Source organism: Furfurilactobacillus curtus, from assembly GCF_054657915.1.
Genome location: NZ_BAAHXU010000001.1, coordinates 1092501 through 1150171, shown reverse-complemented (window position 1 = coordinate 1150171; position 57671 = coordinate 1092501). Strand labels below are relative to the sequence as shown.

At 44.5% G+C, this 57671-nt stretch carries 52 protein-coding genes, 2 pseudogenes and 1 riboswitch (2 of these 55 cut by a window edge); of the genes and pseudogenes, 26 read left to right on the top strand and 28 right to left on the bottom strand.

Translation table 11 applies throughout. The features are described from left to right. Positions 1 to 7031: the final stretch of a mucin-binding protein gene (locus ACYQ0Y_RS05650; RefSeq protein WP_459935462.1), read on the top strand. The gene continues 8899 nt to the left of window position 1, outside the view; 7031 of the gene's 15930 nt are visible here — the last part of the coding sequence; its start codon lies off the left edge, out of view; its stop codon occupies positions 7029 to 7031. A gap of 78 nt (positions 7032 to 7109) precedes the next feature. Here the strand turns inward: ACYQ0Y_RS05650 and ACYQ0Y_RS05645 are convergent, their stop codons facing one another. Next, a complete protein-coding gene (locus tag ACYQ0Y_RS05645) occupies positions 7110 to 7997 on the bottom strand; it encodes an alpha/beta fold hydrolase (RefSeq protein WP_407884745.1) in 888 nt (295 codons plus the stop codon). A gap of 77 nt (positions 7998 to 8074) precedes the next feature. Here ACYQ0Y_RS05645 and ACYQ0Y_RS05640 point away from each other — a divergent pair, with 77 nt between their 5' ends. Continuing rightward, positions 8075 to 8389 carry an ArsR/SmtB family transcription factor gene (locus tag ACYQ0Y_RS05640; protein WP_407884747.1) on the top strand — a complete coding sequence of 105 codons (315 nt, stop codon included), beginning with the start codon at positions 8075 to 8077 and terminating at the stop codon, positions 8387 to 8389. A 128-nt stretch (positions 8390 to 8517) separates the two neighbouring features. On the opposite strand, the gene ACYQ0Y_RS05635 is transcribed toward ACYQ0Y_RS05640, so the two are convergent. Next, on the bottom strand, positions 8518 to 9243 hold the full coding sequence (locus ACYQ0Y_RS05635; protein ID WP_407884749.1) for an SDR family oxidoreductase: 726 nt from the start codon (positions 9241 to 9243) through the stop codon (positions 8518 to 8520). A gap of 85 nt (positions 9244 to 9328) precedes the next feature. Here ACYQ0Y_RS05635 and ACYQ0Y_RS05630 point away from each other — a divergent pair, with 85 nt between their 5' ends. The 5 genes and pseudogenes from ACYQ0Y_RS05630 (at position 9329) to ACYQ0Y_RS05610 (ending at position 12731) form a co-directional block, all read left to right on the top strand. Further along, positions 9329 to 9694: a MerR family transcriptional regulator gene (locus ACYQ0Y_RS05630; RefSeq protein WP_407884751.1), complete on the top strand. Its 366-nt coding sequence runs from the start codon at positions 9329 to 9331 to the stop codon at positions 9692 to 9694. Between the two features lie 91 nt (positions 9695 to 9785). After that, positions 9786 to 10528: pseudogene (locus ACYQ0Y_RS05625) on the top strand (ABC transporter ATP-binding protein). Next, positions 10506 to 11675, top strand: coding sequence for an ABC transporter permease (locus ACYQ0Y_RS05620; RefSeq protein WP_407884753.1), 1170 nt, complete (start codon positions 10506 to 10508; stop codon positions 11673 to 11675). The pseudogene ACYQ0Y_RS05625 and the gene ACYQ0Y_RS05620 overlap by 23 nt, the downstream one beginning before the upstream one ends. Positions 11676 to 11686: 11 nt before the next feature. Beyond that, positions 11687 to 12352 (top strand): TetR/AcrR family transcriptional regulator, encoded by a 666-nt coding sequence (locus ACYQ0Y_RS05615; RefSeq protein WP_407884756.1) that lies wholly within the window; start codon positions 11687 to 11689, stop codon positions 12350 to 12352. 52 nt (positions 12353 to 12404) lie between these two features. Continuing rightward, positions 12405 to 12731 (top strand): nuclear transport factor 2 family protein, encoded by a 327-nt coding sequence (locus ACYQ0Y_RS05610; protein ID WP_407884758.1) that lies wholly within the window; start codon positions 12405 to 12407, stop codon positions 12729 to 12731. Between the two features lie 196 nt (positions 12732 to 12927). On the opposite strand, the gene ACYQ0Y_RS05605 is transcribed toward ACYQ0Y_RS05610, so the two are convergent. Continuing rightward, positions 12928 to 13452, bottom strand: a complete 525-nt coding sequence (locus ACYQ0Y_RS05605) for a TetR/AcrR family transcriptional regulator (RefSeq protein WP_407884760.1) — start codon at positions 13450 to 13452, stop codon at positions 12928 to 12930. Between the two features lie 153 nt (positions 13453 to 13605). Between ACYQ0Y_RS05605 and ACYQ0Y_RS05600 the strand changes: the two genes are divergently transcribed. Next, positions 13606 to 14547 carry an alpha/beta hydrolase gene (locus tag ACYQ0Y_RS05600; protein WP_407884762.1) on the top strand — a complete coding sequence of 314 codons (942 nt, stop codon included), beginning with the start codon at positions 13606 to 13608 and terminating at the stop codon, positions 14545 to 14547. Positions 14548 to 14601: 54 nt separating this feature from the next. Here the strand turns inward: ACYQ0Y_RS05600 and ACYQ0Y_RS05595 are convergent, their stop codons facing one another. Beyond that, positions 14602 to 15639 (bottom strand): YdcF family protein, encoded by a 1038-nt coding sequence (locus tag ACYQ0Y_RS05595; RefSeq protein WP_407884764.1) that lies wholly within the window; start codon positions 15637 to 15639, stop codon positions 14602 to 14604. A gap of 159 nt (positions 15640 to 15798) precedes the next feature. Between ACYQ0Y_RS05595 and ACYQ0Y_RS05590 the strand changes: the two genes are divergently transcribed. From ACYQ0Y_RS05590 to ACYQ0Y_RS05575, 4 genes are all read left to right on the top strand, one after another. After that, the gene (locus ACYQ0Y_RS05590; RefSeq protein ID WP_407884765.1) at positions 15799 to 16614 is read left to right on the top strand and encodes a TraX family protein; all 816 of its coding nucleotides are present in this window, start codon (positions 15799 to 15801) and stop codon (positions 16612 to 16614) included. 273 nt (positions 16615 to 16887) lie between these two features. After that, positions 16888 to 17544: a CPBP family intramembrane glutamic endopeptidase gene (locus tag ACYQ0Y_RS05585; RefSeq protein ID WP_407884767.1), complete on the top strand. Its 657-nt coding sequence runs from the start codon at positions 16888 to 16890 to the stop codon at positions 17542 to 17544. Between the two features lie 326 nt (positions 17545 to 17870). Next, the gene (locus ACYQ0Y_RS05580; RefSeq protein WP_407884769.1) at positions 17871 to 18368 is read left to right on the top strand and encodes an 8-oxo-dGTP diphosphatase; all 498 of its coding nucleotides are present in this window, start codon (positions 17871 to 17873) and stop codon (positions 18366 to 18368) included. A 129-nt stretch (positions 18369 to 18497) separates the two neighbouring features. After that, positions 18498 to 19376 (top strand): DegV family protein, encoded by an 879-nt coding sequence (locus tag ACYQ0Y_RS05575; protein ID WP_407884771.1) that lies wholly within the window; start codon positions 18498 to 18500, stop codon positions 19374 to 19376. Positions 19377 to 19477: 101 nt separating this feature from the next. Here the strand turns inward: ACYQ0Y_RS05575 and ACYQ0Y_RS05570 are convergent, their stop codons facing one another. The 3 genes from ACYQ0Y_RS05570 to ACYQ0Y_RS05560 form a co-directional block, all read right to left on the bottom strand. Continuing rightward, on the bottom strand, positions 19478 to 20485 hold the full coding sequence (locus tag ACYQ0Y_RS05570; protein ID WP_407884773.1) for a glycosyltransferase family 2 protein: 1008 nt from the start codon (positions 20483 to 20485) through the stop codon (positions 19478 to 19480). Between the two features lie 16 nt (positions 20486 to 20501). After that, positions 20502 to 22622, bottom strand: coding sequence for an ArnT family glycosyltransferase (locus ACYQ0Y_RS05565; RefSeq protein WP_407884775.1), 2121 nt, complete (start codon positions 22620 to 22622; stop codon positions 20502 to 20504). A gap of 166 nt (positions 22623 to 22788) precedes the next feature. Further along, positions 22789 to 23241 (bottom strand): universal stress protein, encoded by a 453-nt coding sequence (locus ACYQ0Y_RS05560; protein ID WP_407884777.1) that lies wholly within the window; start codon positions 23239 to 23241, stop codon positions 22789 to 22791. A gap of 318 nt (positions 23242 to 23559) precedes the next feature. Here ACYQ0Y_RS05560 and lplA point away from each other — a divergent pair, with 318 nt between their 5' ends. From lplA to ACYQ0Y_RS05545, 3 genes are read left to right on the top strand one after another with little or no spacing between them, the layout of a single operon-like run. After that, positions 23560 to 24570, top strand: coding sequence for a lipoate--protein ligase (gene lplA / locus ACYQ0Y_RS05555; protein ID WP_407884779.1), 1011 nt, complete (start codon positions 23560 to 23562; stop codon positions 24568 to 24570). A 16-nt stretch (positions 24571 to 24586) separates the two neighbouring features. Further along, positions 24587 to 25030: a hypothetical protein gene (locus ACYQ0Y_RS05550; protein ID WP_407884781.1), complete on the top strand. Its 444-nt coding sequence runs from the start codon at positions 24587 to 24589 to the stop codon at positions 25028 to 25030. Further along, the gene (locus tag ACYQ0Y_RS05545; RefSeq protein ID WP_407884783.1) at positions 25030 to 25512 is read left to right on the top strand and encodes a hypothetical protein; all 483 of its coding nucleotides are present in this window, start codon (positions 25030 to 25032) and stop codon (positions 25510 to 25512) included. The genes ACYQ0Y_RS05550 and ACYQ0Y_RS05545 overlap by 1 nt, the downstream gene beginning before the upstream one ends. Positions 25513 to 25631: 119 nt before the next feature. On the opposite strand, the gene ACYQ0Y_RS05540 is transcribed toward ACYQ0Y_RS05545, so the two are convergent. Beyond that, entirely contained in the window at positions 25632 to 26330 is a 699-nt protein-coding gene (locus ACYQ0Y_RS05540) for a VTT domain-containing protein (RefSeq protein WP_407884784.1), read from the bottom strand. Positions 26331 to 27137: 807 nt separating this feature from the next. Here ACYQ0Y_RS05540 and gloA2 point away from each other — a divergent pair. Next, entirely contained in the window at positions 27138 to 27518 is a 381-nt protein-coding gene (gloA2, locus tag ACYQ0Y_RS05535; RefSeq protein ID WP_407884786.1) for an SMU1112c/YaeR family gloxylase I-like metalloprotein, read from the top strand. 230 nt (positions 27519 to 27748) lie between these two features. On the opposite strand, the gene ACYQ0Y_RS05530 is transcribed toward gloA2, so the two are convergent. From ACYQ0Y_RS05530 to ACYQ0Y_RS05505, 6 genes and pseudogenes are all read right to left on the bottom strand, one after another. Then, positions 27749 to 29026, bottom strand: coding sequence for a dicarboxylate/amino acid:cation symporter (locus ACYQ0Y_RS05530; protein WP_407884788.1), 1278 nt, complete (start codon positions 29024 to 29026; stop codon positions 27749 to 27751). A gap of 172 nt (positions 29027 to 29198) precedes the next feature. Then, a complete protein-coding gene (locus ACYQ0Y_RS05525) occupies positions 29199 to 29354 on the bottom strand; it encodes a hypothetical protein (RefSeq protein WP_407884790.1) in 156 nt (51 codons plus the stop codon). An 11-nt stretch (positions 29355 to 29365) separates the two neighbouring features. Continuing rightward, the gene (locus ACYQ0Y_RS05520; RefSeq protein ID WP_407884792.1) at positions 29366 to 30226 is read right to left on the bottom strand and encodes an SAM-dependent methyltransferase; all 861 of its coding nucleotides are present in this window, start codon (positions 30224 to 30226) and stop codon (positions 29366 to 29368) included. 12 nt (positions 30227 to 30238) lie between these two features. Beyond that, positions 30239 to 30655, bottom strand: coding sequence for a helix-turn-helix domain-containing protein (locus ACYQ0Y_RS05515; RefSeq protein WP_407884896.1), 417 nt, complete (start codon positions 30653 to 30655; stop codon positions 30239 to 30241). A 4-nt stretch (positions 30656 to 30659) separates the two neighbouring features. Next, the gene (locus ACYQ0Y_RS05510; RefSeq protein ID WP_407884794.1) at positions 30660 to 31595 is read right to left on the bottom strand and encodes an alpha/beta fold hydrolase; all 936 of its coding nucleotides are present in this window, start codon (positions 31593 to 31595) and stop codon (positions 30660 to 30662) included. 13 nt (positions 31596 to 31608) lie between these two features. Continuing rightward, a pseudogene (locus tag ACYQ0Y_RS05505) lies at positions 31609 to 33421 on the bottom strand (M3 family oligoendopeptidase). A gap of 181 nt (positions 33422 to 33602) precedes the next feature. On the opposite strand from ACYQ0Y_RS05505, the gene ACYQ0Y_RS05500 reads away from it, so the two are divergent. Next, positions 33603 to 34565, top strand: a complete 963-nt coding sequence (locus ACYQ0Y_RS05500; RefSeq protein WP_407884898.1) for an alpha/beta hydrolase — start codon at positions 33603 to 33605, stop codon at positions 34563 to 34565. Between the two features lie 140 nt (positions 34566 to 34705). Here the strand turns inward: ACYQ0Y_RS05500 and ACYQ0Y_RS05495 are convergent, their stop codons facing one another. Then, complete coding sequence (locus ACYQ0Y_RS05495; protein ID WP_407884796.1) at positions 34706 to 35362, bottom strand: nitroreductase; 657 nt, start codon at positions 35360 to 35362, stop codon at positions 34706 to 34708. Between the two features lie 21 nt (positions 35363 to 35383). Next, entirely contained in the window at positions 35384 to 36529 is a 1146-nt protein-coding gene (locus ACYQ0Y_RS05490; protein WP_407884798.1) for an oxidoreductase, read from the bottom strand. A 124-nt stretch (positions 36530 to 36653) separates the two neighbouring features. Between ACYQ0Y_RS05490 and ACYQ0Y_RS05485 the strand changes: the two genes are divergently transcribed. Together ACYQ0Y_RS05485 and ACYQ0Y_RS05480 are read left to right on the top strand one after the other, a co-directional pair. Further along, a complete protein-coding gene (locus ACYQ0Y_RS05485; RefSeq protein WP_407884800.1) occupies positions 36654 to 37214 on the top strand; it encodes a TetR/AcrR family transcriptional regulator C-terminal domain-containing protein in 561 nt (186 codons plus the stop codon). Further along, the gene (locus ACYQ0Y_RS05480; RefSeq protein WP_407884802.1) at positions 37198 to 37419 is read left to right on the top strand and encodes a hypothetical protein; all 222 of its coding nucleotides are present in this window, start codon (positions 37198 to 37200) and stop codon (positions 37417 to 37419) included. Before ACYQ0Y_RS05485 ends, ACYQ0Y_RS05480 begins: the two co-directional genes overlap by 17 nt. Positions 37420 to 37786: 367 nt before the next feature. Here the strand turns inward: ACYQ0Y_RS05480 and ACYQ0Y_RS05475 are convergent, their stop codons facing one another. From ACYQ0Y_RS05475 to ACYQ0Y_RS05435, 9 genes are all read right to left on the bottom strand, one after another. Beyond that, the gene (locus tag ACYQ0Y_RS05475) at positions 37787 to 38122 is read right to left on the bottom strand and encodes a hypothetical protein (protein WP_407884803.1); all 336 of its coding nucleotides are present in this window, start codon (positions 38120 to 38122) and stop codon (positions 37787 to 37789) included. Positions 38123 to 38296: 174 nt separating this feature from the next. Continuing rightward, positions 38297 to 38953, bottom strand: a complete 657-nt coding sequence (locus tag ACYQ0Y_RS05470; RefSeq protein ID WP_407884805.1) for an energy-coupling factor transporter transmembrane component T family protein — start codon at positions 38951 to 38953, stop codon at positions 38297 to 38299. After that, positions 38950 to 40377, bottom strand: coding sequence for an ATP-binding cassette domain-containing protein (locus tag ACYQ0Y_RS05465; protein WP_407884807.1), 1428 nt, complete (start codon positions 40375 to 40377; stop codon positions 38950 to 38952). Before ACYQ0Y_RS05465 ends, ACYQ0Y_RS05470 begins: the two co-directional genes overlap by 4 nt. 28 nt (positions 40378 to 40405) lie before the next feature. Next, a complete protein-coding gene (locus tag ACYQ0Y_RS05460; protein ID WP_407884809.1) occupies positions 40406 to 40987 on the bottom strand; it encodes an ECF transporter S component in 582 nt (193 codons plus the stop codon). 124 nt (positions 40988 to 41111) lie between these two features. Continuing rightward, positions 41112 to 41201: riboswitch (TPP riboswitch) on the bottom strand. Between the two features lie 206 nt (positions 41202 to 41407). Next, positions 41408 to 42019, bottom strand: coding sequence for an ECF transporter S component (locus ACYQ0Y_RS05455; RefSeq protein WP_407884811.1), 612 nt, complete (start codon positions 42017 to 42019; stop codon positions 41408 to 41410). A gap of 51 nt (positions 42020 to 42070) precedes the next feature. Beyond that, on the bottom strand, positions 42071 to 42388 hold the full coding sequence (locus ACYQ0Y_RS05450) for a magnetosome magnetite crystal formation protein family (protein ID WP_407884813.1): 318 nt from the start codon (positions 42386 to 42388) through the stop codon (positions 42071 to 42073). Between the two features lie 201 nt (positions 42389 to 42589). Beyond that, on the bottom strand, positions 42590 to 43561 hold the full coding sequence (locus ACYQ0Y_RS05445; protein ID WP_407884815.1) for a nucleoside hydrolase: 972 nt from the start codon (positions 43559 to 43561) through the stop codon (positions 42590 to 42592). A gap of 351 nt (positions 43562 to 43912) precedes the next feature. After that, positions 43913 to 44572 carry a metal-dependent transcriptional regulator gene (locus tag ACYQ0Y_RS05440; protein WP_407884817.1) on the bottom strand — a complete coding sequence of 220 codons (660 nt, stop codon included), beginning with the start codon at positions 44570 to 44572 and terminating at the stop codon, positions 43913 to 43915. A 160-nt stretch (positions 44573 to 44732) separates the two neighbouring features. Further along, a complete protein-coding gene (locus ACYQ0Y_RS05435) occupies positions 44733 to 45983 on the bottom strand; it encodes an aminotransferase-like domain-containing protein (protein WP_407884819.1) in 1251 nt (416 codons plus the stop codon). 212 nt (positions 45984 to 46195) lie between these two features. On the opposite strand from ACYQ0Y_RS05435, the gene ACYQ0Y_RS05430 reads away from it, so the two are divergent. Both ACYQ0Y_RS05430 and ACYQ0Y_RS05425 read left to right on the top strand, forming a co-directional pair. Then, on the top strand, positions 46196 to 46627 hold the full coding sequence (locus ACYQ0Y_RS05430) for a CopY/TcrY family copper transport repressor (RefSeq protein WP_407884821.1): 432 nt from the start codon (positions 46196 to 46198) through the stop codon (positions 46625 to 46627). A 221-nt stretch (positions 46628 to 46848) separates the two neighbouring features. After that, the gene (locus ACYQ0Y_RS05425; RefSeq protein WP_407884900.1) at positions 46849 to 48897 is read left to right on the top strand and encodes a heavy metal translocating P-type ATPase; all 2049 of its coding nucleotides are present in this window, start codon (positions 46849 to 46851) and stop codon (positions 48895 to 48897) included. Between the two features lie 256 nt (positions 48898 to 49153). Here ACYQ0Y_RS05425 and ACYQ0Y_RS05420 read toward each other — a convergent pair whose 3' ends face one another. Further along, positions 49154 to 49732: a DUF805 domain-containing protein gene (locus tag ACYQ0Y_RS05420; RefSeq protein WP_407884823.1), complete on the bottom strand. Its 579-nt coding sequence runs from the start codon at positions 49730 to 49732 to the stop codon at positions 49154 to 49156. Between the two features lie 135 nt (positions 49733 to 49867). On the opposite strand from ACYQ0Y_RS05420, the gene ACYQ0Y_RS05415 reads away from it, so the two are divergent. The 4 genes from ACYQ0Y_RS05415 to ACYQ0Y_RS05400 all read left to right on the top strand — a co-directional run bounded on the left by ACYQ0Y_RS05415 (position 49868) and on the right by ACYQ0Y_RS05400 (position 53416). Next, positions 49868 to 50383 (top strand): GNAT family N-acetyltransferase, encoded by a 516-nt coding sequence (locus tag ACYQ0Y_RS05415; protein ID WP_407884825.1) that lies wholly within the window; start codon positions 49868 to 49870, stop codon positions 50381 to 50383. A gap of 225 nt (positions 50384 to 50608) precedes the next feature. After that, the gene (locus tag ACYQ0Y_RS05410; RefSeq protein WP_407884827.1) at positions 50609 to 50752 is read left to right on the top strand and encodes a hypothetical protein; all 144 of its coding nucleotides are present in this window, start codon (positions 50609 to 50611) and stop codon (positions 50750 to 50752) included. A 185-nt stretch (positions 50753 to 50937) separates the two neighbouring features. Beyond that, on the top strand, positions 50938 to 52401 hold the full coding sequence (locus ACYQ0Y_RS05405; protein WP_407884829.1) for an amidase: 1464 nt from the start codon (positions 50938 to 50940) through the stop codon (positions 52399 to 52401). A 16-nt stretch (positions 52402 to 52417) separates the two neighbouring features. After that, positions 52418 to 53416 (top strand): NAD(P)/FAD-dependent oxidoreductase, encoded by a 999-nt coding sequence (locus tag ACYQ0Y_RS05400; protein ID WP_407884831.1) that lies wholly within the window; start codon positions 52418 to 52420, stop codon positions 53414 to 53416. A gap of 48 nt (positions 53417 to 53464) precedes the next feature. Here ACYQ0Y_RS05400 and ACYQ0Y_RS05395 read toward each other — a convergent pair whose 3' ends face one another. Next, positions 53465 to 54610 (bottom strand): low temperature requirement protein A, encoded by a 1146-nt coding sequence (locus ACYQ0Y_RS05395; RefSeq protein ID WP_407884833.1) that lies wholly within the window; start codon positions 54608 to 54610, stop codon positions 53465 to 53467. A gap of 182 nt (positions 54611 to 54792) precedes the next feature. On the opposite strand from ACYQ0Y_RS05395, the gene lepB reads away from it, so the two are divergent. Continuing rightward, positions 54793 to 55407 (top strand): signal peptidase I, encoded by a 615-nt coding sequence (gene lepB, locus ACYQ0Y_RS05390; RefSeq protein ID WP_459935461.1) that lies wholly within the window; start codon positions 54793 to 54795, stop codon positions 55405 to 55407. 317 nt (positions 55408 to 55724) lie between these two features. Here lepB and ACYQ0Y_RS05385 read toward each other — a convergent pair whose 3' ends face one another. Then, on the bottom strand, positions 55725 to 57671 hold the 3' portion of the coding sequence (locus ACYQ0Y_RS05385; RefSeq protein WP_407884837.1) for an LTA synthase family protein. The gene runs 141 nt beyond the window's last position; the window shows 1947 of its 2088 coding nt (coding positions 142-2088); the start codon falls outside the window, past its right edge; it ends in the stop codon at positions 55725 to 55727.

The window sequence follows — 57671 nt, the reverse complement described above, 5'->3', positions numbered from 1 at the left end:
GTTCAAACAATACTGGTGATAGCAACACCGGTAACTCGAACTCAGGTTCAAATAACACTGGTGACAGCAACACGGGTAACTCGAACAGTGGCTCGAATAACACTGGTGATTCCAACACAGGTAATTCGAACTCGGGTTCAAACAACACCGGTGACAGCAATACTGGGAACAGTAACTCTGGCTCGAACAACACTGGTGACAACAACACCGGGAACAGTAACAGCGGCTCGAATAACACTGGTGATAGCAACACAGGTAATTCGAACTCAGGTTCAAACAATACTGGTGATAGCAACACCGGTAACTCGAACTCAGGTTCAAATAACACTGGTGACAGCAACACTGGGAACAGTAACTCTGGCTCGAATAACACTGGTGATTCCAACACAGGTAATTCGAACTCGGGTTCAAACAACACCGGTGACAGCAATACTGGGAACAGTAACTCTGGCTCGAATAACACTGGTGATTCCAACACAGGTAATTCGAACTCAGGTTCAAACAACACCGGCGACAGCAACACCGGTAACTCGAACTCCGGCTCGAATAACACTGGTGATTCCAACACCGGTAACTCGAACTCGGGTTCAAACAACACCGGTGATAGCAACACAGGTAATTCGAACTCAGGTTCAAACAACACTGGTAACAACAACACTGGGAACTCCAACAGTGGTAACTCGAACAGTGGCTCGAATAACACTGGTAACAACAACACCGGGAACTCCAACAGTGGTAATTCGAACAGTGGTTCGAACAATACTGGTGACAGCAACACAGGTAACTCGAACTCCGGCTCGAATAATACCGGTGATAGCAACACTGGGAACAGTAACTCTGGCTCGAATAACACTGGTGACAGTAATACTGGGAACAGTAACTCTGGCTCGAATAACACTGGTGACAGTAATACTGGGAACAGTAACAGCGGCTCGAATAACACTGGTGATAGCAACACAGGTAATTCGAACAGTGGTTCGAACAATACTGGTGATAGCAACACAGGTAACTCGAACTCAGGTTCAAATAACACTGGTAACAACAACACTGGGAACTCCAACAGTGGTAACTCGAACAGTGGCTCGAATAACACTGGTGATAGCAACACTGGGAACAGTAACTCAGGTTCAAATAACACTGGTGACAGCAACACTGGGAACAGTAACTCTGGCTCGAATAACACTGGTGATTCCAACACAGGTAATTCGAACTCAGGTTCAAACAACACCGGCGACAGCAACACCGGTAACTCGAACTCCGGCTCGAATAACACTGGTGACAGCAACACAGGTAATTCGAACTCGGGTTCAAACAACACCGGTGACAGCAATACTGGGAACAGTAACTCTGGCTCGAATAACACTGGTGATTCCAACACAGGTAATTCGAACTCAGGTTCAAACAACACCGGCGACAGCAACACCGGTAACTCGAACTCCGGCTCGAATAACACTGGTAACAACAACACTGGGAACTCCAACAGTGGCTCGAATAACACTGGTAACAACAACACCGGGAACTCAAACAGTGGTAATTCGAACAGTGGTTCGAACAATACTGGTGACAGCAACACCGGTAACTCGAACTCCGGCTCGAATAACACCGGTGATAGCAACACCGGTAACTCGAACTCAGGTTCAAATAACACTGGTGACAGCAACACCGGGAACAGTAACAGCGGCTCGAATAACACTGGTGATAGCAACACGGGTAACTCGAACTCGGGTTCAAACAACACCGGTGATAGCAACACAGGTAATTCGAACTCAGGTTCAAACAACACCGGTGACAACAATACCGGTGACAGCAACACCGGTAACTCGAACTCCGGCTCGAATAACACCGGTGACAGTAATACTGGGAACAGTAACAGCGGCTCGAATAACACTGGTAACAACAACACCGGGAACTCAAACAGTGGTAATTCGAACAGTGGTTCGAACAACACTGGTGACAGTAATACTGGGAACAGTAACAGCGGCTCGAATAACACTGGTGATAGCAACACAGGTAATTCGAACTCAGGTTCAAACAATACTGGTGATAGCAACACCGGTAACTCGAACTCAGGTTCAAATAACACTGGTGACAGCAACACGGGTAACTCGAACAGTGGCTCGAATAACACTGGTGATTCCAACACTGGGAATTCGAACTCGGGTTCAAACAACACCGGTGACAGCAATACTGGGAACAGTAACTCTGGCTCGAACAACACTGGTGACAACAACACCGGGAACAGTAACAGCGGCTCGAATAACACTGGTGATAGCAACACAGGTAATTCGAACTCAGGTTCAAACAATACTGGTGATAGCAACACCGGTAACTCGAACTCAGGTTCAAATAACACTGGTGACAGCAACACTGGGAACAGTAACTCTGGCTCGAATAACACTGGTGATTCCAACACAGGTAATTCGAACTCAGGTTCAAACAACACTGGTAACAACAACACTGGGAACTCCAACAGTGGTAACTCGAACAGTGGCTCGAATAACACTGGTAACAACAACACCGGGAACTCCAACAGTGGTAATTCGAACAGTGGTTCGAACAATACTGGTGACAGCAACACAGGTAACTCGAACTCCGGCTCGAATAATACCGGTGATAGCAACACTGGGAACAGTAACTCTGGCTCGAATAACACTGGTGACAGTAATACTGGGAACAGTAACTCTGGCTCGAATAACACTGGTGACAGTAATACTGGGAACAGTAACAGCGGCTCGAATAACACTGGTGATAGCAACACAGGTAATTCGAACAGTGGTTCGAACAATACTGGTGATAGCAACACAGGTAACTCGAACTCAGGTTCAAATAACACTGGTAACAACAACACTGGGAACTCCAACAGTGGTAACTCGAACAGTGGCTCGAATAACACTGGTGATAGCAACACTGGGAACAGTAACTCAGGTTCAAATAACACTGGTGACAGCAACACTGGGAACAGTAACTCTGGCTCGAATAACACTGGTGATTCCAACACAGGTAATTCGAACTCAGGTTCAAACAACACCGGCGACAGCAACACCGGTAACTCGAACTCCGGCTCGAATAACACTGGTGACAGCAACACAGGTAATTCGAACTCGGGTTCAAACAACACCGGTGACAGCAATACTGGGAACAGTAACTCTGGCTCGAATAACACTGGTGATTCCAACACAGGTAATTCGAACTCAGGTTCAAACAACACCGGCGACAGCAACACCGGTAACTCGAACTCCGGCTCGAATAACACTGGTAACAACAACACTGGGAACTCCAACAGTGGCTCGAATAACACTGGTAACAACAACACCGGGAACTCAAACAGTGGTAATTCGAACAGTGGTTCGAACAATACTGGTGACAGCAACACCGGTAACTCGAACTCCGGCTCGAATAACACCGGTGATAGCAACACTGGGAACAGTAACTCTGGCTCGAATAACACTGGTGACAGCAACACAGGTAACTCGAACAGTGGTTCGAACAACACTGGTGACAGTAATACTGGGAACAGTAACTCTGGCTCGAATAACACTGGTGATTCCAACACAGGTAATTCGAACTCAGGTTCAAACAACACTGGTAACAACAACACTGGTGACAGTAATACTGGGAACAGTAACAGCGGCTCGAATAACACTGGTGATAGCAACACAGGTAATTCGAACAGTGGTTCGAACAATACTGGTGATAGCAACACCGGTAACTCGAACTCAGGTTCAAATAACACTGGTGACAGCAACACGGGTAACTCGAACAGTGGCTCGAATAACACTGGTGATTCCAACACTGGGAATTCGAACTCGGGTTCAAACAACACCGGTGACAGCAATACTGGGAACAGTAACTCTGGCTCGAACAACACTGGTGACAACAACACCGGGAACTCAAACAGTGGTAATTCGAACAGTGGTTCGAACAATACTGGTGACAGCAATACGGGTAACTCGAACTCCGGCTCGAATAACACCGGTGACAGTAATACTGGGAACAGTAACAGCGGCTCGAATAACACTGGTAACAACAACACCGGGAACTCAAACAGTGGTAATTCGAACAGTGGTTCGAATAACACTGGTGACAGTAATACTGGGAACAGTAACAGCGGCTCGAATAACACTGGTGATAGCAACACAGGTAATTCGAACTCAGGTTCAAACAATACTGGTGATAGCAACACCGGTAACTCGAACTCAGGTTCAAATAACACTGGTGACAGCAACACAGGTAACTCGAACTCCGGCTCGAATAACACCGGTGATAGCAACACTGGGAACAGTAACTCAGGTTCAAATAACACTGGTAACAACAACACTGGAAACTCCAACAGTGGTAACTCGAACAGTGGCTCGAATAACACTGGTGATAGCAACACTGGGAACAGTAACTCAGGTTCAAATAACACTGGTGACAGCAACACTGGGAACAGTAACTCTGGCTCGAATAACACTGGTGATAGCAACACAGGTAATTCGAACTCAGGTTCAAACAACACCGGCGACAGCAATACTGGTAACTCGAACTCGGGTTCAAACAACACCGGTGACAGTAATACTGGGAACAGTAACTCTGGCTCGAATAACACTGGTGATAGCAACACAGGTAATTCGAACTCAGGTTCAAACAACACCGGTGACAGCAACACGGGTAACTCGAACAGTGGCTCGAATAACACTGGTGATTCCAACACTGGGAATTCGAACTCGGGTTCAAACAACACCGGTGACAGCAATACTGGGAACAGTAACTCTGGCTCGAATAACACTGGTGATTCCAACAGTGGTAACTCGAACAGTGGCTCGAATAACACTGGTGATAGCAACACTGGGAACAGTAACTCAGGTTCAAATAACACTGGTGATAGCAACACTGGGAACAGTAACTCAGGTTCAAATAACACTGGTGACAGCAACACTGGGAACAGTAACTCTGGCTCGAATAACACTGGTGATTCCAACACAGGTAATTCGAACTCAGGTTCAAACAACACCGGTGACAGCAACACGGGTAACTCGAACAGTGGCTCGAATAACACTGGTGATTCCAACACTGGGAATTCGAACTCGGGTTCAAACAACACTGGTGATAGCAACACAGGTAATTCGAACTCAGGTTCAAATAACACTGGTGACAGCAACACTGGGAACAGTAACTCTGGCTCGAATAACACTGGTGATTCCAACACAGGTAATTCGAACTCGGGTTCAAACAACACTGGTGATTCCAACACTGGGAATTCGAACTCGGGTTCAAACAACACCGGTGACAGTAATACTGGGAACAGTAACAGCGGCTCGAATAACACTGGTAACAACAACACCGGGAACTCAAACAGTGGTAATTCGAACAGTGGTTCGAACAATACTGGTGACAGCAACACGGGTAACTCGAACTCCGGCTCGAATAACACCGGTGATAGCAACACTGGGAACAGTAACTCAGGTTCAAATAACACTGGTGACAGCAACACGGGTAACTTGAACTCCGGCTCGAATAACACCGGTGATAGTAACACTGGGAACAGTAACTCTGGCTCGAATAACACTGGTGACAGCAACACAGGTAACTCGAACTCCGGCTCGAATAACACCGGTGATAGCAACACTGGGAACAGTAACTCTGGCTCGAATAACACTGGTGACAGCAACACGGGTAACTCGAACAGTGGTTCGAACAACACCGGCGACAGCAACACGGGTAACTCGAACTCTGGCTCGAATAACACTGGTGATTCCAACACAGGTAATTCGAACTCAGGTTCAAACAACACTGGTGACAGTAATACTGGGAACAGTAACAGCGGCTCGAATAACACTGGTGATTCCAACACAGGTAATTCGAACTCAGGTTCAAACAACACTGGTAACAACAACACTGGATCAAACAATACTGGTAACAATAACCATGGTGATGGGAATGTCGGTAATAACAACACTGGTAACGATAATCATGGTGATAATCTAATCGGGAATGGTTTGACGACTCCGATTCTAACGGTCGCACCTTCAGCTGTTTACACGAATAATGGTGTTTGGAATCCTAAGCTGAACGTGCTCGAATTGATTGATGATCATGGAAATAAAGTTGATTTAAATGGCATTCAACTCAAAGAAGTACAAGATGAATTTGATGCCAAAATTGATGCCAATGTGGTCGAATATCGTGTTCTCTCTGGATCCGAGAATAAAGTGGGATCTATGGTGGTTGAATTTGCTTGGGGAAACAAAGCTGATCATGGGATTGGTGATTATGTTACCCAGACGACGACCGTTACTTGGCTGGAGAATCAAGCGCAAGTTCTTGTCAAAAACAGCGAAATTCCATTAGATTCTGGTTGGCAAGTTTCTGATAATGTGACGGTAGTAAAACGGATGAATGGTTCAATTGTTGATCCTGGACAAATTACCTATAAGTACGTTGAATCTGCCGACCAATTTGATGATGTAATTCCTGATAATGTCATCGAGTGGACAGGTTCGGTTAATGTTAATGTACCGGGGGTTTACACAATTACGGTTGCTTGGAGTGATCCGGTAACAGCCAGCTTCACTGTGACAATTAAGGGAAGTGATGGTAACAACACGGGCAACTCGAACTCGGGTAACAGTAACAGCGGTTCAAACAACACGGGCAACTCGAACTCGGGCAACAGCGGTTCGAACAACACGGGCAACTCGAACTCGGGCAACAGTAACAGTGGTTCGAACAACACGGGCAACTCGAACTCGGATAACAGTAACAGTGGTTCGAACAACACGGGCAACTCAAACTCGGATAACAGCAACAGTAATTTGGTAACAAATGGTCAGGGCAAAGCGCCGAACTTTGGAGCTAGTCAAATGATCGCTGATACGGTTACCGGCAACTTCAATGCTCAGACGAAGGGCACGAAGCCAGCGCCAAATCGGCACTCAGGTTTACCGGCAACGGAGGCGCCTTCAAACGATGCGGTTGTTTTGATTGGGCTGACTGGTATGTTGGCTGCACTAGGTTTGCTTGGTACGAAGAAACATCGTCATGAATCATGATTTTTGAATGAATGACGCAAAGAAGGGCTCGCGATTTCTCGCGGGTCCTTCTTTTTTTCATATTTAATTAACGGTGAATTAAGCGTTCATTTCTTTGGCCGCATATTTATTGATGAAGGCTAATGCGGCTGAGTGCAGGTCATCAAGGGCGGTTGGTTCAACTGGGTAATGGCCACCGTGACGCAACATTTTGACTTCGACTGGGACTTTTTTCACTTGTTCCAAATGGTGTTGACTCAAGCGATATGGGGTCCAACGATCTTCGGCAGGTTGGGTGAGGAGGATTGGGCAAACATCGAAGTCGGTTGCTTCGACAATTAGGTTGTGATGCATGTAGGAATTGAGAAAGGCCAATGAGGAACTGTTAGCAGCGCTTGTCTTGTCGCGCATAAATGCTGCTTGGGCTTCAGGGTTATTGCAGAGGGCGCTCATTTTGGAGGCAGTGCTCATCCGAACTTTCATCCGGCCCAGACCTAAGCTAACAAAACCTGGCAACATTGGTGTCGTGATGTGGCCCATGAACCAATTGCGCGTGGTGGTGTATTGGACGTCTTGATTGCGTTGATCAAGAAACGTCATGCCGATAATGCCGCGAACCTTACCATTTTTGGCAGCGACGTCGTAAGTTTCCATTCCGCCAGCACTCAGGCCATAAATAAAGATCGGCCGATTGTCACGGGCTAGTTCATGGTCAATGTAGTCGCTACCGACCTGAATCCAGTCGTTGTAAGTGATTGGTGTCTTTTGATTAACTTGAGTTAAACCATAAGTTGGCATGTCGATGCAGATGGTTTCGATTTCGTGGTTGGACAGTTTGTACAGTGGCCCACCCATGATCATGGAAATTTGCCGACCGTTGGTGCCGACACCGTGTAGCATCACAACTTTGACTTTAGCATTAGCATTACGGAAAGTGTCTAAATGAATGTTGTTGCCGTGCCAGTCCCACCATTCGTCTCTTGGCATATAGCTGTCACTAAATTGTTCCTCTGCTGTTGTAGGATAAAGAAGTTAATGAGTTGTAGTGAAAGGTAGTGATGATTGTGAGTGAACGAACCATGCATTTATTGGAAGATGCCATCCCGGTATTTAGTGTTTTGGCCGACAAAACGCGGCAGGAAATTTTGTTGAATCTGTTCGACAACGGTGAACAGACCGTCTCAGAGATTACAGGCCGATTGAAATTAACGCAACCAGCTGTTTCTTATCATTTAAAATTGCTGATGGGCGCTAAATTAGTTAATGCGGACAAACGTGGTCGCGAACGCTACTACACCGTTCGGTTTGACGATTCCGTCGCATTGTTAGACGCCTTGCTGACTAGTTTGAAATCTGATGCTAAGCAAATTGATGATTAATTAGCGTGTCGCCAATAAAAAACGTTTAACCTGAAAATATGACCAGCCTGGCGCAAAAGTCAAGGTCGGTCATATGTTGGGCTAAACGTTTTTTTACATACATCTTTTAACATGTAGCAGGTCAATGATCACCACGGGACTAGCCCATCTGTATCAGAGAAAGTCCCATTGATCGTATTATCTGGACTGCTGGCCAAAGCCACGGTGCGGGCGACGCCTTCTTGAACGGTCTTGTTGCCGCCACCACCGGCAAATGTTGTATCGACCCAGCCGGGATTAACGGCGTTGACAGTAATGTTGGTGGTTTTTAATTCGTTAGCTAAATCCACCGTGAACATGTTGACCGCTGTTTTAGAAGCCTGATAGCCCATGGCGCTGTGTTGATAAATACTGGTTGTTGGATCTGAAGCTAGCGTTAGTGAACCAACGGCGCTAGAGATATTCAAGATTTTAGCGAAGGGGGCTTGGCGCAATAATGGAATGAATGCTTGGGTCACCATGACCACGCCGAAGAAATTGACGTCGAAGTCTTTTCTGATGGTGTCGATTGGTAAAGTTGAGGGTTTTTCGTAGTTATCAAGCGCGATCCCAGCATTGTTGATTAAGATGTCTAAGTGACCGTACTGCTGTGTTACTGTTGTCGCGGCTTGGTGAATACTTTTTGCATCGGTGACGTCTAATTCAAGCGAGTCGGCTTCAATTCCCTTGTCACGCAGCTGAGCGACTGCCGCATTGCCTTTGTCAGCATTGCGGGCGGCAACTAGAATATGCTGGCCTAAGTGTCCTAGTTCTAATGCAAGTTCAAAGCCCATTCCCCGGTCAGCACCGGTAATTAATGTTAATTGGCGTGTCATTAAATTGATCTCCTTATGGCTTATATTGTAAGCTCACTGTATACCTCTAACGTAACTAGAGGTCAAATGATTTGAGGCGATTAAGATGATGTTAATTGGACAACTGGCAGCGGAGACTGGATTGTCAATCCGGACCATTCGTTTTTATGAAACTAAAAAAATTGTGTTGCCGACTGCTAGAGACCCGCACGGCAATCGTTTATACGATGACGAAGCGGTTCATTGGACAAAATTTGTTGCTTATTTACGTCAGACAGGCATGTCGCTGGCTGATTTAGCTCATTATCGGCAGTTGGTTGATCAAGGAATCAGTACGCTGCCGGCACGAATCGAGTTACTTAAACAGCAACGGGCCAAAGTCGTTCAACAAATCGAGGCCAAGCGAGTACAGTTGCAACAAATTGATCATAAGTTATCCCACTATCAGTCAGATGCAGAGAGATTTTTATAGGAAAATAGAGGCAGCAGGGTTGCAAATCGAGACAGGTCGTCGTATATTATGAGTGAGCAAACACTCACTTTTAAAAAATGGAGGCAACGACATGGCAGCAGTCATTCAGGTTCATGACCTGCAACAAGGTTATGGCAAAACAGTCATTTTGAAAGATATTAATCTAGACGTTAACGCTGGTCAGATTCTCGCTTTAATCGGTCCCAGCGGCGCCGGAAAGACAACCTTAGTTAGCACAATTATGGGGATGCTAAAGCCGCAGAAAGGCACCGTGACGGTTTTAGACAAGTCTCAATGCCCAACCGCTTGTTATTAGCTAAGATTGGTTACATGGCCCAAACTGATGCATTGTATGGCGCTTTGACGGCTCGCGAGAATTTGAACTTTTTTGGGGCGATGCAGGGCGTTAATCCAGATGAATTAAAGCGCCAAATCCCGCATGCCGCCGAAGTAGTTAATCTGCAGCGTGATTTGGATAAACGCGTCGACGATTACTCTGGTGGGATGAAACGTCGGTTATCGCTTGCAATCGCGCTGATTTCAAGTCCAGAGCTATTGATTTTAGACGAACCCACTGTGGGTATTGATCCAGAATTGCGCCAACAAATTTGGCAAGAATTGCATCGGTTGGCCAAAACCGGTATTACAATCCTATTGACCACTCATGTGATGGAAGATGCGGAAGAGGCTGATGCCTTGATGATGATTCGTAATGGTGAAGCCATTGCTCAAGGCACGCCACAGGAATTGATTAAATCATATGGTGTAGATACGGTTGAAGAAGCCTTTTTGAAAGCTGGGAGGGAACAAGATGCGCACACTAGCAATGATTAAACGTGTTTTATTAGAAATGATTCGTGATAAACGGACCCTAGCATTGATGTTTGTGGCACCCTTATTGATTTTGACCTTAATGTATTTTTTGTTTCAGTCCAATTCGAACACGGTTGCTGACTTAGGCGTCCGCAACGTAGATAGCAGTTTAATTACTGCGATGAAAAGTAAACATGTGCAGTTACATGATTTAAAAAATGACGAATCAGCTAAGACAGTTATCCGCAAACACGATTATGCGGGGGTCCTTTCTCAATCAGGTGACAAACTCACGTTGACTTTACAGAATAGCGACCAGAGCAAGAGCGCGATTTTGAAGAATAGCTTACAAGGTGCTGAAGTTAAATTAAAGATGGAAGCGGCGGCAACGACCATTAAGACGCAAGGCAAAGCGATGCAACAGATGAGTCAGCAGCTTGCTCAATTACAGAAACAAATTGATCCGAATGCGCAACCGCAAGCGAATGGCTTGACCACTATGCAACCAGGGCAGGCCGCTAAAACCACGAAGCTACACACCCACTATCTATATGGTAGTAGTAATTCAACGTTCTTCAATACACTATTGCCAATCATGATTGGTTTTGTGGTTTTCTTCTTTGTCTTTTTGATTTCTGGGATTGCGCTATTGCGTGAACGGACGACAGGCACGCTGTATCGGTTGCTAGCAACGCCTGTTAAACGGGGTGAGATCCTGACGGGTTATCTATCTGGTTATGGGTTATTTGCACTTGTTCAAACGATTCTAATCGTAAGTTTCAGTGTGCTGGCATTCAAGATTCAAATTTTGGGCAGTGTTTGGACGATGCTGGTGATTAATATTTTACTAGCGGGGATTGCACTGACCCTGGGGCTATTGATTTCAACTTTTGCCTCCTCAGAATTTCAGATGGTCCAATTTATCCCGGTTGTTGTCATTCCACAGGTCTTCTTCTCCGGGATTATCCCGATTGATCAAATGGAAAGTTGGTTGCGACCGATCGCCTACATCATGCCATTGTACTATGGGGCTAATTCCATGAGTAATGTAATTGAAAAAGGCGCGACAATCGGTCAGGTGGCCCCAAATCTGTTGGTTTTGTTAGGGTTCATGGTATTGTTCTTGATCTTGAACCTACTAGCAATGCGTAAGTATCGTCAAGTTTAGGAGCGAGAATGATGGCAGTTAAACACAGTGTTGAAACATTATTGGCTGAGAGCTTCAATGAATCTGATTTAACTTCAAAGCAAAAGGCGGTCTTGCGGGCTAGCTTATCCTTATTTTCTGAAAAAGGTTTCGAGCAAACAACAACAACTGATATTGCACGAGTTGCTGGAGTAGCCGAAGGAACGGTTTACAAACGGTTTAAGACCAAGGATGATATTTTAAAGGCGATTATGAGCCCGTTTTTGGCTGAGGTAATTCCTCAATTGATTACGGAATTTACGGATGCCGTGGTGAATGCTTCGTATCCACATTTCGCCGATTTTTTGCAACAAGCAATCGGTAATCGGATGCAATTTGCGCTGGAGAATCGTAAGCAAATTCGCGTCTTCCTCCAAGAACTAACCAAACGGACAAACTCGCAAGAATTAACCATATTGATTCCGGAGCTAGATCAGGTGGTATCTGCGCTGACGACAGTCTTGGATCACTATAAACAACAAGGTGAAGTTGTGGACTGGCCTACAATGCGCATTGCCCGATATATTGCGAGTACCGCAGTGGGTTACATGTTGCCAGCGGTCTTGATGAACCAGTCGTTGAGTGAAGCACAATTGGCGAAATTTAGTCAGGAAGCCACTGAATTTCTTGTTCGGGGATTAACACCAGTCGCTGGTTAAGTGCGATCGTGTTAGAATTAGTGTAATTCAAATTGTGAAAGAAGCTGATGGTATGGCAAAGATTCCCGCACCGTTACAAGCGTTTATTGATACAACCAATCAAGGTGACTCAGATGCTTTCGTGGCGCTATTTACACCCGATGGGGTCATCAATGATTGGGGTAACGAGTACCATGGTACGGAAGAAATTTCCCATTGGAACCAAACCGATAATATTGGCAAGCAATCTCAATTTACGTTACAGGATGCCCAATCGTTGGCACCCGATCAATGGCGATTAATGATTAAAGTGGCTGGTAACGGCTTCAACGGGGTGAGTCCATTTAATTTCACATTGGCCGACGACCAGATTAAATCGATGGTAATTTTACCAAACTAATTGTGGAGATTGAAACAAGAACAAGAACTAAATGTCATTTCTTAAGCTCAATCATCAAAATGCGGGACATAAGTCAAGCGACTCCGCCTAAAAGCGAACTGCCAACGATGAATAAATCATCATCATTCGTAGTTCACCCTTAGTGCTCGTCACTTACGGACTTATGTCCCGTTCTCTTTACGTGGACTATCGTTCATTATGTTAGTGTAATTTGGTCACGAGATAATGCATCCAGTTTTACGGCAATGCTTTGAGGAGTGCCTGTAAATTGCCCAGTGATGTAGCCTTCAATGACGCCGAGAAAGCCGGCTGCCAGAAACGTCAAGGTAACGCGATCAATTGAGTTCTTTTCGTGATGCGCTAATCCCGTTAGTAAATAAGCGCCAAATTTTCGACGAAATGAATAAGAAGCATCACTCGTCAATAGCTTGGCAAATAGCATTCGTTGTTGATCAAGATAGGTGACCCAAATCGTCAACCGTTCCACCGCGGAGAGTTGATCATTGCTATGACTGGCTTGATCCAGTTGCTCAAGTTGTTGATTTGAGAAGGCGTCGATGAGTTCATATTTGTCGTCATAATAAGTATAAAACGCTTTTCGCGAGACATTGGCAGTTTGGCAAATGCCGGTAACCGTCAGTTGGTCAAAATTTTGAGTGGTCAACAGTTGAGCTAGGGCCGCTAATAGTAAGGATTGCGTTCGTTGTGCGCGCGGATCCATATGATTTTCCTCCTGTGCGAGACATTTTGGTAACTATTGTAACTTAAGTAACAGTTGTTTCAAGTTTGTGGTGTTGATTTTTGGCAGCCCCGGCTAAACTATGTCTCGTTGTTAAGTTATTTAGCTCAAGCTTTTGTAAAGGAGTTACCAAACATGGCAAAATTTCAAACAGTTCAATTTAAGGCCCGTCATTTCAATTTAGCTGGAAAATTAGTCTTTCCCGATGATTTTGACCAAGATACGGCTCAAAAAATGCCGGTACCGGCCTTAGTGATCACTCACCCAACTAGTGCTGACATGAACCAAACTTCAACAATTTATGCCACAAAATTAGCAGAGCAGGGTTTCTTGTCCTTGATTTTTGACGCTGCTTATCAAGGCCAAAGCGAGGGTGAACCTCGTTTCATTGAAGATCCGGCTAACCGCACGGAAGACATCATGTACGCGATTGATTACCTAGATACGCTATCGTATGTTGATGGCGATCGAATTGGCGCATTAGGGATTTGCGCTGGTGGTGGTTACACGATTAATGCGGCGAAGGTTGATAAGCGAATTAAGGCGGTGGCAGGGGTCGCAGCTGCTAGCGCTGGTGGTGCTTACCGTGAAGCCTTCGGGCCCGATCAACAGTTGATTGAAACATTGAATAATATTGCTCAACAGCGGACCATTGAGGCTCGTGGTGGTGAAGCGATGATGGGTCAATGGATCCCGAACAGTCAAGCAGAACGTGAAGCTGCTGGAATTGATGATATTGATATCGTCGAAGCGGTCGATTACTATAAAACGCCTCGAGGTGCGGATGAATTTTCACCTAATAAGGTACGCTACACGAGTTTAGCCTTGCTACTGGGTTACGATCCGTTAAACTTAGTAGATAAACTCTTAACGCAACCACTAGAGCTGATTATCGGCGACAAGCCAGGTAGCTTCGGCTCCTATCGCTTTGGTTTTGACGTTTATAATCAAGCGGCTTCAACGCAAAAAGATCTTCTTGTGCTCCACGGAATTTCGCACTATGACTTGTATGACCAACCCAAAGCCGTTGACCCAGCTGTTGAACAGTTAACAAAATTCTTCAATAAATATCTATAAAATTTGATACAAAAAAGTCGCACAATTCTCCTTGTTGTGCGACTTTTCCATTATTTATGAAGCAACATGCCAAAAGGACCAAGTCATGATGATGGCAATGAGGAAGGCGACTACAATAGTTGTTTTACGATAGTAGTTTAATAATGCGATAAATTCTCGAATTAAAGCGCTTGGGAGAAAGAAGAATGAAGTAGGTGAACCGACTCCGGTTGCCGGTAATCCGGCTTTTCGCGCATATAATAAAGCTCGTAAAACATGGTAGTTGTTAGTTGAAAAGACGATCTTTGGCGGCTGAGCGCCTTGCCAATCAGCTTCGATCAAGCGTTTAGAAAATTGCATGTTTTGGAGGGTGTTGCGTGACTGATCTTCCACAATAATCTGCTCATTGGAAATGCCTAAACTTAGTAGGTAATCACGCATTGCTGCCGCTTCGGAAATTGTTTCATCAGGCCCTTGACCACCGCTTACCACGAATTTAGGCTGGCCGCCATTGCGTCGATAATAAATCACGGCTTCATCAACACGCCCCTTTAATAAAGGAGGAATCTGTCCTTTTTTGCCAGACCAAGCGCCTAGCACAATTAAGTAGTCGATCTGTGTTGGTCGATTAAAGAATTGATTTAGCGCGGAATAAATCAGGTAACATAAAAAGAGCGACGAGAAGAAGAGATCTTCCCAGACAAAAATGGCAAGGGGGATTTTGGTTAAACGGGTCGTAGCGCGAATCATTAACCACATGGCAGGCATTAAAATAATTAAATTGGCGCCTAGCATGGCTGATAAGCGACTGGTTAGGCTACGACCCTCGCGGCTGGACATGATCGAAGTATTGCGGATTAAATAAATAATGAAGCCAAAGAATAAACCAGCTAAAGCAAGAACAATAATAAACAGTAAGCTTAGGCCGAGGATCATGGAGCGGGCGGCGATCAAATTAAGGACATAGTCTAAGCCCTGCCAAAATAAGCCAGCACTGAGTAGAACCACTGCAAAAGCCATTAAAGCGCCGACCCAGAAATTAGGGTGACGCAACAGGATAATGCCCGTAATGATAATGATGGCGGCGAGAATTGAAGCGCCGATGATTAACATAACATTCCTCCGTTAAGGCCGGTCGTGAGGACCGACGAAAATTAATTTATATTCTATTATACCAAGGGATTAAGGGCTTAAGAAAAACTTTAGTCATTTACTATAATAAAACAAGTAAAATTAATGCCATTGAGTCATATGAAGTAAAGGAGAGTATTAATGAAGGCACGAAAGTTATCAATGGATGGGTTTTCCATCAAGGTATTAGGAATTCTCTTGATGGTACTTGATCATATTCATGAAGAATTACTGCCTCTGGGTATTCCAACTTGGTTTAATATGTTGGGACGGATTGTGGCGCCGTTATTCCTTTTCCTATCTGTGGAAGGTTTCGTTCACACACACGATCGTAAACGCTATTTATGGCGATTACTGATTGGCTTTTGGATCATGAGCCTTGGCAGCTTCGTATTACAAATGTGGTTGCCCGTAGATGGTGGGCGTTTAGGATTGCTGAATAATATTTTTGGCACGCTGTTTCTAGGCGTGTTTGCAATGCTAGGAATCAGTAAAATTACCGATGGTCGGCGCGATCATAATCGGCATTTGATTTGGCAAGGCATTGGCATTTTAAGTTTAGAAGTTTTACTGTCAGTAATTGGTACAGCAATTTTATTTGTTCCTGAATCAATGCGAGTTGCTGCAGCCCGGGTTTCACAGTTCATTCCCAACTTATTTACCACAGAAGGTGGTCCATTATTTGTTCTATTAGCGATTTTCTTCTATTTATTCAGAAATAATCGTATGGGCCAAATTTTGAGCCTAGTCGTTATTGCGATTATTTTCACCGGTTTTAATTTCCAAGGACTGTTTAGTACAAATTATTCATGGATGATGGTTGGTGCGATCATTCCAATCGCGCTCTACAATGGGCAACGGGGACGTAGTGACAAATGGTTCTTCTACATTTTCTATCCGACCCACATTTGGGCGTTATATTTGATTGCTTATGGGCTTCATCTCACTGGTTATTAGAATTTGACCTAAATAGGTTCGGACAAAAGCAAAAGCTAAATTTTATTTTCAATCTAAATCGCTAACACGCGGGACATCAGTCAAGTGACCCCACTTAAAAGCGAACTTCAAACGATGAGCAAATCATCATTTTAAGTTCGCCCTTAGTGCTCGTCACTTACCGACATGATGTCCCGCGCGTTTTTTACTGGGACTTTTTGAGAGCATTACTATTATCTGACGATCATCAGCCGGTCTGCTATAGTTAGCATAATCTATTTAGAGGTGAGAGCGATGAGGAAAATCTGGCGCCGCCAAGATGTATATTTGATGGGGCTAATGACCGGTGAAGTATTGCTGGGATTGGTTTTGGAGCATGCTTTAGTGAATGAAAAAGTCGCATTAACCATTATTGGCGCGCTGATTGCGATTTTTGTATTTGCAAATGTTATCTGGTTTAAACGAAGCTTGTTAGCCACCGACTGGCATCGATTGAAGCAACAACGTGGGCAGGCAATGATTGGAGTGGTAGTCGTCCTAATTGGCTTCGCCGTCAGTCAGTGGTTGGCTAGCACGCTAGTTCCAGGCGCCGCGGCTGCTCAATCGCCCATAGTTATTCGGATGGCTTCGATCATTGGATTTGTGACGGCCGTCTTAGCACCATTTACAGAAGAAGTCATCTTTCGCTACGAATTATTTTTTCAATTTAGGCGGCAGTCGAGGATCGTTCAGGTCTTGATGGCGTTGATTAGTGCTGGACTATTTGGCACAGTTCACGCAATTTCCGGGGATGGATTATCTTCGATTATTTCGCTAGCCATTGTCGGATTAGTCCTAGTTGGTGTATACGCTTGGACAAAAAATATCTGGATTTCGTTACTGGGTCACTTGGTGTGGAATGTTGCACTAGCGTTGCCATTATTAATTAGTTTATTTCTGCCAGTTGCGTAGTCGGGAACTTAAGGAAGCATCGAATAATAAACCGGATCCTAGCATTTTACTGAACAAAATTTCATAAGGTTAAAATTTACTGGCCGTTTATATTTATTGTGAATCAAATTCAAGCTAAGCAGCCGCGCGATCAGCTGAGCAAACTTTTAATGACGGAGATTGCTGGTTAGTAGTGGATAAATGTCTGAATAACTCTGTTGGTGATTGGCCTGCCACATTAACTAGTGCGATGGCCTAAGCTTATGCTAAATGATTTGTTATTTTTAAGTCGTACATTAATTAAAGTGCATTAGGCTAGTCAAAAGTTCTGAGAAGCCTTGTGTACGATGTCTTCAAAACAGATAATGGGTCTATTGGCAAGACAGAGAGGAGAAACAATGGCTAAAACCGAAGTAGTGGAGTTAACAAACTTAGTCTTAGTGTCTGATAATGAAACAAATCAGATTCTCGTTGAGGATCGTCGAAATCCAGATTGGCCGGGGCTGACCTTTCCCGGTGGGCACATTAAGCCGGGAGAAAGCTTTGTTGATTCGGCCGTCCGGGAAGTCTGGGAAGAAACTGGGTTAACGGTGCATAATCCGATTTTTTGCGGCCTTAAAGAATTTATGGGCGAACATGGCCGTTATATTGTGGCTTTATTTAGAACTGATTCTTTTTCTGGTGAACTGGAATCTTCTTCAGAAGGTGCCGTCAGTTGGATGCGTCGTGATGAGCTATTCGAGCACCAATTTGCGGATGGTGTAGACAAACTTTTAAAAGTTTTTGATCAACATAATCTGTCCGAGCTAAGCTATTTGAACGATCCGAATGGTGAATTTAAATAAGCAGCGGTGTTTAATAATTAAAATTTAACGACCAAGGTTGCTCGAAAATGAGTTTTAAATCGGGTAAGATGAAAACAACAATAGATCGGGATGAATACGGTCTGAACTTGATGATGAAGAGGTAGCAGGATGAAGACAGCCGTGATTACCGATAGCGCCAGTTATTTAGATCCGGAAGTAGCTAAGGCTGCTGGCATATATGTTGTGCCAATTACTGTGATTTTTGGGACCCAGACTTATCTTGAAAATGTGGATATCACCAGTGAGCAATTTTATCAACGCATGCGCGAAGAAAAAATGATGCCATCCACGGCCCAAGTTACGATGATGCAAATGCAGGAAGTATTCGATCAATTGATCGCTGAAGGCTATGATGAAGTGATTAGTATTCATCTATCGAGTGGGATCACTACTTTCTTACAAAACCTGACGGCCTATGTACCTACTGTCAAAGAAATCAAAGTGTATCCGTTTGACTCGCAAATGGCGAGTGCCGGCGAAGCATGGTTGGCGTTAGTTGCTGCTAAGATGGCCAAAGCTGGCAAGCACGCTGCTGAAATTTTGCCAGTGTTAGAACGGCTGCGAGCGACTACTCACGTTTACTTTGTTGTCGATGATTTGAGTCACTTATTGCGCACCGGGCGAATTACGAATAGTTCAGCCTTCGTGGGTAACCTGTTACGAATTAAACCAATTTTGACATTTGAAGACGGCAAAATTGTGGCCTTAACTAAGGAGCGCACTGCTCGGCGTGCATTTCAACGGGTAAAGCAGGATTTTGTTGCTACACTGAGCCAGGAAAATTATCCGGTGCGGGCAGCTATTATTGATGGTAATAATCCAGCAGGCAGCGCTGAGTGGATGAGCGATTTAGCTAGCGATAATTTAACGACTACTGCCGGGGATGTGCAGTTTGAAATTGCACATATCGGACCATCAATTGGTGTTCATACGGGAGAAAAAGTGATGGGTCTCGTGTGGGCAGAAGATTGGCAACGTTTGGTTTGACCGTGTTTGAAAATCAATTCTGCCTATTTAAATAGCCACAATAAAAAGGGTTTCCGCGTAATCGAAACCCTTTTTATTGTGGCTGTATTGATGCGCTGAAGCTAACTGTGTGAGCTGTATTGATGACGCTCAGGCAGTTGACTAACATGAGCCGAATGTGTGACGAAGCGTTGTTTTGGTATGGCGGGGAAGCCAACGGTATCTTCGACAACATATCGTGGACGTGCACGAGACTGTTCGAAGATGCGACTTAAATATTGACCTAAAATGCCAATGCTAAATAATAATAGACTGCCAATTAAGAGATCGACGACTAACAGCCATTGTGTGTTAGAAACAGTGCCCCAAGTGCCAGAAAGTGTTAAACCGGCCGCAATAAAGAGCAAGCCACCGCCTGCCCAGTTTGCAAATTTTAGAGGTAATGCAGAAAATGACGTGATGCCATCAAGCGCAAGCCGAATCATTTTTGAAAGGGGATATTTGGATTCACCCGCTTGTCGTGGGCGTCTGGTATAGGTAACGGAGACTTGTTTAAAGCCAACCCAGCTGACCATTCCCCGAACAAAGGGTGACTGTTCGTTCATGCGATTCAACACGCTGACGACTTTACGGTCCATCAGGCGAAAATCACCAGTATCAATGGGAATCTCTATGCTTGTCAGCTGGTGTAGGATACGATAAAAGGCCTTGGCTGTGAGACGTTTGAACCAAGATTCACCTTCTCGTTGTGCACGTTGACCATATACGACATCGGCACCATGATGCCAGACGTCAATCATTTGTCCAATCACTTCCGGCGGATCTTGCAAATCAGCGTCCATAACGACCACTGCATCGCCGTTGGCATAACGAACCCCTGCAGTAATAGCCAATTGATGCCCGAAATTGCGAGAAAAACGTATTAGACGCATTTCTTGGTGAAAGGTCATTGCCTTACGAATTTTTTCAGCCGTATGGTCGGTGGAACCGTCGTCAACGAAGATGATTTCGTAAGCCTCGGCGCGTTTTTTAATGAATGCGTTCACCATGCGGATGGTGTTCATGATTAGGGCTTCTTCATTAAAGACCGGGAGAACGATTGAAATAAGTTCTTTTTTGGGAGTTGTCATCTTCATCTCATCCTTTCTAATTCAATTTATACAGCGTTCCAGCATTTCCACCCATGCCGCCAATTCGACTGGTATGGGAACAATTGGGTTTCTGATTGGCATTCCGAGGCTTTTGGTTCAGGTCTTTTTTACCTCGACCGCTCTTAAAGCGCCCAGTCAACTTGACTTGTGGCGGAGTTGCACCAGTACTTGCTTTGCCTCTCAGTGCTGCAACGCGAGTACCGGCAGATTTAGCCATGGTGGTATTACGCCCACCATACTTTTTGGCGCTGATTTTGGTTCCATTTTTCTGAACCCATTTAACGATGGCGCTGTTACTATTTCTACCTGAAACATAGAAATATTTGATTTCGCCTTTTTTAACGAGTTGCTTAAAATGTTTAAGTGAAATTGCCTTATCGGTGCCATTAAATCCACCAATAGCCATGACAGCCTTGCCGGTCTTAATGATATATGGCGCCGCTGTACCGGAATCGCTTGTGGCAAAGAGGTATTTGGCATTACCATCATGCTGATCTAGATACTTGATGAGCTTTTGATTGGCAGATTCGTTGCCAATCCCACCACTTTTCCGGGCATTAGTTAATAAATCAGGGCCGGCCGTTGGAATTGCGGCTGATTCAGCGGCCAGAGTGGGAGTCAAGGACCAAAAACTAGGTGCCAAGGCGAGGAGAATTAGTGCCATCAGGCTGACGATGTTAGTGCGTTTTACAGCTTTAAATGAAGTAATGATCACGATAGTAGCTACAATTGACCCTAAGCCAATCAGCCAAGACAACCACGGATAGTCACTGTAAACATACCAGCTTTGTAATGCACCGGTAGAGAGAATTCCACTGGCAAAAAGGTAGCGTTGCCAAAGTTGATGTTGGTTTTTTAATGCCTTAATGAAGACTGTCACCCCGATTCCAGCTAGCACAGCAAGCGGCGGGGCCAACATGATCATATAATATGGGTGAAAGAAACTAGCGATACTGAAGAAACCTGCTACGGGGACTAGCCAAGCAGTCCAGTACCACAACTGCTGTTGGTTAATCGTAGTTTGCCACCATTTTTTCTTGTGGTCAGCTTCATATAAGTAGGCACTAATTAAGCCAGTTAGTGCTAGTGGAAAGAACCAGCTGACTTGCTCACCTAAGGCCTGTTGGAATAACCGGAAAGGTCCAGCGGTTCCAATATTAAAGGCACCTTGACCACCGCCGACACCTTGGCGCCCGGGTCTTCTAGTTGAGTGCTGACCATTCGGGGCATGGTTAGTTTTAGTTGGCAGTATTTTTGATTTACCGGTGACTTTATTAGCAGATTTAGTTGATGCACTCATGCCAGGAAAGCGACTGCCGGTTCCCGTGGACTGCCCGAGTAATCGTTGAGAGCCATTATAGCCAAAAGCTAAGTTTAAGACGGAATTCGTTGATGAACTCCCAATGTAAGGTCGATCTTTGGTACTAGTGTTGTCGACAGCTAGTGGCCAAAATAAAGTGAAGACAGCTAGTGCGATGGTTGCAACAATCAGATGGGCAACCTTTTTTCGCCAAGTGACAGTACTGGCAATCCAATAAAAGAAATACATTGCAGGCAACAACATGAAGGCTTGCAGCATCTTGATGTTGAAGGCAATTCCGATCAGCGCAAAAGCGACCGTTACTTGCCAAGCACGGCGCTTCAGTATGGCTCGTTGTAATGTAAAACCAGCTAAGAGCAGGAAAAAGATCAATGTTGCATCCATGTTGTTTGTTCGCGAATCGGCCACGACGATCGGTGTGATCGTCATAAAGAATGCGCTTAAATTGCCGGCTAACCGGCCAAAGTATGGTCGAACCATCTGGCGAATTAATACCACTGATCCAACACCGAATGCGACGGAAGGCAACACAATGCTCCATCCGTGAAGGCCAAATAATTTGGCTGAGGCGGCCATAAACCAGAGGGCCACCGGCGGCTTATCAACGGTAATAAAACCGGCTGGGTCAAAGCTGGCATACCAAAAGTTATGCCAATTTTTTGTCATACTGACGATTGCAGCGGTGTAAAAATCATTAGCTGATCCTGCCTGCCAGATGTTCCAACCGTATAAAAAGACGGCTAGAACCAGAATTAGAACAAAATACCAATCCCAGTGTTTTAGGTGCTGACGCATGCCACCACTTCCTTTCTTTCGATGGTGGCTTACTATAGCCGCTGGTTCATAAAGCGAGCTTAACGGAAACTGAAATTAAGCTTAAGTAGGTTGTATCTTCTAATCGAAAACAAAAAAACTGAACCCAAGCTACAATGAGTAGCGGGTTCAGCTAATTAAGTTGAATTTATTTATTATTAACTTTAACGATTAAGACATCGACATCAGCATTACGACTAACATAGTTGGTTACAGAACCAACCATTAACCGTTCGACAGCGTTTAATCCAGTCGTTCCCATGACGATTAGCTCGTTGCCATGGTCGTGAGGGAATTCTTTAGAGATAACAGGTTTAGGATTTCCGAAACGAACGTGGATATCCACGTCTTTAACACCAGCATCCTCAGCCTGTTTCTTTAATGTTTCTAGGCGATTTTGCACATCTTCAACGAGACGATAGATGACATCACCACTCACGGCGCCACCATAGCTATCCGAAAATTGGTTGACCTCCAAAACATTTAGAATATCAAGATGGGTTTCGTTACGTTTGGCGACTTCAATCGCCTTTTCCAAAACCGGTTCAGTGGCCTTTGAACCATCGATCGGGGCGAGAACGTTTTTATATTGTTGTAGCATCACTACATGCCGCCTTTCCTCAATTAACTAATACTTTTGCTTGGTATTTATTATACCTTTTCTATGGCTCGTTGTAAGCGATTTAGTCGCCCACTCGTGAAAATAACTGCAAAGTTAGGGAGGCAATGCCAGTATCATCCTGGAAATCAAGGCGACAAAGTTTGTGAAATAAAATTAATAAACAGCGTCAAATTAGTGTTTGTTTCCGCTTTCAGAAAGTGCTAACATCACAGTAGAACTTGTGTTGGATAAAATAAAATCTGAGCGCAAGTAAATTGACGTTTACCAAGATGCCACTAATCAGGAGGATCAATCGCAATGTATTATGTTTCGATGAAGTCACACAATATTGGTGAAAATTTGGCTACTGAGCAGTATTTAATGAATAACAAGAATTTTGACGAACCTTTATTGCTATTTTACTATGAAGAACCTTGTATCATTGTCGGTCGCAACCAAAACACATTGGAAGAAATCAATCAAAAATACGTCCAAGAACATAATATTCGCGTGACCCGAAGACTCTCTGGCGGTGGCGCAGTTTACCAAGATTTGGGCAACCTATGTTTCAGCTTCGTGGTCGATTCCAATAGTGAAGACTTTGGTGATTTTAAGTCCTTTACGCAACCAATCGTGACCGCTTTGCAAAAAATGGGGGCCAAATCTGTAGAGGTGTCTGGACGCAATGATATTCTAGTAGATGGTCGGAAATTCTCAGGTAATGCAATGTATACACGCAATGGGAAGACTTTTTCTCATGGAACCTTAATGTTAGATGTCGATTTGGACGTAGTGACGCATGCTTTAAATGTGCCAGAAGATAAGATCGCTTCCAAGGGGATTAAGTCTGTTCGTTCACGGGTTACCAACTTACGACCATTCTTAGCGCCAGAGTACCAAGACATCGATGTCCCAACATTCCGCGACATCCTATTGAAAGAATTGTTTGGTGTTGATGATTTGACTGAAATCAAGGATCGTGAATATAACGTCACCGATGAAGATCAGAAAGAAATCGACAAGTTGTACGAACAATACTACAATAATTGGGACTGGGTTTACGGTAACTCGCCTGAATTTACGGTGAAAAAGCGACAGCACTTTGACTACGGGACCATTGACGCGCGTCTAAACGTTGAAGACGGGAAGATCAAGCACATCAAATTTTACGGCGATTTCTTCGGACCAGAAGATGTCACTGCCCTAGCTGACCGCCTCACTGAAATTAAGTATGACCGTGATGATCTGCGTAATGCATTAGCGGACGTAGACCTCAGTAAATACTTCGTCGGCATTTCAAAGGATCAACTCATCGATCTGCTGGCATAGAAAGGTTTTTAGCTAGATGAGAGATGTTCGAGTTGTTAGTTTGACGATTGCCGGGTGGATCTTTTATACGATTGTAAACGCGGGGGTATCCTTTGGCTTTGGCGGTAGCGCTAGTAGTCATTGGCCCGCGTTTTTGGCTAACGAGGTATTGATGCTTGTGCTAGTGGCCATTCCGGTGTTGATGTTTACCTTTAATTGGCGTTTTTCAGTTTATCCACAGGCCTTTGTTTTGTTGATTTTTTCAGCGGTACTCTTGCTAGCAGTCGTGAAGACATTCAGTGGACATGGAGTCGTGTTTATTAATGTGGTGATTGATTTATTCGCGGTAATTGGCTTGGTGACGAACTTTGAAGCCTTTGTGGCCGGAGCACGTTTTCGCCGGAACTACGAAGAAAATAACCGTATCTGGGTGGCTAAAGAAGCTGCCAAGAAACAACAATCGCAAAAGGGGCATAAATAATGGATATACAAGTTGCCGATTTTTTAACCGCAATTAAAGATGAGACATATGCGGCATACGCTGATACGGCTACGTTCGCACAGTTAAATGATACGCCGACAGAAGTGATGCAAGCGAGCTTTGATTTTGCTTTAAAGCAGCTACAGGCTGGTAAGCTATTCCAAGCTCGCGTTGATGTTACAGGATTTCACGATGTTGAAATCAATGTTCGTCTGGAAAGTTCGGTGATTAATTTGCCATTTGCCTACGTGAATGAAATTGATAAAATGCTGGATGCGGACGCGGTGTTACCAGTAAATGTGTACATGATCTTTGATTCTCCAGCGATTAACGTGTCTAAAATGCGGATTGACATGGCAAGTTCAGTGCAAGCGTTCTTAGATGATAACGAGTCAGTTACAGAAAAAGTAATCGATTGGCTACGAGAACAAGTGGAACGACTGACGATTGCAGAAGCTGACGATGAAGAACAGACGGACTAAAATAAAATAGCCCAGGCCGAAACAAACTAGGGTGATATAGTTGCACAAAAATAATCACGATCCTCAAAAATGCGGATCGTGATTATTTTTTTTTACAGGCTTAATTGATAATAATGTTATTAATCTTCAGCGAAGGCATCTGTCCATTCACGAATAAAGCGAACCGCTTCGTGAATGATAATTGGTAACAATGCAATCCCGATACAAATAAATGTGAAGTAGTTTTTAACAAATTGAGTTTTACCGAAGAAAAAGCCAGCCAATGTTGCCACAAGGATCCAACAACTGACGCCAATGGTGTTAAATAGGTGGAATTGCTTACGGTCCATGTTGGTCTCTCCGGCAATTAGTGGCATGAACAGCCCGATGATAGGAATAAACCGGGCGATGATTAAGAAGCTACCGCCATAGCGTTTAAAGTATGCTTCGGATTGAGACAGGCGATGCATTGCTTTGGAGGGCGATTTACCTGCGGCGGCCTCTTTTTTACGATGAGTGTTTGTTTTATCATTTAATTTTAAACCGGCCCGAAATTTGATGATCGAACCGACTAGCGTAACCGTAATAAAGCCGACAAGCAGGATATAAATACTTAGTACCGAGCTATGATTGGCAGAAATGGCGCCAGCGACGAATAGTAATGATTGGGCTGGTAAAAATGAAAATAATAAGTAGGCACTTTCTAGAAAAAGGACCCCAAATAAGACGACGTATCCCCAGTAGTTAAAGTGGTTCGTCCATGGAACCAGATAATTTAATGGATGAAAGACAAAATCTAATACCCAGGCAAGTTTTGTTGAAGCAATAAAATTAGTCATGCGTTTATCATACCGACATTTTTGATGGGTGTCGAGCAATGTGAGTGGTGGAAAGACGTTAATTTTCAGCAGTTGGAATCTTATACTAGTGCCAGATTAGACTTTTACAATGTTGTTCCCTGGTCGACGAACCTGAACGCCACGGCATTCAGGTGCTACGTTCAGCATGGTTTACTTTGCGATTAATTCACTTATATTTCGAAGAAAGACATGATCTTGTCCGACCGTGATCACCAGTGTCCTTAAGCTTATTAAACAAGTCAAACACCGCCGTCTGTTTGTCGTCTGACTCAGTGATTTGCTGATCGTTCACCTATGTAGACCGATTTGCCGTTTAAAGCTCGAAGCCCAAGCGGACTTTTAGTACGATAATTTTCTCTTATTTGCACTTTTAATTTAGCCGTGTTAAACTTTTTCTATGCGATGAGTCGAGATCAGCCAGGCGGCATTTTGTCGTTTCTCTGCGGAGACTAGTGGCTATCGAAGTTAGGGGCACGTTTTTCCAACGCATTTTGGAGTGCTTGATCGTTTGTGTTGTGGAACACGGCGGTCTGCCCACCGACTACTATTGGGTACTAACATCTCAGTTCTTCTTCATTGAAGAACCCCTTAAGTTCAGGAGGGTAATTACTGAACACGCCAAACATGTCTCTCACTGAAAAGTGAGGGACTTTTTTGATCGCGGGAACTTTGTTGCTTAAAGTTACAGCCTTAAAAGGCCCAGTAGTTATGATACACTAATGCTAATGATTAATAGTTGCTTAACCTTGTAAAATAAAGTTGAGCGATCACTTAGGGGGTCGAGCTATGGAGCTGGGAACATTGCATCATATCGCGATTGTGGTTTCAAACTACGCAAAAGCCAAGGATTTTTATATGACCAAATTGGGGTTTCAACTGGTCAGCGAGTATGATCGGCCAGTCAAGCATGACACAGTGATGATGTTAGTGGCTGGCAACGTGCAAATCGAGCTGTTTGTCCGCCCAAATAGTCCGTCCCGGCTAAGCTATCCAGAGGCATTGGGATTACGGCACATCGCCTTTCAAGTCAACGATGTGGCTCAAACAGTGATTGAACTAGCTGAACTTGGTGTCAAGGCGGAACCGATTCGGCATGATGAGTTCACGGGTAAAGCAATGACGTTTATTCAAGATCCGGATGGTCAGCCGATTGAGTTACACGAATAGCACAGGATCATGTTAGCGCTTAATGGGTTGAAAACCTAGGTTAGGATCAGGTTAAACGATTAGAATTCCGGCCACTTACTGAGTCGTCGCCTGCTACGTTCAACTTGGTCTACTTTCCGGTTCCCAATTTGACTGCCGCCTAATTTGTCCAGTCAACTAAATAGAACGCTCACCTGCTGTCGATGCAAGGTGAGCGTTCTTTTAATTGGCTGGATTTTAGATGATGAAAACTAAGCGTCCGCCATGTTCTTAATGTAAGCCGCATGTTGCGCAGGATCGAATTGCTTTTCAGCTTTTCCAATCACCAACGTGGCCACTGAATTACCGATCACGTTAACGGTGGTCCGCCCCATATCAACAAGCCGGTCAATACCGGCAATGACGGCCAATCCCTCAACAGGGACGCCAATGGATGAAATGGTGGCAATCAGTACGATGAAGGAAGCACCTGGTACCCCCGCCATCCCTTTACTGGTCACCATCAGTAGTAGGACTAAGAGTAACTGCTGGGTGAATGAAAGGGGAATGTGATATACATCAGCCAAAAATAACGCGGCTAATGTTTGGTAAATGGCAGAACCATCGAGGTTGAAAGTGTATCCGATTGGAATGACAAATGAGGTCACTGAGTTGCTAGCACCATAATGTTGCAACTTAGCCATCGTCTTAGGTATGACAGCTTCTGAACTTGCTGTGGAAAAGGCGAGAATCAATTCTTCCTTGAAGACTCGCAAAATTTCCAACAAGTTAAAGCCGAACAATCGTGCGACGAGGTTAAGCGCGATGAGAACGAATAAGATCATGGTCATATACGCTAAGGCAATGAATAGACCGAGCGGTTGGAGGACACCAAGCCCCAATTGAGCAACAGTAGCAGCCATCAAAGCACCGGCACCGATGGGGGATAGCTGCATGATCCAGTCTGTAATTTTAAACATTACTTCGGAAATGGCACGAAGTAAATCAACGATAATCCGCCCCTTTTCCCCAATCGCTGCTGTGCCAACACCGAAAAAGACGCAAAAGAACACCACTGCAATCATATTGTTCGTCGACAAGGCTTTGAAAAAGTTACTGGGGATGATGTTGGAAATTACCGCCCAAGCGCCATGGCCTTCTTGTTGATGAGCGGTATTGATCATTGAAGAAATGTCTGTCTTAGGAATGGCCTTGATATCGATTAGGTGGCCAAAATGGAAGAGGTTGCCGGCCAATAGACCAAAGCCGATGGCAATCAACGTCATTGTAAAGAAGTATAAGAGTGTTTTACCACCAATGCGGCCCAGCTTTTGAATATCCCCAATGTTTGCTACGCCGACGGTCAGACAAGAAATGACTAACGGTAGCACAATCATTTGAATTAGACCGATGAATAGGGCGCCAATGTGCTGAAAAGCACTAATTGCAGGGGCTTGCTTATAAAAAATAACCCCGAGAATAATTCCGATTGCTAAACCAATGAGAATCTGCCAGCCAAGTGTTGGCCGTCTTTTTAAAATTGTTTGCATCTGGACCCCTCCAAATAATTAAGAACGATTACTTGATAGTATAGCATGATCATTCGTTATTTGGCGATGACTTTTTGAGCAGAACCAAACATTGTATGTAAAAAACGCTCAGAACCCACGCAGTCTTTGAAGCGTGGGGGCCGGGCATCTACTAATGTCTGTTTCGTGGTGATTAGCGTTGAAAATATTGAAATAGATTATAACAACCAATTAGGGCAAGAACCGTGCCAAAAGCACTGGTTGCCAGTTGTTTAGCCCATAGACCAAAGCCGAGTAGGATTAGGCCAGCTCCAAGAAAGCCAAGTGCGTCACGGAGTTCTTGTTTCATTTAGTTTAGCCTCACTTTACGATGTACACCCGGTCCTTAATCAGATCGAAGTCATGAAAATGTCGGTTTAAGTCAGCATTTTCAGTTAATTTTGCGTGTTGCCAAAATGCTGTTGAGCCAGTGGCGCCCCCTTTTTCACCGATGACGATCAATTGAGGCGCATTTGGAAGCTGGCGAACAGCTTGCAGAACTTGCCAGTCGATCTCTTGACCATCTGGTGACCAGCTCATAATAATCGCGTCCACATTCGTACCATACTTGGCGATTGCTGCTAAAGCATCCAGTGGTTCAACTTCGATGACTGGATGCCTGCCTGTTTCATTTTCGTTAGTCCAAGCAGTGGAATCAGTGACGTATAAAGTTTGATTGGCGTCGTGATCGCGCAATCCTTTAGAAATATAACCATTACCAGCCATGAGTTCTAGCGTGGGAACACCTTTGAGATAGTTGCTCAAATCATTAGTGAAGGGCGCAGAAATATAAGCCCACATACCATACGTCGCTTCTAAATAATCACGAAAGTCGCGTAATTGATGGTCTAATTTCGGCAAGGCCGCGGAGAGTGTTGCCCATTTTTGGTCGCCGATTGGATCACCTAGTGGATACTTAGCTAAGAGGGTTTGGTAGATCGTATCTTGATAATTATCGGGCAACAGTAACGGTGGTAATGGTTGGGGCAATAACCCAGCTGCCAGTAAGCGATCAGCTTCTAGGACTTGGTTAATGAGAAAGACGGCCGCACTATAATCAGTAAACTGCTCGCGAAAGGCCTGCATTTTGGTGATGTAATCGGAGTTTGATCGCGGGGCTAGGTGAGGTTGCCTGACGTGTGGAAATTGGCGTTTTAACTTCTTACGTTGTTTTGGATTCATTTACAAACTCCTTCAAGGTTCATCATAACCGAGATCAAGCTCTTCTTGATGGTCGATGGGAACGTCACGTTGCCGGGTTTGGCGACCATGCATGAATCCTTCAATCAATTGATAAATATCATAACGATTTTGACTGCTCAAGGCTTCGCCATTAAAGGTCAGCCGTTTGCCGGATAAAAACAAGCGACCGAGATCATACTCATCTTGCTCGGCCTTACCTGTTAAATAGTCCAATGAGACATCCAAATATTCAGATAACTTACGGACTTCAATGTAAGTGGGTGTGCGCACACCGCGTTCCCAGTTACCGAGCTGCGAAGCCGTATTTGGTCGTTCATTAGGTGCTAGATGTTGATTTAATGCATCTGCTAGTTGATCAAGGGTGATATTGCGGCCGCGACGTAAAGCTCGCAAACGATCAGGAAACATGGGATCACTTTCTTTCTGTAATGGCATTTTGTTCGAGCCACGTTAAAATGGCTTGATAGACGAGCTGCCGGTCATCCTCATTTAAAATTTCATGACGCATGCCCGGCCAAATTTTCAAGCTGACGTTTCGATGGCCAGCGTTAATGAGGTGTTTAACGTGCTGGCGCGGCCCAATACTAAAGCCGCCTACAGGATCTTCTTGTCCGCTGGTAAATAAGATGGGCAACGTTAATGGGATACCGTTAAACCAATGATGATGGGTAGAGAGCGTGGCCATTCGAAATAAGATGGAAAAACCATTGTTGGTAAAGGTGAAACCTGACAACGGATCTTCGTTATAGCGCTGCACATTTTGTGGATTAGCCGATAACCATTGAAAAGGTGAGGATTCTGGAAAACGTTTGGCATAACCACCAAATGCTAGGTTGTCTAACATATGATTCGGGTGACGTGGTGCAAAAAAGTTGAAGATTGCGACTACTGGACGAACGATTGCCAACGCCGGATGGTAAGCAGCTGAACCGATAATGACAGCGGCATCAACCCAAGCACCATAATGTGTGAGATATAATTGTGTCATCATAGCGCCCATCGAATGCCCAATAATGATGTGGGGGATGCCGGGATACTCATGACGTAGCTGTTTGGTCAGTGTGAATTCGTCATCGATTAAGTGTTCAATAGCTTGATGCTTGCCAAAGTAGCCCAAAGGGGTCTGGCCGACGGAATGACCGTGTCCTAAATGATTATCACCAGCAACTACCCAGCCATGAGCAGCCAAAAACTCGGCAAATTCTGCGTAACGATCGATATGTTCAGCCATTCCGTGGACGATTTGTACGGTACCGACAATGTCCACGACATTATCGGGTGTCCAGCGACGTGCTTCTAATTCATGGCGCCGATCAGTTGAAGGAAAGGAAAAGGTCGTGACTGTCATGAAAACCTCCCAGTTATTTGACGAAGGGATCAGATAGCTCGATAAAGCGATTAATATCTTTTCGGACTAAATTGGCGCCGTTTTGCCAGAAGCCTGGTTGAGTTAAGTCCACGTCTAAGTGCTTTTTAGCGAGCGCTTCCGTTGACATATTTGCTGTGTCACGCAGTAAGGCAATGTAACGCTCCTCGAAGTCACCCCCGTCGGCTTGCGCTTTGGCATAGATGCCTAGGCTGAATAGATAGCCAAATGTATAAGGAAAATTATAAAAGGGGATATCGTCAATATAAAAGTGCAATTTGCTAGCCCAAAAATGGGGATGATAGGTGCCCAAGTGGTTTGAAAAGGCCCATTTTTGAGCGGCCAGCATCAATTCGTTTAATCGAGCAGGTGTGACAAGACCCTGTTGTCGTTCTTTGTAAAAGTTTGTTTCAAATAAGTAGCGTGCACGAATATTCATGAACATCGCTACAGGATTCGTCATTTTCGCATCAAGCAGATTAATTTGTTCGCCGACAGAGGTGGCCGCGTTAACGTTGGCGTCCGCGACAATTAATTCGGCAAATGTGGACGCAGTTTCTGCCACATTCATCGCATAGTCGCGCCGCATCTCGGGTAAGTCCTTGACCATATCATAGTGAAAAGCGTGGCCTAACTCATGGGCGATGGTCGCCGCATCATCAGGCGTGCCGGTATAAGTCATGAGGATTCTTGATTCTTGGCGTTCTGGCAGTTCAACCATGTAGCCACCAGGTTGTTTGCCTGGGCGATCTTCTACTTCAATCCAGGCGTGGTCAAAGGCGCGTTGAGCTAAGGCCGCCATTTTTGGACTAAACTTGTTAAAGTTAGTGACAATAAAATCAGCAGCGTCGTCGTAACTTAGGCTTTGACTGTGATAACCGTCGACCATAATTGGCGCCGTTTGATCTTGCCAGTCATAATGATCTTTGCCCAGCAAAGCAGCTTTGCGATCCATGTAGGGGATAAACATGTCTTTATTGGCTTCAACGACATTCCACATGGTGCTTAATGTCCGACGACTCATTCGACTGAGTTCGAGCGGTCGCTTTAAAAAATCGTCAACATGATGAAGTTGATAATTTTGTAAACGAAAGCCCGCTAAGTGGTTCAAAGTATCGCCAACGATGCTTTCTTGGGCTCCCCAAGCCTCTTCATAGGCAGGCATCAGATGATCACGAGTGGCATTCTGTGGTGCGCCAGTGAGCTGATTTAGTGCTTGCCCAGCTGACAATGTTGTAGTGTGACCATCAGCGTTTTGATAGGGAACCTCGATTTTACCAGCGATGGTGTCATAATGATGGCTCCAACCGGAAAAACCATCGATGGACAATTTGTTGATCATGCTCTCGGTGGCTGGATCCAGCTGTTCGAGGGCCTTGTTGGCGAATTTCACTCAGATTGAAGCTGATTTCCTCAAAATCCGATTGGCTCAATAATTGTTTAAAATCGTCTTCGCTCAAATCGGCCAGTTGTTTGCCAAATTTAACTTCGAGGTCGTCAAAGTTGGTTTTAACCGTCGTCAATTGAGCCAATTTGGGTGGAATGGCGGGATTATTAAAGTCCGCTGAAAGATGAGCTGACCAGAAAACATCCAACTCCTTTAAACCATCAGCGATGGCATTGCGAGCGGTTAGGTAAGCCTGTAGTCCCGTAAAAGCTGGGGCGTCTTCAACCAAATCTAGTTCTGCTTGCGAAATCGTTAAGGCGTTAATTTGCTTTGCCAATGCTGATAAGCGGTCGTTGGCGGCTGGCGAATCATAGCCACCCGGGAAAATGCTTTCTAGATCCCAAGTTTGTTGATATTTCATCTTAATCCCTCCATCAAGGCTGATATTACCGTTATTATACCAGTCCTAACGATACACGAACGCCTTAATTGTAGGCGGTTGCATTCTATTAGTCTGTGGCCGACTAACTTGTCTCGATTTGAAGTAAGTGTTACAGTGTGAAAACTGGGTTAGGGGGTTAACAGTTTTGACAAAACATCGCATGAAACATTCATCTACTAAGGTTAGACGACACCATCGTGGACTGTGGATCAGTCTGGTTGTAGTTGTTATCCTGCTGGTCGTGGGTCTAATTGGCGCAGGCAATTATTTTTTTCAGGTAGCAGAAGTTCGCAGTCATAAAGCCTTTATTCATAATGGGGCCTTGAAACGAAGTGACCCGTTATATGAACAAGATAAATGGTTTAAAGAACAGCCTAAACAGACTTGGCGCCAGACGACACCAGATCATCTCAAACTAGTTGCCAATTATTTGCCAGCTACAAAAGCGACCAATAAGACCGTGGTCATTGCACATGGGTTTGGTGGTGACAAAGAAAAAATGTCCGCTTACGGGACGATGTTTCATCGTATGGGCTACAACGTCCTGATCCCAGATGATCGAGCTGCGGGCCAATCACAGGGCAAATACATCGGATATGGCTGGCTGGACCGCAAAGATTATTTGCGTTGGTTAAAAATGGTGGTGAACAAAAATGGTCAAAATAGTCAGATCGTGATGTTTGGTGTCTCAATGGGTGGGGCCACAACCATGATGGTTAGTGGCGAACATGATGTGCCCAAACAGGTTAAGGCTTATGTCGAAGATTGTGGCTATACGACGGTCGAAGATGAGATTAACTACCAAGCCAAAGCCATGTATAATCTACCTTCATGGCCATTAGTGCCAGTTGTGAGTGCAATCAGTCAGTTGCGAGCTGGCTATAATTATCGTGAGGCTAGTGCAGTGAAGGCTGTGGCTCATAATCGACGACCAATCATGTTTATTCATGGTTCGAAAGATAAATTTGTGCCAACGAAGATGGTCTACACGTTATATCATGCCGCCAACGAACCGAAGCAATTGTGGGTAGTTAAAGGCGCGGGCCATGCTGCATCATTTAGCAAAAATCCGCATGTTTACCAAGTTCGGATAACAAAGTTTTTAGACCGGTACATTAAATGATGTCAACTTGACTCCTAGATAACGAATAAAAGCGTTCCTAATCCTTGCCTAAGTCAGACAAGGATTAGGAACGCTCTATTTTAGTGGAATTAATTCTTAAGGGGGCATCTTTGAAAAAAGTCATGAGGCACTTAGGACTACTAATGCAGCAGGGTCAGGCTGTTAGTCAGTGGCATTCTGGTTGTATAAAGCGTATTAATTGGTGAATCAGTTGGAATACCAAGCGCAATGCCCATGGCCAGTAGTTGCGTTGCTTGCAGATTTGTTTCCTGTCGAACGATATCTGGATAACGCACAAGTTCATAGGCAGGAATTGAACCAATTCCATGGTCTGTTGCGCTTAACGCTAGCGTTTGGCCGACAGCACCGAGGTCGTATAAGGACCATCCTGTTGCATTTTGAGGAACGGTTAGATAAACGATAGCAGCTGCATTGAAAAGCGTGGCTTGAGCTTGTGAAAAGGTCGCGATTCCCTGCGGATCCTTATTAAGGGTTTCATTAACTTGTTGATTCCAATTTTCCATGTTTTGTTGCGCTTCGCGAGCAAAATCGTTACGGTGGGCGACGCTTAAATCGGCTGTGCCACCACGTCCAGCGACAGCGCGCTCGTAGTGACGTTTTTTGATGCGCTTGAGCGTAGCACCGGTGACGATAGTGATGTGCCAGGGCTGGGAATTCGCCCAAGATGGGGCGCGTGTGGCATCTGTTACAAGTTGCTCCAAGACGGTTGAATCGAGGGGGGTATCTTTAAAAGTGCGAATTGATCGGCGCTGATACACGACATCGTGAAATTCCATAATGGACTATCCTCCTTTCGTCTATCCAGCAGTTGGCGTTAAGCCAGGTAAAGGGATTGCGCCACCATAGCCATTTGGATCCAGATAAGTTGCGATTAGCGGTTGGGGAAGTTGGACATTTAAAATCCGTTGATTGGCCATTGTGGTGACGATATTCGCTTCTTTTCCAGCAGCAATTTTGGGTGTAAATTGCGGATCAATTAAAGCTGCTCGCGCAATGTAAAAACCATCGGCGAGCTGGCGAGCTCGGCGACCATCCGCAGCCGTGTGAATTTGTGAACCGATAAAGACGGGAATTGACTGTGATAGCGCTTGACGCAAGAGTTGGGCGAACGTGGCAGTGTGGTTAGCTGGTACAGCCTCATAGTTATATTGGGCACCCGTTAAAGAGACATTAAGATAGTCAAAGCCAATTTTTTTGGCCGCTTTAATCTGCGTCAACATGTCGTCAATCGTGTAACCGACTGTTTGACCATGAATCTCTTCTGGGCTAATACGCAGACCTAAAATAAAATCCGGTCGATGAGCTTGTTTGATCGTGTCTGCGACAGCTTGTAATACAGCCAGCGGCAGTGCAGCACGTTTATTTAGTGATCCACCCCAAGCATCAGTACGGCGATTGGAATAACTAGAAAAGAACTGTTGTAATAAATCATGGTTGCAATTATGAATTTCAACACCGTCAAATCCAGCCGCCATTGCGCGTTTAGTCGCAGTCGCAAAGTCATTCACAACCTGTTGGATATCGGATTCTGTCATTTTAGCAACAGGATAAGCTAACCACGGAAAGTCGCGTGCACTTGGCGCGTAAACGGTCAGCCCGTTAGCCTGTGAGACTTTACTTTCCCGTCCACCATGGCTAAGTTGTAAGATTGCTTTGTTATGATGATGATTCATTGCTGCTGCGTAACGTTTGAGACCAAGAATCGTATCATCGGTTGCGACGCTTAATTGACCAGGTTCCACCAGACCAGCGGCACTCACGGCTGCATAACCGGTAACTAAGATTCCGGCAACGTTGGATCGTGCTTTCATGTAATTGACTTGAGCATCAGTGACTCGCCCATGAGTGTCTGCGGAACGATCACACATGGGGGCCATCATGACTCGGTTGCTAAGGGTGACTCCGTTTGCTAGAGTCAGAGGATCAAGAATTGGATTTGTCATAATTTTCCTCCGAAAGACGTGATTATCAAACGTACCATTTGACGTTCTGGAGAGAGAATACCGAAGAATAATTAGAATAGAAACATACACTTACAGGCAAATGTATGGTGACGAAAGGTGAACCATGGTTGAAAATACAAAACGACGGATTATTGAAACCTTCTTGAATTTGACAACCTCCATGTCCGTGCAAAAGATTTCTATTGCTCGGTTGATGCGTGATATGAAGCTCCAGCGAGAGACCTACTATTACTATTTTAATGACAAGTACGCGCTAATTGAGGCAAGTTTGGCCATGCTACTATTTGATAGCTATGACCAGTTAATTAATGATCGTTCATTGGACACTGCCAATCGGGCCGTTTTAGCGCAGATTAAAGCCCATCCGAATTTTTTCAATGATCTGCTAAGTAATCAAAATGAGTACATGTTCAAACGGCTCTATTGTCAGACCTCATTAGCGGCCATTAATCGGTACTTAGACGCAAACTTTCGGCAAGTACCTGAGACGGTTCGCTTCGCCGGAAAATTCTATATTTATGCAGTCAATAACGTCGTTTATGAGTGGGTCCAATCGGGGATGAAGACGGATCCAGAAGCATTAGTTCGTCAATTTTCGCTGAGCATTCCAGTTGCCCTAGTGCCATACTTTAAGACAACCCAAGAAATTGAGGAGAAAAGCTAATGAAATTTTTTATTATTGGTGGCGTGGCCGAGCCGGTCAAATATTAGCGAAACAATTAGTTAATGAAGTTCATACCGTGATCGTTGGTGTACACGAACACAAGCCATTAGCTGATGTTGTGGCAACATTAGCCGGTTTATTAAAAGCCGATAATACGGTCCGCGAGGTTATCACAATGCATGCAGGGGGTAAACCAATTCAATAAGCAATTAATTGAACAGAACTGAAAAAGAGAGCGGGACATAAGTCGGTAAGTGATGAGCACTAAAAGCGAACTGAGAATGATGATGGTTATTCATCGTTGGCAGTTCGCTTTTAGGCGGAGTCACTTGACTTATGTCCCGTGTTTGGGCTATTTAGATTATAGTTTTGTCCCAGACTCTTTAATGAATGATCACAACTGGTACTCGTTAAAGCGAATCATGCGGCTTTATTTTTGATAGAAAGATTTCTCATTACGATTAAATATCATCGACGGTTACTTTCTATTTAGTTGACGATCACTGATTGGCTTGCCGGTGGGAAGATTAATAACTTCTTTGCATTGGAACCTCCATATGATGATTAATGAACTATTGAAACCAAATTGGCATGTCAATTAGGCCGATCCAACCATATTGAAATGCCTGTCTGACCTGGTTGTTTAACTCGGCAAGAATTTGAGCTTGTTGTTTGGTGAAATGATACTGTTTCAAAAGGGCAATCCGCTCAAACGCTTTGTTCATCCTTGCGATTGCCTCAGGCACCTGTCGATATTGTTGGGCAAGCTTGTCCGGTTCGTTGATGGTTTTATAGGTAACTGAGACGATCTGCTGTAAGGCGATTTGGTCGAGAGGGAGACTTTGATAGAAATCATTCAGTAATTGATTAACATCTTGAAGTGCGCGTATTTTTTTATCTTCGTTCATTCGATGGTCTCCAAAAAAACTTTGTTTATCAAAGACTTGGGCTGATGTAGCTTGATAAATGAAGCATAGCTCTAAAACTCATAAGATGATAACAATCTTGTTTTTTCGTCAATAAAAAATCGCTGAGCGCAGCCAATTTTGTGCGCGTCAGCGATTTTTTAATGAAACGGGATATTAGGCCAAGCCGCTAAATAGTAAAAGCTGTAGCCCAATTAGTGCGATGCCGCCAACAAGATAGTTCCACCAGGGGGTGCTCATGATTGTCAGATGGGTTCGCGGGGCATTTTCAGAAAATCCATGGGAAGTCATAGCCTCGGCTAGATTTTCAGACCAATTTAAGGCGGCAACGATTGCTTTAAATAATAGTTGTGGCGACCAGAAGTGCAACGTGATGCCGCGCATTTGTGCGCTAGATCGGATGATGCTAACCTCGCTGCGAATTTTAGGAACAAAGTTAAAGGCACCGAGCATTCCGTAGACAAAGGTCGTCGGAATATGAGCATTTTGTTCTAATGAGGCTAACGTCGCTGAAGTACTGGTGGAAAAGTTAAATAGCCCGCCTAAAAAGGCGTAGGCGTAAATCCGGCTGGACATGACCCAAGCAAAGTGGACGCTTTGGGTAGTTGAAAAGTAACGAATTGAAAACCAGATACCAACGGCGGGAATTAATGGGACTAGTGCTAAGCGAACGTAAGCTAACACAGGAGCTCGTTGCCATAGCATAGTCAAAATTGAAATCAAAATAATGATGACATTAGCCCATATTACCGCGGTGAACGAAATTTCAACACCGACGATGAGGACTAAAGCTAATAATAGCGTTGGATTCATAATGAAGCCTCATAAGTTAGGTGTTGTTGGTCGAGATTAAGATGAAGATCAGCAAAGGCAGCTACATTGGTCAGCTGATGGGTAATCATGAGGACGGTGCGGCCGTCTTGATGAACCGCTTCCTGTAATAATTTCAACACGGTTTGTTCCGAAATCAGGTCTAAACCAGTGAGCGGTTCATCCAGCAGCAGCGTAGGGGTACCCATAATCAGCATGGATAAAATTTGGAGCTTTTTCTTTTGGCCTTCGCTGAGTGAATAAACGACTTGATCGCCGCGACCGGCTAAGTTAAGTTGCTCAAGGGCTGTAGTTGTTCGCGTGGTTGTCCAAGCCGAACTGACTTGTTGGCGATGGCTCATGGCAAGTTCTTCGGCCACAGTAATATTTAGGAATTGGCTGGTGGCCTGTTGAAAGACTAGGGCAACCTGTTTAGCATAACGTGCGCGTCGTTGCTTGCTTACTTGTTGATCTTGCCAAGTGAGTGAACCGTGATAGTTTTGCAAACGAACGAGGGCGTTAAAAAGGGTCGACTTGCCAGTTCCGTTAGCACCGGTAATGACCGTCAACTGATTAGCGAAAAGGTCGAGCGACTCTTGAATGATCAAGGGACTTTGATGCCCGACAGAAAAATTGTGTAATTTAAATACTGGTTCAAGCGTGGCGGAATCTGGCAATAATAGAGGTTGTTGCTGATGTTGATGCTGGTCAAAGTCAGCAAAGCGTGCCATTGCTTCGGCGTCATCAGCAAGGTGGACGCGCCGTTTTTCCGGATCGAGAATAAACAATTGATTGATCCGCGCTTGGTAATCAGATAAATCGTGATCCGCGATGAGAATGGTTTTACCATGCTGGTCAACAAGCTTGGTTAATTGTGCCAATAAAAAGCGCCGTGCAGCTGGATCAACATTTGCGAATGGTTCATCCAATAAAATGACTTGTGCATTAAGTGCGACAATGACTGCCAAAGATACCTTTTGCTGTTCCCCACCAGAAAGGGTTGTAAATTGACGGTCAGCGAAGGCAGTAACGCCAGCGAATTCAAGTGCCGTTTTTACTCGACTCGGAATGTCAGTTACGGGCACTTGTAAGTTCTCCAAGGTAAAGATAAGTTCTTCACGTGGTGTTTGCATAGCGAACTGTTCACTGGGATTTTGAAACATCATCGAGACGAGTTGTGCGCGTTTGGCGGGAATCATCTCGGCAATGGCTTGCTGATTGACGGTTACCGTGCCAGATGTTTGAATACCAGTGAAACTTGGATATAAACCAGCAATGAGCTTGAGGAGGGTTGATTTGCCAGTTCCAGAAGGACCCGTTAATAAATTGAAGGTTCCCGCATCAATGATCAATGACTGATCATCAAGAATTAGCGGATCCATTTCATCGTATTTAAAAGTCAGGTGAGACAGCTCAATCATTGTCATTAAGATTACACCTTAGATTGATTTAGGATTAGTGACGACTACGATTCAACAATTGTGAGCGGTCAAGCAGGTGAGTGACAGCCGAAACTAGCAACGCGCCAAACACCCACATCGAGATAAACCGGGTGATGAACAATGCGATAATCATCCAAAGATGATACTGATTGTATCCCGAACGGAACAAATCCCAAGTGAAGGTAACGAGCGCCGTGGTCAAGGCGGACAATGTTAAGCTGAACATGTCGTAGCGTCGATATAAAGTAAACGTGAAGCCTAATTCGGAGCCGATTCCTTGGACAAAACCAGAAATCAACGTACTTGGCCCCCATTGACCACCGATGATTGCTTCAACGGCAGCCGCCAAAATTTCACCAATTGTGGCCGCTCCCATTTTTTGTAACATAAAAGCAGCTAGTGGACCGGCCATCGTCCAAATTCCTAGAATGGCATCATTGGCAAATGGTGCTAAGCCAAAGGGTGTTAGCAGTGCAGTTAGGCCGTTGTATAAAAAGCCGGTAACAAAGAAAATAATCCCCATAAAAATGGCGATGATGGTAATCAGGATCACATCTCGCAGATGCCAACTATTAGAACGACTTGTTTGTTGCATAGAAAAACCTCCATTAGGGGCGACCATTGCAATCAATGTGCCCGTCACAGTGAGGACAAAAAAACCTCTCACCAGTGTCGAGCCTGAGTGAGAGGTCGTAAATGTCAATAAGACAAATAATCCGAATTCGGATTACGTAACTCCCTTCGCCGGTATTAACCGGATCAGGTTCAATGGGTTTTATCTCAGCCAAATGGCACCCCAGTTATTATTTGTGAAGCAACCTAAGCGTAAAGGAAAATTTGAAAAAAAGCAATAGAAGAACAGATCAGAGCGTGAGCCGGGCCGTTTTGAGCCCGAGCAACAACTGAAAATCACGGACGGGTGGGTTTCACCCGGTAGTGGTTGCCGGTTGTGTGCAGGGCTCAGGCCTGGCAAACGCGTTTACAGCAAAGTGTGAGCCATCACGGGTGTTAAGCGCTAGTCTCGCGATCGGCGTACAGCCAAGATAGCACTACCAACAATCGGTACAATAATCACACCTGCAATCATCTCAGCGATGCCATTGACGCCAACTAAGGATAATAGAATCCACATAAAAGTCCCACTGTGGGGGATACCTGGGAAGTAGTAACCGAAGCCAGCGATCGTAATCCAAGAAAACAACACGACTAAGGCCGTATTGGTAAAGGAAGCCAAGAATCCTGATAAAGTAAGCGCTAATCCGCGATGTTGACGTTTAACAGCGAGCTCTTGAAAAACATACCCGACCACAATGCCAATCATAATTCGAGGGACAATCGCGGTCACTGGGTTACGAAATAAAAACGCGCCTAGATTATAGACTTGTGTCCACGCTTGAATGAGTGATGCGAGTCCCCAAACCCCACCGATGAGGCCACCCCACCAAGGCCCCATCATAATGGCAGCAATCGCGACGGTAAATTGGATAATTGCGATTTGTAAGCCAACAGCGGTTAAACCGAGGGGAATGTAACCTAAAAAGGGAACCAATACTTGAACCAAGACAATGGCAATAAATAAGGCAGCTAAAACTAAATTACGTGTGTTTGATTTTGTTGCTGTTTTCATGAGCGATTCCTCACTTAATTTCATTTATCATGTGTTGTAATCCCGAGCTGATTAAACAACCAGCATCCGGATGCCCATCACAATGTTATAGAACCATAGGATGACTGACAGCAAACATAGGACACCAATGAACAACAGGGTTAGCCAACCCAGACCAGCGGTAGCACCGGTTGTTAATCCGTAAACGGCGATGAAAAAGAATAACATAAAGGCAAAAATGGCTGGGATTAGTTGGCTCCAAAATGCGTGTGCGGCATGATGGGCGATGTCTCGTTGACCCGCGCCAACAATCCACACAATGAGTGGAAAGATAACTGGTAAGAATAAAATGCTGAGGTAACTAAGCGCGTTAACGATTCGATGTTGCATGATGACACCTTCCCCTAAACAGTTGCCTAAGTTTTGTATACATTCTACGCTAGGGACCGTTCATGTGACAAAGTTTTTTGTTCGTCAGTCATTGTCGTGGAATTGATCAATGATTTGTGGTAGAAACTAACATTGGCTTCAATAAAAACACCCCGCCGTTTTTATCAGCAAGGTGTTTGTTTTAGAGATTATTAGCTGTGTTTAGTGCTTAGCGAACAAGTTTGTCAGCAGATCCATAAAGTGGGCAAGATAACGCGCTTTGTCCACGTCAACCGCGACACGCATGTTGGTCGTCGGATCGTTCAACCGAGCTGTGTCACCGATGGTCCGGCCGATGTCAGCTGGGTTAGCCTCATCGTCGTGGGTAACTTTCATGTTGAGGTCAATGAGCTTGGCATAAGAGTCGTCAATGGAAATGCCAACCGCGAGTGGATCGTGAATGGCACAACCGTTTTTGTCGATGTCTAAGTCATAATAAGCATCGATATAGTAGTCAGTGATGTCGGCAAATTTTTCACCGGCGACAGTGTTTAAATCACGCCACTGCTGTGTTTCTTTCTTAGTGAGTAGCGTTCGTAACGTGACGTCCAAACCAACCATCGTTGCGCGCAATGGTGAACGGAAAACCCGATCCGCAGCGGCAGGATCTTGATTAATGTTGGCTTCGGTAAAGGCGGTTACGTTACCAGGAACGGTTAAAGCACCGCCCATAAATGTCATATTGCCAATCAGCTTGGCAACTTCAGGATCTTTTTGGATGGCAGCATCTAGATTGGTTTGTGGGCCAGTAGGTACGAGAATTAAGTCATCGCCGTATTTGTGAGCAGCATCAATAATAAAGTCAACGCCACTACCACTTTCAACTGGGCGTTTAGCCGCTGGAATTTCAACTTCACCAATTCCATTGACACCATGAATTTTTTGACTGATTTCCATAACATCAAAATGATCAGTTGTACTAGAGTGTGATTCGCCCAAGAAGACGGGTACATCCGTGGCACCGAGTAACTCAAGTAAGTTCAATGAGTTTTCTGCTGATTTGTCAACGAGCACGTTTCCATAGGATGAAACGATCCCAATGAGATCAACTTCTGGTGCAGCTATGGCGTAGGCTAATGCCAACGCGTCATCAACCCCAGTATCAAGGTCAAGAATCATTTTTTTTGTTGCCATCTTGTTATCCCCACAATCTTATGATTTAAAACAGGTAAAACTGTCTAATTACAATTCCATAATAGACGAATGAAAGCCCTTACTCAAGTCGGCTGGGTTAATTCTCATGACATTGTTAACAATTAACGAATTGTTTTGATTAGCCAATTTAGGTTTCTAACGGACTGGCGGCACTAGGTTAAGTGTAAGGAACAAGGTTGGCAAAGCACAGACCTCAGGCTTGGTTAGCTCGATTGAAAACAGCCACTTCCCGCAGTTAGGAAGTGGCTGTTTTCAATCGATCCTTAGTCTAAAAATAGTTTTAGGCGAAGCGTTTGTTGACCCAAGGAGGACCAGCGAGCTGATGTAAATTTATGAAGCCGATAAGTCGTCAACAAAAATATTATTAGCTGCTTTAAAGCTAACATCAATCGTGCGACCAGCGTCCGTTTGAACAGTTATTGGTCCTTCAAATGGCGCATGATTTGTGACGACATAGTCCTGATCGACGGCAAAATTCAGGCTTTCAAGATATTCAAGAAGGTCATGATTATCGACAAAACGCGATAATTTGACCCGCTGACCATCCGCAATCGCGGCTAAGGCAACACGACTACCCTCATCATAATGACCCTCGCGATCAGGAATTGCCCCGCCGTGCGGACAATGTGCTGGATGGTCTAAAAAGACATCGAGTTGGTCGATCATTTGATCGCTGGAACTGTGTTCAAGCTTTTCCGCTTCTTGATGCACGTTGGCCAGCGAATAATTTAATTTATCAAAGAGAAAGCACTCCCATAAGCGGTGTTTGCGAACTAATTCTTCAGCTGCCCGACGGCCTGTGGCAGTTAAGGAAATACCAGCGTATGGCGTATGTGAGACGAGTTTTTCTTCGACGAGCTTATTGATCATTTCTGTGACTGAAGCGGCTGCAATGTCTAAGCTCAAAGAGAGCTGTTTATTTGAAACTTTTTCAGAAACCCCACCTAATTCAAAAATCATTTTTAGGTAGTCTTCCTTCATTGGTGTCATGTCTATCCACCCATCAATTTAGATTTAAGTATGAACTTATTTATAGCCCATTTGGTAGGAAATAACAACTAAGCCAATCGAGAGCCAAGCGTGTTTCTATCAAGGGCTAATTAAGGTGGAAGGGTATGCAAGCATGGGTAAGTGAGATATTTTGAGCCGATTAGTGATGATTTTGAACAGTTGACTTTACGGGAGCAGCGGCTTTAAAAGTCGTGGGCTGAGATAATAACGGTATCAAAACATTAGTCAAGCGAGTAACGCCGGTTATAATTTCAGTGGGTTCTACGCCAGAGAAATTAAGGCGGAAGGTATTCGTTACGTTTTGATGTGCATAAAAGACGCGTCCAGGGACGTAACTAACCTGCGCTTGAGGAATAACGACTTGATCAAGAATATCGGCTGCATTGAATCCTGTGGGCAAAGTGACCCAGATGAAGAAGCCGCCTGTAGGTCGAGTAAAGTGGACGGATTTTGGCATCATTTCATCAAGGGCGTCGATCATCGTGGTTAAGCGTTGGTGGTAACTCGGTAATAGGGTTGCGATATGGTGGTCTAAATCGTTGGTTTTCATAAATTCGTCAACGGCGGCCAACATCAGCGCAGGTGACTCAAGATCATTGGTCTCTTTTAATTGGCGTAATTTATTAACGATGGTGGGACTAGCAGTAACCCAACCAAGGCGCAAGCCAGGCATCAAAATCTTTGAAAAGCTACTGATAAAGATGACGCGACCGGCCCGGTCAAATGACTTAATGGCTGGTAATGGGGAGCCTACATAGCTTAAATCGCGGTAAGGGGTATCTTCTAAGATATAAAAATCGTATTGGTCAGCTAACTGGACTAAACGTTGACGTTTATCAATGCTCATCGTGATGCCAGTAGGATTGTGAAAGTCAGGGACGGTATAAAGCAACTTTATGTGAGGATGTTGGCGTAATGTACGTTCTAACTGATCGATATCGAGACCATCATCAGCTAATTCGATATCGTAATAAGTTGGTTCGTATTGATCAAAAGCAGCCAGTGCACCAACGTAGGTCGGCGCCTCGACGGCAACTTCATCGCCAGGATTAAGCAAAAGTTTGCCTACCAAATCCAATGCTTGTTGCCCACCGGCCGTTAATAAGATTTGGTCGGCACTTGTGGCGATATCAGCCGTTTTTTCCATTCGCTTTGCAAGCTGAGTACGTAGTGAATTGGGCCCCACAACAGTCTGGTATTCAAATAATTGATTGCCTGTTTGATGTAAAACTGAGTTAATCGCAGTCCCCATCCGATCGGTGGGAAATGAATTAGGATCTGGATTCCCAGCTGAAAATTTAATTCCTTGATTGCCTAATTGACCACCAAATAGCTGGGCTAGCCGGCCTTCAGATCCAATTGTCGCGCGTTGTGCAAATTGATTATCCATCAGCATACCCTTCCTTTTTCCAAAGACTTGCAGCCAGTATAACGAGGAATTGCAGTAAATAAAACTCATTTATCTGAAAATACAATGAAACATTTTCACCATCAAGATGACCAATTTGAGCCTTAACGTAGTCAACATGTGGATTGATAATTTGTGATTACAAGTGTAAACTAAGCGTTATTAAATGCACTGGTGAGGAGGTTGTCTTGGTCATGGAAGCAACTGTACAACTAGAAATTAGCGATGCAGAATGGGAAGTCATGCGAATTGTTTGGACGTTAGGCGAATCAACAAGTCGGCAAATTTCAACTATCTTAGCTGATAAAATGGGTTGGAAGTCGGCCACTGTGAAAACGTTATTAGGCAGATTAGTTAAAAAAGGCGCCTTGGCGACTACCAAGGCAAATCAAGCTTTTGTTTATACACCATTGGTCACTGAACAGGCGGCGATGGATACAGCGACGCACGCGTTGTTTGGCCATTTGTGTGAGATGAAAGTGGGCGCGACTTTAGCAAGTTTGGTTGACGACTTGACCTTAAGCCGCACGGATATTGCCCAGTTACAACAGTTGTTGGCAACGAAGGCGGTTGATGCTCCGTCAGAAGTTGCATGTAACTGTCTACCTGATGGTTGCCAACCATAAATGTAAAAAGTCAGTGAGACACCGTGGGTAATGTTTACCGACGGTGTTTTTAGTGTGCTTCATCCCGAGTTATCTACCACTGTATATGACGCGCATCGTCGCTAGGAATAAAAAAACAGGCAGTTGGCTTGACACCAGTCGTTTACAAATGTAAACTCTGGTTATTGATTACATATGTAAACGGGAGGAACACAATGGATAAAATGCCGAAAGACCATGAAATGTCAGGAATGGACATGTCGATGGATCACCATAATATGGACGACCAGATGGACATGCCCATGGGCGACCACGGTATGATGCACATGGGCAATTTGCGCCGTAAGTTCTGGATTTCTTTAGTACTTACATTGCCAATTATTGTGATGACGCCAATGATGGGCCTTAAACTGCCTTTTCAAGTCACCTTTTGGGGGAGTGATTGGCTCGTTGCGATTATTGGAACGATTCTTTTCATTTACGGAGGATCGCCGTTTTTCTCTGGCGCTAAGGCAGAGTTAAAAGAGCGCAAACCAGCGATGATGTCGTTGATTGCAATGGGGATTTCGGTGGCCTACATCTACAGTATTTATGCCGTCATTGCCAACGATCTCTTTCACGTTCGTCCAATGGTCACAAATTTCTTTTGGGAACTAGCCACGTTAATTGTGATTATGTTGCTTGGTCATCGTATTGAAATGAATGCTGTGATGAATGCTGGCTCAGCAGTCGATTCGCTGGCTAAATTACTTCCCGATGTTGCCCATAAAGTGGTTGATGGGCAATTACAAGACGTCAAGGTTGCTGACTTAGTCGAGGGAGATCAAGTTTCAGTTAGGGCTGGTGAACAAATTCCGGCTGATGGTGTTTTGATCAAGGGGAGTACGTCAGTTAATGAGGCGATGGTAACTGGTGAATCCAAACAAGTGACGAAACAAGCTGATGATTCAGTGATCGGTGGTGCCATCAATGGGGATGGGACATTTGAAATGCGTGTCACTGGTACGGGTGCTTCGGGATATTTAGCGCAAGTGGCTAATTTAGTGACGAATGCTCAACAGTCGAAGTCGCAACAAGAAAATATGGCCGATCGCGTGGCGGGGACCCTCTTTTATGCGGCGTTATCTGTGGCCATTGTAGCCTTTGTTACTTGGTTAGTTGTTGGTAATTTGCCATTGGCATTATCAGTAGCCGTGACAGTTTTAGTGATCGCTTGTCCGCACGCCTTGGGGTTAGCGATTCCGTTGGTAGTTGCCCGGAGTACATCTATCGCTGCCCGTAATGGCCTGTTGATTCGCAATCGAGATGCCCTCGAGCGGGTCAAGACCCTAAAGTTTGCGCTAATGGATAAGACCGGAACCTTAACTGAAGGCGATTTTAAAGTTAATGCTGTCGGGAGTTATGATGATCAGCGATCTGAAGATCAGGTTTTAGCGCTGTTAGCTGGCTTGGAGTCCGGCTCTAGCCATCCATTGGCGGTGGGCATTTTACGTGCGGCAAAAGCCCAGAATGTGACACCGGCTACTATTAATGATGTGACCCAGATCACTGGTGCTGGTTTGTCAGGCACTTGGCAAGGTCAGTCGATCCAGCTTGTTTCGGCGGCCTATTTAACGAAACAACAGATCACCTTCGATCAACAGCAATTTGATTCGTTAGCGAGTGCGGGTAATTCAGTTAGCTATTTAACCATCAATGGCCAATTGGCAGGCTATGTGGCGCAGGGTGATGAATTAAAGCCGGCCGCTCAAGAACTAATTGCAACTTTGAAACAACAGAATATTACCCCAGTAATGTTGACTGGTGACAATCAGCAAACTGCCGCCAAAGTTGCGGCTCAATTGGGGATTGAAGAGCTACATGCCCAATTATTGCCTGAAGATAAAGAAAAATATGTTCGTGAATACCAGCAACGTGGCGCAGTGATGATGATTGGCGACGGTGTCAACGATGCGCCAAGCTTGGCACGAGCAGAAGTCGGCATTGCGATCGGTTCAGGAACCGACGTTGCGATTGATTCAGCTGATGTTGTTTTAGTCAGGAGCGATCCACATGATGTCGTGGAATTTTTGGAGCTGGCCCGCAAGACGACTGGCAAGATGACCCAAAACCTTTGGTGGGGCGCTGGATACAATATTTTAGCGATTCCTTTAGCCGCTGGAATTCTTGCGCCACTTGGTTTTATGCTTGATCCGATGGTTGGGGCGATTTTAATGTCGTTAAGCACGGTAATCGTGGCAATTAACGCGATGACCTTGAACATCAAGCAACCAATGGAAAATCAAGCTTAGAAATGATAGGACGGAGAGCGGGACACAAGTCGGTAAGTGAGGAGCACTAAGGTCGAACTACGAATGATAATGGTTTATTCATTGTCTGCAGTTTGCTTTTAGGTGGAATCACTTGACTTATGTCCCGCTTTTTGGCTGTTTAGGTTGGAAATTAAATTCATATTTTAGTTTTGTCCCAGACTCGTCGTTTTGATTATTTAACTTGAAAATAGAATTCAGATTTTGCGCTGGTCCTAACTTTTTGTGTTTAAGTTTGTCAATTTTGTGGGTTAGTGGAACTTGTTGTAAAGCGGTTTGGCTGTTTGCCCCGTTTAGCTAATAAAATTAGTTCGATTAATTGAACTAGGAGAAAAACGCTAGCTGCGATCAAAATTGTCATCATATTATAAGTGGCTGCGGTCATCTGCTTTTGCTTAATGTGTTCAATTACCTGAATGAGCTTAAAGATGATGACACTTGTGATTAGAAAGCGACTAGTCCAAAAAGCAATTGGCCAGCCGGCGGACCAATTAAAGTCGTGGAAACGTCGAATGGTTAAGGCTAACTTAGGGATAAGTGTTACGAGTAAGAATAAGAGTGCTATCCCTAAAAAAGCATTTGTAATCACGCTGTTATCACCGCCAGCAAATAGCCAGTGGTTAAGGTGAGGGTTGCCGGTCCCAATACGAGCGGTCGGATGTTGCTTATAATCAAAGGCACGTATATTTTGGGGAATCTGTAATAAGAGTTCAATTGCTAAGTTAATCAAAAAAACGCGCCAAAATTCACCACGACTTGTAGTCCCTGAGAATTTGAACGCATGCTGCCAAAATCGTTTATAATCCGTGATCCACATGTTAATTTCCCCCTCTAATGGCATGCAGAAATTATACCATGAGGTGAAATCAGCAATGGTTAATCCTTCCTTAAGGCGGTGAGATTAGTATAATGGGTTATATTAATTAATGGGGGAAGAAAGAGGGCCAATTTAATGCAATTTGAACGTTATCATCCAATCATGACCGCACATTACGTGCTGGACTGGTTGACGATGTACAAGGTTAAGGACATCTTCGCACTTCGGCATGACGAGACAGTGGCTGCCATGATTGGCCGCAATGTGGACGCGGATTTAATGACTACGACGACTTACGTTAACCGAACAATGAGTCAAGTAATGAATAATGAGGCTTTAATTTGGGGCATTGGGGACAAACTAACTCAGCAATATTTAGGCACATTTAGTTTCCTTCATTTTGACACAAATAGGACTGTCGCCGAGATACAGTTTGAATTATTACCTGTGATTCAACAACATGGTGTGATGACTGAAGTCTTAACCCATATGATGTCATTTGCGTTTGACGAATTGAACTTAAAACGCTTACTGGCAAATGTTAGTGAGGAAAATCGTGCTGCTTCAGATTTATTAATTGCGCAGGGGTTCAGTGCTGTTGACCACGTCGGTCGTGTACTGGTTTATGAGTTAATTGCTGACCAACGATAGTTCAAAGTGAAGCAGCCGTCTAAAGGGATAGATTAACTAACGAGATGATTTGCGTGTTGATTAATGCTTGAACATTAGTTATTGGGATAAATTGAAAGATGGACATAACCTGCCGGTGGGTTTAATCTTTCACTGAAAAGGGCTAGACTGAAGTCAGCGAGCTTTACACCGAGCCAATCACTTAGCGACGCCCGTTGTTGATTCATTACAAAAGAGGCGATAACAATGGCTAAATTGAGTAAGGAAGAACGGAAAGCGTTGATCGAAAAAGCAGAAGAAGACCGTGCTAAGAACCCTAAGCCAGCTAACAAAGTGTCCGGGTTTGCCACGATTGATGCAGATGCCCAAAAGCTAGAAGACGAGAATTAATTAATTCTCGTGGATAAAAACATCACGGACTTGAGTACTCATTATGAGTGACTGCTTGCCCGTGATGTTTTTTAGTTTACTTTGTTTTTCAAGCCGCACTCATGTGCTGAGCTTTTCTTCGCTCATTGACGCAAAAATGCGTATACTGACGGTAAGCAACTTACCTGAAGTGGAGGTTATTGATCATGGTATGGGATGCAATTGCGTTAGCACAACAGGTTCGCCAAGGCGATGTCACCAGTGAAGAACTTGTTCACCAGGCTTTTGCGCGCATTGACGCGGGTAACGACCAGTTAAATGCGGTTGTTTCAACGCGGCGAGAAGCGGCCTTAGCAGAAGCCCATCAGCTAATTGACACGGGCCAGCCCTTTTTAGGAGTGCCCTTATTACTTAAGGATTTGGGTCAAAATTTAAAAGGTGAGCCAGCAACATTGAGTTCGCGACTTTTTAAAGACGAAGTCGCCGGTGAAACAGACAACTTCGTGGCTGCACTTCAAGCAGCCGGTTTCATTATTATCGGTCAGACTAATGCTCCTGAATTCGGGTTTAAGAACATTACTGATCCAGTTCTTTATGGTAAAACAGCGAATGTTTGGGATCATGAGCGATATTCAGGTGGCTCATCAGGTGGCGCGGCAACAAGTGTCGCAGCTGGGTTCGTGCCAGTAGCTGCTGGCAACGATGGTGGTGGTTCAATTCGAATCCCCGCCTCATTTTCTGGCCTAATCGGATTAAAACCAACGCGTGGTCGGGTTCCAGTTGGGCCAACGGGTTGGCGAGGTTGGGGTGGGGCATCCATTAATTTTGCTTTGACTCGTTCTATTCGCGACACGGCGACATTATTGGATTGGCTACAAACGTATCAACCAGCCGCGCCATTTTCGACACCCATCAACTTGCAAGGATTCAACGATCAGTTATGGGACCAACCCCATGAACTGACGATTGCCTATTCGACCAAATCACCAGTAGGCACGCCTGTATCGAGTGATGCTGTTAAAGCTGTGGAAGATGCAGTTATCTTTTTAAAACAGCAAGGTTATCATGTTGTGGAACAAGCAAATCCATTAGATGGCTTGGCATTAATGCGTTCTTATTATCAAATGAATGGTGCAGAGACAGCTGCAATGTTTGATGAAGTTAGTCAGGCGCTAGGTCGACCACTCGTGATGGATGATATGGAACGACTAACATGGTTGATTTATCAGGCCGGTTTGGGCGTAACTGGCGCCCAATATAGTGCAGCAATTAGTCTATGGGATGCAGCAAGTGCGCAAATGGACGTGTTTCATGATACGTATGATTTATACCTCACGCCAACTACTGCACACCCGGCGCCGCGTTTGGACAATCCACTAGTCGATCCAGATATTGACGCCCAGATTGATCAGGTTGCCCAATTGGCACCAGCCGATCGATTACAGTTGTTATGGGATTATTTCGAACAAGAATTGACCCAATCGCCGTTTACCCAACAAGCAAATCTGACCGGTCAGCCAGCGATTAGTTTACCCACACTGCTGACAGAGAAGAATTTGCCATTAGGAATTCAATTCACCGCCCGTAAAGGTGAAGAACTAACCTTGTTGCGAATCGGGCGTTTATTTGAACAAAATAACCTATTACATTTGCCAAAAATTAATGATTAAGTAGAAAGAGACGATCATGGCTGAGCAGAATTATGACTTAACGATCATTGGTGGCGGCCCAGTAGGGTTATTCGCCGCTTTTTATGCTGGTTTACAAGAATTACACACCCAAGTCTTGGAAAGTTTACCAGACGTAGGGGGGCAAGTAAGTGCGTTATATCCAGAAAAGAAAATCTTAGATGTTGCGGGTTTTAGCGGCATCAGCGGGCAAGAATTGGTTGATCGCTTGCGTGAACAAATGACTTTATTTCCGGTAACGGTCAAAACGAGTCAGACTGTCGCTAACATTAGTGGGCAGTTGGGTGATTTTACTATCACGACTAATGGTGGCGTGACACACAGTAAAGCCATTCTTATTACCACTGGTAACGGCGCCTTTACACCGCGTAAACTAGCTGTTGAAAATGCGGCATCGTTTGAAAACGAACATTTATGGTACTTTTTACCGAAGCTAGCTCATTTCGCGAATCATGACGTCATGGTCGCTGGTGGCGGGGATGCGGCTATTGATATTGCCTTGATGATTGAACCGGTGGCCAAGCATGTCTACTTGATGCATCGGCGTAATGAATTTAGAGCATTGCCACATAGCGTCACCAGCTTGAATACTTCCAGCGTTGAGCAAATGACACCGTATCTAGCTCAAGGATTAGCGGCCACGAGTGATGGGCGGCTGGACGTCGACTTGAAAGAAATGAAAACGGATCATCATCGTACCATCACGGTTGATGATTTAGTCGTCAATTTCGGTGTTATTTCTGATCATGCGGTGTTTGAAAATTGGGAGCTACAGTTTGAACAAAAGCACCAACAAATCGCCGTAGATTCCACCATGCAAACTAGTGTTGCTGGTGTCTATGGGGCCGGAGATGCAATTAACTATTCAGGTAAAGTGGCCCTGATTGCGACTGGTTTTGGTGAAGCTGCCACAGCTGTCCACAGCGCAGCCTTTGCTATTGATCCACATCATCATGGACCAGTTCACAGCACCTCGGTTCATTTGCCAGACAAATAGATGAGCGCAGGGCTCGGATCAATCTGGACTAAGCTCCCCGTATTTTGATTATTGATGTAACTGGGGTTCTCGGCTAAGGATGTAGACCAGTAAGCCAAGGGTACTTAAACCGATTTGTCCGATTGGAGCTAATTTAGCGCCAATCAGCAAGCACATCAGGACGCCACCTTGCCACAATAAAGCCTTTGCTGACTTTAGTTGCCAGTTATTCCAATTTGCTAGTCCTTGGAGCAGTAGAAATGTCATCACAGCAAAAATGCTAAACCAAATTTGGATGCCAGAATGATGTGGCTCAGGCAGATAACTTAAACTAAAGATGAGTCCTGTTAGGACGAATAACCAGAGAGTATGGAGTAGTCGAAATAAGAGTAGTGGCAGGTAGCTATGTCCATGAATGTGCAAGTTGTCCATCAACATGTAGTAGAGCCACCAGATGGCAACGACGAACAGCAGACTGATACAGAAGAGTAGAATGGTTTTCATAGTTGTTTCTTCAATACCATGGTCAATCAAATCGGCAAGTGCTTCCCCCAAAATGATCATCGTGAATTGACCAAAACGCTCCAATAAAGACGCTGAAATTTCAAAGGGAAGTTGACGTTTTATCGATTCGCGATCAAATCGCCGCCGCGTGAAAAAAGGCGTACCAAAATCAATGATAAAAACGCTCCATAAAATGGCAACTGACACCGTGGGGTTAGCGACGATTATTGCAATAATGAGGAGTATGCCAGCGCCACAGTAATATCTGACATAGGGCCAAGAGGTGACTCGATGATCAGGATCAAAATGCCCGGTGGACCACCAAATATAAGTAATAAGTGTCTGAACGACCAAATAAGTCCATAGAAATCCGGTCCAATGATTTATGAAAATAGCAGGTAGAAATACTGCGACCAGGCTAATTGCGAGCACCTGACTGAGCAGTAAGACCGTGGTTCTGAGACTATCATCGCCATGCAAATCATAATACCAAGCGATGTTTAGCCAACTATTAAAAATCAGCATGAAGGCTAGGGTAAAAGTCATAACGCCACTGAGAGTCCAATGGGTGGCGAAATTCACGGTGATTAGATGAATAATGGCCACATAGGCTAAATCGGAAAATAACTCTAACCAAGAGATTTTACGATCACGAATTTGATGAGTGACTTTGCGCGGCGCGCGCCACCATTGAAAGAATGAATTTTGCATTGATTATGGGTCCTTTTAAAAAGTTTGAAGTAAAATGGTGGGATTTATAATGATAGTTAAAATTTACCGCGATTTTGAGGATAAAACTACGCTAATGTACAAAAAATCGTTATAATCAAACACGTGATGGGTGCGTCATTAATTTCAGCATTGATCACACTTAATTTGACATTTGAGAGGATGTGCCCACCATCAAAAAAGTAATGAGTTGGATTTGGCCGGTTGTGATCGGGGTGTTAATCGCCTTCCTTGTACAGTGGTTGTTTGTGGCCCACGTGCGGGTTGACGGTCCATCAATGGAGCCAAATCTACAAAATAACGAAAAGGTTTGGGCGTTTAAAATGGCGCCAATTCGTCGTGATCGAGTGATTGTCTTCAACGCGTACGGTGTTGATCCACAAGCGACCGACCACAACATTAAGTATGTTAAGCGGGTGATCGGACTGCCTGGCGATGAAATTGACTATCATGCTGATGGTAAGTTATATATCAATGGGAAATACGTCGCTCAAAACTATATTACTAAGCAGCAACGGATCGCAGGAACCTTAAGCCCATTACCTCATTCAGGTAGCAAGTATCAAGGCTTTACGCTAAACAGCTTAAGCTATGATCAGAATTGGACGAAAAATGCCGGTAAAAAGCGGGTGCCTAAGGGAATGTACTTTGTTTTAGGTGATAATCGGGCTGTTTCAAATGACAGTCGCTATTACGGGTTTGTTCCGAAAAGCAAAGTTGTGGGCGTTGTGAAGGCTTATCCATGGGCAGCACATCATGAAGAAATTAATGTGAAATGAATTTTTTAAAAACGAGAGCGGGATATAAGCCGGTAAGTGACGAGTATTAAGGGTGCACTTACTTGACTTAGGTCCCGCTTTTTTGCTATTTAGGCTAGAAGTGAAATTTAGATTTTGGCTTTTTTTCAGCTCCATTTTTGAGTGCCATTTTTGTCTAAATGTGAGGCAGACGCCTCTGAACACCAGCTGGCTGGCAGCAAGCAATTAATGCCTAACAAAAGGGAATTACATTTTATCTGCAGAACCAGGAAAACAAACAAGCTCGCTTCCACGTTAATGGAAACGAGCTTGTTTTCTTCAAAAGATGATCAATGAATCTATTGACCCTTACTATTCACTTCAGGGGCATCAGTATGATATAAGTTTTCAATCGATTTGTCGCCGTTTTGACTAAAGAGTGAAGTACTACCAACACCACGATCACGTTCAATTTGTTCAGCTCGTTGTAAGCCTTTAGTATATTTATACTTGGCTGGGTCAACCGGAGTGAACCCTTTTGGATCATAGAAGCGCAACAAATTTTTTTGATTGAGTGAATCAGAGAGCGATAATTCTTTGTCGACTTTTGTCTGGTCGGCAGTCACTTGTTTCTTTTGCGCTGCGGTGAGTTTGGCAACTTGGCCCGTTTTATTGTCGTAAACTGTGCCAGACAATGAGGTGTATTTTGGCGTTACAAAATCTTCATTTCTGAAAGCGACGACTTGATCGTGTTGCTTGGAAAAGAGGTCAGTGCCAAATTGCACGTATTGTTTGGTGTTAATTCCGAGCAGATGAAGTAAAGTTGGCTCGACATCGATTTCACCGCCATATTGGTGTTCGATCTTACCATGGCCATTACCAGGGATGTGGACCATAAATGGGACACGTTGTAGTTGAGCATCGTCAAACGAAGTCCAGTCTTCAGCATTTTTACCAAGCACAGGAGCTAGACTCTTGTTTTCAGAATTAGAAATGCCATAGTGATCACCGTAAATAACGATCATTGATTTATCATAAAGCCCAGAAGCTTTGAGGAAGTTAAAGAGTTCTTCAACTGACTGATCCAAATAATGATTGGTGATAAAGTAATTATTAACAACTGAGCTATCCGTATCCGTCGTCTTGAAGTTGGGATCTTGATCTTCTTTATCGAGATCAAAGGGGAAGTGGTTGGTTACGGTTAGGTATTTGACATAAAACGGTTGTTGCAGGTGTTGCAAGTATTTGACTGAATCATCAAAGAGTAGTTTATCCTTTAAGCCATAGCCTTCAGAACGATCACCACTATGGTCGTAATACTCCTGGGCAAAGAAATATTGATAGCCTAAGTTAGGATAGACATTATTTCGATTCCAAAAGCTAGGTACATTTCCGTGAAAGACGGCGGTGGTGTAATGTTCCGGTGATTGTTCAAGGATGGCTGGTGCAGCCTGGAAGGTTTCGTCACTACCGAGTTGGGCGAAAAGTGAACCTTGGGGTAGACCATACGTGCCGGTTTCGAGCATGTTCTCTGCATCGGATGTTTTTCCTTGACCAACTTGGTGGAAAAAGTTGTCAAAAGCATAGGTGTCCTTAGAGTGATACAGACTATCAAGGAATGGCGTAACTTCTTTTCCATTGATTTTTTGATCAATGGAAAATTGTTGGAAACTCTCCAGATGGATGATAATGACATTGCGACCCTTAGCGGCGCCAAACATTGTTTTATTAGGTGCGGCATAATGAGATTTAGTGAAGTTGGTCACTTCTTTGAGTTCTGACTTGGTTGCCGCAGCGCGCATCGCTGAGGTATGCCACTCACTAGCACCGTCGTAAGCCGTGAAGAAGTCCAACCCTAGGTATTTAACGACGTAACTGCGGTCAAATGTTCGCGTCATGAGTTGTGAGCGATCCACCTCTGCGACGGCTAAGTTAAAGGTAATCATTGCGATGGCAAAGGAAGTCATAGCAAAGCCGGTTTTTTTAGGCAGAGGGAGTTTGTCAAATCGAAGCCAACGAACGATAAATAATGTGAGGATGACGATGATATCCAGCCAGTAAAGCACGTCATGAGGCATTGTCAAAGCCAATGAGCTACCTGATAATCCTTGGTTGACTTTGTCATAGCCGGTCATAGTCGACACAGTCATGTAGTCGGTAAATTCTCTAAAGTAGATCACGTTCAAATACAATAGGACAGTGTTTAAAATGTACGTTAGTCCGAGAATCGGATAAAAATAACGGGCTTTGCGCGCATAAAAGGCCAGTCCAAATAATAGTAGGCTAGTGCCAAGGGGGTTGATGAG

Bases quoted from the DNA above. Each gene is read 5' to 3' on its own strand.
- ACYQ0Y_RS05645 (WP_407884745.1), bottom strand. From the start codon at position 7,997: ATGCCAAGAGACGAATGGTGGGACTGGCACGGCAACAACATTCATTTA.
- ACYQ0Y_RS05635 (WP_407884749.1), bottom strand. From the start codon at position 9,243: ATGACACGCCAATTAACATTAATTACCGGTGCTGACCGGGGAATGGGC.
- ACYQ0Y_RS05630 (WP_407884751.1), top strand. From the start codon at position 9,329: ATGATGTTAATTGGACAACTGGCAGCGGAGACTGGATTGTCAATCCGG.
- ACYQ0Y_RS05620 (WP_407884753.1), top strand. From the start codon at position 10,506: ATGCGCACACTAGCAATGATTAAACGTGTTTTATTAGAAATGATTCGT.
- ACYQ0Y_RS05615 (WP_407884756.1), top strand. From the start codon at position 11,687: ATGGCAGTTAAACACAGTGTTGAAACATTATTGGCTGAGAGCTTCAAT.
- ACYQ0Y_RS05610 (WP_407884758.1), top strand. From the start codon at position 12,405: ATGGCAAAGATTCCCGCACCGTTACAAGCGTTTATTGATACAACCAAT.
- ACYQ0Y_RS05605 (WP_407884760.1), bottom strand. From the start codon at position 13,452: ATGGATCCGCGCGCACAACGAACGCAATCCTTACTATTAGCGGCCCTA.
- ACYQ0Y_RS05600 (WP_407884762.1), top strand. From the start codon at position 13,606: ATGGCAAAATTTCAAACAGTTCAATTTAAGGCCCGTCATTTCAATTTA.
- ACYQ0Y_RS05595 (WP_407884764.1), bottom strand. From the start codon at position 15,639: ATGTTAATCATCGGCGCTTCAATTCTCGCCGCCATCATTATCATTACG.
- ACYQ0Y_RS05590 (WP_407884765.1), top strand. From the start codon at position 15,799: ATGAAGGCACGAAAGTTATCAATGGATGGGTTTTCCATCAAGGTATTA.
- ACYQ0Y_RS05585 (WP_407884767.1), top strand. From the start codon at position 16,888: ATGAGGAAAATCTGGCGCCGCCAAGATGTATATTTGATGGGGCTAATG.
- ACYQ0Y_RS05580 (WP_407884769.1), top strand. From the start codon at position 17,871: ATGTCTTCAAAACAGATAATGGGTCTATTGGCAAGACAGAGAGGAGAA.
- ACYQ0Y_RS05575 (WP_407884771.1), top strand. From the start codon at position 18,498: ATGAAGACAGCCGTGATTACCGATAGCGCCAGTTATTTAGATCCGGAA.
- ACYQ0Y_RS05570 (WP_407884773.1), bottom strand. From the start codon at position 20,485: ATGACAACTCCCAAAAAAGAACTTATTTCAATCGTTCTCCCGGTCTTT.
- ACYQ0Y_RS05565 (WP_407884775.1), bottom strand. From the start codon at position 22,622: ATGCGTCAGCACCTAAAACACTGGGATTGGTATTTTGTTCTAATTCTG.
- ACYQ0Y_RS05560 (WP_407884777.1), bottom strand. From the start codon at position 23,241: ATGCTACAACAATATAAAAACGTTCTCGCCCCGATCGATGGTTCAAAG.
- lplA (WP_407884779.1), top strand. From the start codon at position 23,560: ATGTATTATGTTTCGATGAAGTCACACAATATTGGTGAAAATTTGGCT.
- ACYQ0Y_RS05550 (WP_407884781.1), top strand. From the start codon at position 24,587: ATGAGAGATGTTCGAGTTGTTAGTTTGACGATTGCCGGGTGGATCTTT.
- ACYQ0Y_RS05545 (WP_407884783.1), top strand. From the start codon at position 25,030: ATGGATATACAAGTTGCCGATTTTTTAACCGCAATTAAAGATGAGACA.
- ACYQ0Y_RS05540 (WP_407884784.1), bottom strand. From the start codon at position 26,330: ATGACTAATTTTATTGCTTCAACAAAACTTGCCTGGGTATTAGATTTT.
- gloA2 (WP_407884786.1), top strand. From the start codon at position 27,138: ATGGAGCTGGGAACATTGCATCATATCGCGATTGTGGTTTCAAACTAC.
- ACYQ0Y_RS05530 (WP_407884788.1), bottom strand. From the start codon at position 29,026: ATGCAAACAATTTTAAAAAGACGGCCAACACTTGGCTGGCAGATTCTC.
- ACYQ0Y_RS05525 (WP_407884790.1), bottom strand. From the start codon at position 29,354: ATGAAACAAGAACTCCGTGACGCACTTGGCTTTCTTGGAGCTGGCCTA.
- ACYQ0Y_RS05520 (WP_407884792.1), bottom strand. From the start codon at position 30,226: ATGAATCCAAAACAACGTAAGAAGTTAAAACGCCAATTTCCACACGTC.
- ACYQ0Y_RS05515 (WP_407884896.1), bottom strand. From the start codon at position 30,655: ATGTTTCCTGATCGTTTGCGAGCTTTACGTCGCGGCCGCAATATCACC.
- ACYQ0Y_RS05510 (WP_407884794.1), bottom strand. From the start codon at position 31,595: ATGACAGTCACGACCTTTTCCTTTCCTTCAACTGATCGGCGCCATGAA.
- ACYQ0Y_RS05500 (WP_407884898.1), top strand. From the start codon at position 33,603: ATGAAACATTCATCTACTAAGGTTAGACGACACCATCGTGGACTGTGG.
- ACYQ0Y_RS05495 (WP_407884796.1), bottom strand. From the start codon at position 35,362: ATGGAATTTCACGATGTCGTGTATCAGCGCCGATCAATTCGCACTTTT.
- ACYQ0Y_RS05490 (WP_407884798.1), bottom strand. From the start codon at position 36,529: ATGACAAATCCAATTCTTGATCCTCTGACTCTAGCAAACGGAGTCACC.
- ACYQ0Y_RS05485 (WP_407884800.1), top strand. From the start codon at position 36,654: ATGGTTGAAAATACAAAACGACGGATTATTGAAACCTTCTTGAATTTG.
- ACYQ0Y_RS05475 (WP_407884803.1), bottom strand. From the start codon at position 38,122: ATGAACGAAGATAAAAAAATACGCGCACTTCAAGATGTTAATCAATTA.
- ACYQ0Y_RS05470 (WP_407884805.1), bottom strand. From the start codon at position 38,953: ATGAATCCAACGCTATTATTAGCTTTAGTCCTCATCGTCGGTGTTGAA.
- ACYQ0Y_RS05465 (WP_407884807.1), bottom strand. From the start codon at position 40,377: ATGACAATGATTGAGCTGTCTCACCTGACTTTTAAATACGATGAAATG.
- ACYQ0Y_RS05460 (WP_407884809.1), bottom strand. From the start codon at position 40,987: ATGCAACAAACAAGTCGTTCTAATAGTTGGCATCTGCGAGATGTGATC.
- ACYQ0Y_RS05455 (WP_407884811.1), bottom strand. From the start codon at position 42,019: ATGAAAACAGCAACAAAATCAAACACACGTAATTTAGTTTTAGCTGCC.
- ACYQ0Y_RS05450 (WP_407884813.1), bottom strand. From the start codon at position 42,388: ATGCAACATCGAATCGTTAACGCGCTTAGTTACCTCAGCATTTTATTC.
- ACYQ0Y_RS05445 (WP_407884815.1), bottom strand. From the start codon at position 43,561: ATGGCAACAAAAAAAATGATTCTTGACCTTGATACTGGGGTTGATGAC.
- ACYQ0Y_RS05440 (WP_407884817.1), bottom strand. From the start codon at position 44,572: ATGACACCAATGAAGGAAGACTACCTAAAAATGATTTTTGAATTAGGT.
- ACYQ0Y_RS05435 (WP_407884819.1), bottom strand. From the start codon at position 45,983: ATGGATAATCAATTTGCACAACGCGCGACAATTGGATCTGAAGGCCGG.
- ACYQ0Y_RS05430 (WP_407884821.1), top strand. From the start codon at position 46,196: ATGGAAGCAACTGTACAACTAGAAATTAGCGATGCAGAATGGGAAGTC.
- ACYQ0Y_RS05425 (WP_407884900.1), top strand. From the start codon at position 46,849: ATGTCAGGAATGGACATGTCGATGGATCACCATAATATGGACGACCAG.
- ACYQ0Y_RS05420 (WP_407884823.1), bottom strand. From the start codon at position 49,732: ATGTGGATCACGGATTATAAACGATTTTGGCAGCATGCGTTCAAATTC.
- ACYQ0Y_RS05415 (WP_407884825.1), top strand. From the start codon at position 49,868: ATGCAATTTGAACGTTATCATCCAATCATGACCGCACATTACGTGCTG.
- ACYQ0Y_RS05410 (WP_407884827.1), top strand. From the start codon at position 50,609: ATGGCTAAATTGAGTAAGGAAGAACGGAAAGCGTTGATCGAAAAAGCA.
- ACYQ0Y_RS05405 (WP_407884829.1), top strand. From the start codon at position 50,938: ATGGTATGGGATGCAATTGCGTTAGCACAACAGGTTCGCCAAGGCGAT.
- ACYQ0Y_RS05400 (WP_407884831.1), top strand. From the start codon at position 52,418: ATGGCTGAGCAGAATTATGACTTAACGATCATTGGTGGCGGCCCAGTA.
- ACYQ0Y_RS05395 (WP_407884833.1), bottom strand. From the start codon at position 54,610: ATGCAAAATTCATTCTTTCAATGGTGGCGCGCGCCGCGCAAAGTCACT.